This is a genomic window from Photobacterium kishitanii, assembly GCF_000613045.3.
Classification (GTDB): domain Bacteria; phylum Pseudomonadota; class Gammaproteobacteria; order Enterobacterales; family Vibrionaceae; genus Photobacterium; species Photobacterium kishitanii.
The window spans coordinates 461,373-519,043 of record NZ_LN794353.1; the positions used below are offsets into that span (position 1 = coordinate 461,373).

51 protein-coding genes and 1 pseudogene (2 of these 52 cut by a window edge) are annotated in these 57,671 nt (G+C 37.6%); 27 read left to right on the forward strand and 25 right to left on the reverse strand.

Annotated elements, in window-relative coordinates; all coding sequences use genetic code 11:
• Both PPBDW_RS17380 and cqsA read right to left on the reverse strand, forming a co-directional pair.
• Positions 1–746, reverse strand: the 5' portion of a protein-coding gene (locus PPBDW_RS17380; RefSeq protein ID WP_036790830.1) for a reprolysin-like metallopeptidase. It extends 403 nt beyond the left edge of the window; 746 of the gene's 1,149 nt are visible here — the first part of the coding sequence; its start codon is at positions 744–746; its stop codon lies beyond the left edge, outside the window.
• A 299-nt stretch (positions 747–1,045) separates the two neighbouring features.
• Positions 1,046–2,219 (reverse strand): annotated as a pseudogene (gene cqsA / locus PPBDW_RS17385) (alpha-hydroxyketone-type quorum-sensing autoinducer synthase).
• Between the two features lie 214 nt (positions 2,220–2,433).
• On the opposite strand from cqsA, the gene PPBDW_RS17390 reads away from it, so the two are divergent.
• Entirely contained in the window at positions 2,434–3,099 is a 666-nt protein-coding gene (locus PPBDW_RS17390) for an HAD family hydrolase (protein ID WP_036792853.1), read from the forward strand.
• A 55-nt stretch (positions 3,100–3,154) separates the two neighbouring features.
• Here the strand turns inward: PPBDW_RS17390 and PPBDW_RS17395 are convergent, their stop codons facing one another.
• From PPBDW_RS17395 to PPBDW_RS17405, 3 genes are read right to left on the reverse strand one after another with little or no spacing between them, the layout of a single operon-like run.
• Positions 3,155–3,724, reverse strand: a complete 570-nt coding sequence (locus tag PPBDW_RS17395) for a PqiC family protein (protein ID WP_036790836.1) — start codon at positions 3,722–3,724, stop codon at positions 3,155–3,157.
• A gap of 2 nt (positions 3,725–3,726) precedes the next feature.
• Positions 3,727–5,367 (reverse strand): intermembrane transport protein PqiB, encoded by a 1,641-nt coding sequence (gene pqiB / locus PPBDW_RS17400; protein WP_036790838.1) that lies wholly within the window; start codon positions 5,365–5,367, stop codon positions 3,727–3,729.
• A gap of 11 nt (positions 5,368–5,378) precedes the next feature.
• A complete protein-coding gene (locus PPBDW_RS17405; RefSeq protein ID WP_045041494.1) occupies positions 5,379–6,701 on the reverse strand; it encodes a paraquat-inducible protein A in 1,323 nt (440 codons plus the stop codon).
• Between the two features lie 667 nt (positions 6,702–7,368).
• Between PPBDW_RS17405 and PPBDW_RS17410 the strand changes: the two genes are divergently transcribed.
• Positions 7,369–8,775: a sensor domain-containing diguanylate cyclase gene (locus tag PPBDW_RS17410; RefSeq protein ID WP_036790841.1), complete on the forward strand. Its 1,407-nt coding sequence runs from the start codon at positions 7,369–7,371 to the stop codon at positions 8,773–8,775.
• Between the two features lie 50 nt (positions 8,776–8,825).
• Here PPBDW_RS17410 and PPBDW_RS17415 read toward each other — a convergent pair whose 3' ends face one another.
• Together PPBDW_RS17415 and PPBDW_RS17420 are read right to left on the reverse strand one after the other, a co-directional pair.
• Positions 8,826–9,248 (reverse strand): PACE efflux transporter, encoded by a 423-nt coding sequence (locus PPBDW_RS17415; RefSeq protein WP_036790844.1) that lies wholly within the window; start codon positions 9,246–9,248, stop codon positions 8,826–8,828.
• A 114-nt stretch (positions 9,249–9,362) separates the two neighbouring features.
• Positions 9,363–10,358, reverse strand: coding sequence for a RelA/SpoT domain-containing protein (locus PPBDW_RS17420; RefSeq protein ID WP_036790847.1), 996 nt, complete (start codon positions 10,356–10,358; stop codon positions 9,363–9,365).
• A gap of 494 nt (positions 10,359–10,852) precedes the next feature.
• On the opposite strand from PPBDW_RS17420, the gene PPBDW_RS17425 reads away from it, so the two are divergent.
• The 4 genes from PPBDW_RS17425 to PPBDW_RS17440 all read left to right on the forward strand — a co-directional run bounded on the left by PPBDW_RS17425 (position 10,853) and on the right by PPBDW_RS17440 (position 15,675).
• Positions 10,853–11,839, forward strand: coding sequence for a CobW family GTP-binding protein (locus PPBDW_RS17425; RefSeq protein WP_036790850.1), 987 nt, complete (start codon positions 10,853–10,855; stop codon positions 11,837–11,839).
• Between the two features lie 116 nt (positions 11,840–11,955).
• Positions 11,956–13,341 (forward strand): TldD/PmbA family protein, encoded by a 1,386-nt coding sequence (locus PPBDW_RS17430; RefSeq protein WP_036790852.1) that lies wholly within the window; start codon positions 11,956–11,958, stop codon positions 13,339–13,341.
• The gene (locus PPBDW_RS17435) at positions 13,341–14,684 is read left to right on the forward strand and encodes a TldD/PmbA family protein (RefSeq protein ID WP_036790855.1); all 1,344 of its coding nucleotides are present in this window, start codon (positions 13,341–13,343) and stop codon (positions 14,682–14,684) included. The genes PPBDW_RS17430 and PPBDW_RS17435 overlap by 1 nt, the downstream gene beginning before the upstream one ends.
• 190 nt (positions 14,685–14,874) lie before the next feature.
• A complete protein-coding gene (locus tag PPBDW_RS17440; RefSeq protein ID WP_036790858.1) occupies positions 14,875–15,675 on the forward strand; it encodes a TOBE domain-containing protein in 801 nt (266 codons plus the stop codon).
• Between the two features lie 33 nt (positions 15,676–15,708).
• Here PPBDW_RS17440 and PPBDW_RS17445 read toward each other — a convergent pair whose 3' ends face one another.
• Entirely contained in the window at positions 15,709–15,996 is a 288-nt protein-coding gene (locus tag PPBDW_RS17445) for a hypothetical protein (protein WP_036790861.1), read from the reverse strand.
• Positions 15,997–16,232: 236 nt separating this feature from the next.
• Positions 16,233–16,967, reverse strand: coding sequence for a 3-oxoacyl-ACP reductase FabG (gene fabG, locus PPBDW_RS17450; RefSeq protein WP_036790864.1), 735 nt, complete (start codon positions 16,965–16,967; stop codon positions 16,233–16,235).
• A 223-nt stretch (positions 16,968–17,190) separates the two neighbouring features.
• Between fabG and PPBDW_RS17455 the strand changes: the two genes are divergently transcribed.
• Positions 17,191–18,108: a LysR family transcriptional regulator gene (locus tag PPBDW_RS17455; RefSeq protein WP_036790867.1), complete on the forward strand. Its 918-nt coding sequence runs from the start codon at positions 17,191–17,193 to the stop codon at positions 18,106–18,108.
• Between the two features lie 66 nt (positions 18,109–18,174).
• Here PPBDW_RS17455 and PPBDW_RS17460 read toward each other — a convergent pair whose 3' ends face one another.
• Positions 18,175–20,127 (reverse strand): DEAD/DEAH box helicase, encoded by a 1,953-nt coding sequence (locus PPBDW_RS17460; RefSeq protein WP_036790870.1) that lies wholly within the window; start codon positions 20,125–20,127, stop codon positions 18,175–18,177.
• Between the two features lie 744 nt (positions 20,128–20,871).
• On the opposite strand from PPBDW_RS17460, the gene PPBDW_RS17465 reads away from it, so the two are divergent.
• The 4 genes from PPBDW_RS17465 to PPBDW_RS17480 all read left to right on the forward strand — a co-directional run bounded on the left by PPBDW_RS17465 (position 20,872) and on the right by PPBDW_RS17480 (position 25,312).
• Positions 20,872–22,884: an exoribonuclease II gene (locus PPBDW_RS17465; protein ID WP_036790873.1), complete on the forward strand. Its 2,013-nt coding sequence runs from the start codon at positions 20,872–20,874 to the stop codon at positions 22,882–22,884.
• Between the two features lie 106 nt (positions 22,885–22,990).
• Positions 22,991–23,572 (forward strand): DUF1415 domain-containing protein, encoded by a 582-nt coding sequence (locus PPBDW_RS17470; RefSeq protein WP_045041425.1) that lies wholly within the window; start codon positions 22,991–22,993, stop codon positions 23,570–23,572.
• A 497-nt stretch (positions 23,573–24,069) separates the two neighbouring features.
• A complete protein-coding gene (locus PPBDW_RS17475) occupies positions 24,070–24,954 on the forward strand; it encodes a nucleotidyl cyclase domain-containing protein (protein WP_156312909.1) in 885 nt (294 codons plus the stop codon).
• Between the two features lie 175 nt (positions 24,955–25,129).
• The gene (locus tag PPBDW_RS17480) at positions 25,130–25,312 is read left to right on the forward strand and encodes a hypothetical protein (protein ID WP_036790879.1); all 183 of its coding nucleotides are present in this window, start codon (positions 25,130–25,132) and stop codon (positions 25,310–25,312) included.
• A gap of 65 nt (positions 25,313–25,377) precedes the next feature.
• On the opposite strand, the gene PPBDW_RS17485 is transcribed toward PPBDW_RS17480, so the two are convergent.
• Positions 25,378–25,680 carry a PepSY domain-containing protein gene (locus PPBDW_RS17485; protein WP_230850353.1) on the reverse strand — a complete coding sequence of 101 codons (303 nt, stop codon included), beginning with the start codon at positions 25,678–25,680 and terminating at the stop codon, positions 25,378–25,380.
• 289 nt (positions 25,681–25,969) lie between these two features.
• Here PPBDW_RS17485 and PPBDW_RS17490 point away from each other — a divergent pair, with 289 nt between their 5' ends.
• Positions 25,970–27,355 (forward strand): class II fumarate hydratase, encoded by a 1,386-nt coding sequence (locus tag PPBDW_RS17490; RefSeq protein WP_036790881.1) that lies wholly within the window; start codon positions 25,970–25,972, stop codon positions 27,353–27,355.
• A 190-nt stretch (positions 27,356–27,545) separates the two neighbouring features.
• Complete coding sequence (locus PPBDW_RS17495) at positions 27,546–28,043, forward strand: hypothetical protein (protein ID WP_036790883.1); 498 nt, start codon at positions 27,546–27,548, stop codon at positions 28,041–28,043.
• A 78-nt stretch (positions 28,044–28,121) separates the two neighbouring features.
• Here the strand turns inward: PPBDW_RS17495 and PPBDW_RS17500 are convergent, their stop codons facing one another.
• The gene (locus PPBDW_RS17500) at positions 28,122–29,861 is read right to left on the reverse strand and encodes an amidohydrolase (RefSeq protein WP_036792861.1); all 1,740 of its coding nucleotides are present in this window, start codon (positions 29,859–29,861) and stop codon (positions 28,122–28,124) included.
• A gap of 230 nt (positions 29,862–30,091) precedes the next feature.
• Here PPBDW_RS17500 and PPBDW_RS17505 point away from each other — a divergent pair, with 230 nt between their 5' ends.
• The gene (locus PPBDW_RS17505) at positions 30,092–30,418 is read left to right on the forward strand and encodes a hypothetical protein (RefSeq protein WP_036790885.1); all 327 of its coding nucleotides are present in this window, start codon (positions 30,092–30,094) and stop codon (positions 30,416–30,418) included.
• 58 nt (positions 30,419–30,476) lie between these two features.
• On the opposite strand, the gene PPBDW_RS17510 is transcribed toward PPBDW_RS17505, so the two are convergent.
• The gene (locus PPBDW_RS17510) at positions 30,477–30,818 is read right to left on the reverse strand and encodes a hypothetical protein (RefSeq protein WP_107289434.1); all 342 of its coding nucleotides are present in this window, start codon (positions 30,816–30,818) and stop codon (positions 30,477–30,479) included.
• A 233-nt stretch (positions 30,819–31,051) separates the two neighbouring features.
• Here PPBDW_RS17510 and PPBDW_RS17515 point away from each other — a divergent pair, with 233 nt between their 5' ends.
• Together PPBDW_RS17515 and PPBDW_RS17520 are read left to right on the forward strand one after the other, a co-directional pair.
• On the forward strand, positions 31,052–31,771 hold the full coding sequence (locus PPBDW_RS17515) for an HAD family hydrolase (RefSeq protein WP_235604205.1): 720 nt from the start codon (positions 31,052–31,054) through the stop codon (positions 31,769–31,771).
• A gap of 393 nt (positions 31,772–32,164) precedes the next feature.
• A complete protein-coding gene (locus PPBDW_RS17520) occupies positions 32,165–32,899 on the forward strand; it encodes a DUF2076 domain-containing protein (RefSeq protein WP_036790889.1) in 735 nt (244 codons plus the stop codon).
• A gap of 68 nt (positions 32,900–32,967) precedes the next feature.
• On the opposite strand, the gene PPBDW_RS17525 is transcribed toward PPBDW_RS17520, so the two are convergent.
• Both PPBDW_RS17525 and PPBDW_RS17530 read right to left on the reverse strand, forming a co-directional pair.
• Positions 32,968–33,726 carry a hypothetical protein gene (locus tag PPBDW_RS17525; protein WP_036790892.1) on the reverse strand — a complete coding sequence of 253 codons (759 nt, stop codon included), beginning with the start codon at positions 33,724–33,726 and terminating at the stop codon, positions 32,968–32,970.
• 59 nt (positions 33,727–33,785) lie between these two features.
• Positions 33,786–34,232, reverse strand: coding sequence for a septal ring lytic transglycosylase RlpA family protein (locus PPBDW_RS17530; protein ID WP_036790896.1), 447 nt, complete (start codon positions 34,230–34,232; stop codon positions 33,786–33,788).
• A 520-nt stretch (positions 34,233–34,752) separates the two neighbouring features.
• Here PPBDW_RS17530 and PPBDW_RS17535 point away from each other — a divergent pair.
• The 3 genes from PPBDW_RS17535 (at position 34,753) to PPBDW_RS17545 (ending at position 38,111) form a co-directional block, all read left to right on the forward strand.
• The gene (locus tag PPBDW_RS17535) at positions 34,753–35,085 is read left to right on the forward strand and encodes an SMR family transporter (RefSeq protein ID WP_065173379.1); all 333 of its coding nucleotides are present in this window, start codon (positions 34,753–34,755) and stop codon (positions 35,083–35,085) included.
• Between the two features lie 192 nt (positions 35,086–35,277).
• Positions 35,278–36,789 (forward strand): DUF1800 domain-containing protein, encoded by a 1,512-nt coding sequence (locus PPBDW_RS17540; protein ID WP_036790901.1) that lies wholly within the window; start codon positions 35,278–35,280, stop codon positions 36,787–36,789.
• Positions 36,786–38,111: a DUF1501 domain-containing protein gene (locus PPBDW_RS17545; protein ID WP_036790904.1), complete on the forward strand. Its 1,326-nt coding sequence runs from the start codon at positions 36,786–36,788 to the stop codon at positions 38,109–38,111. Before PPBDW_RS17540 ends, PPBDW_RS17545 begins: the two co-directional genes overlap by 4 nt.
• Positions 38,112–38,179: 68 nt before the next feature.
• On the opposite strand, the gene PPBDW_RS17550 is transcribed toward PPBDW_RS17545, so the two are convergent.
• Positions 38,180–38,797, reverse strand: coding sequence for a DUF1294 domain-containing protein (locus PPBDW_RS17550; protein WP_036790906.1), 618 nt, complete (start codon positions 38,795–38,797; stop codon positions 38,180–38,182).
• 263 nt (positions 38,798–39,060) lie between these two features.
• Between PPBDW_RS17550 and PPBDW_RS17555 the strand changes: the two genes are divergently transcribed.
• Positions 39,061–40,920, forward strand: a complete 1,860-nt coding sequence (locus tag PPBDW_RS17555) for an ABC transporter ATP-binding protein (protein ID WP_036790908.1) — start codon at positions 39,061–39,063, stop codon at positions 40,918–40,920.
• A gap of 142 nt (positions 40,921–41,062) precedes the next feature.
• Here PPBDW_RS17555 and PPBDW_RS17560 read toward each other — a convergent pair whose 3' ends face one another.
• Positions 41,063–41,653, reverse strand: coding sequence for an isochorismatase family protein (locus tag PPBDW_RS17560; RefSeq protein ID WP_036790910.1), 591 nt, complete (start codon positions 41,651–41,653; stop codon positions 41,063–41,065).
• Between the two features lie 17 nt (positions 41,654–41,670).
• Positions 41,671–42,489, reverse strand: a complete 819-nt coding sequence (locus PPBDW_RS17565) for a pirin family protein (RefSeq protein ID WP_054262160.1) — start codon at positions 42,487–42,489, stop codon at positions 41,671–41,673.
• 100 nt (positions 42,490–42,589) lie between these two features.
• Here PPBDW_RS17565 and PPBDW_RS17570 point away from each other — a divergent pair, with 100 nt between their 5' ends.
• Positions 42,590–43,477 (forward strand): LysR family transcriptional regulator, encoded by an 888-nt coding sequence (locus PPBDW_RS17570; protein ID WP_036790914.1) that lies wholly within the window; start codon positions 42,590–42,592, stop codon positions 43,475–43,477.
• Positions 43,478–43,619: 142 nt separating this feature from the next.
• Here PPBDW_RS17570 and PPBDW_RS17575 read toward each other — a convergent pair whose 3' ends face one another.
• Complete coding sequence (locus PPBDW_RS17575; protein WP_036790916.1) at positions 43,620–43,865, reverse strand: hypothetical protein; 246 nt, start codon at positions 43,863–43,865, stop codon at positions 43,620–43,622.
• 706 nt (positions 43,866–44,571) lie between these two features.
• Here PPBDW_RS17575 and corA point away from each other — a divergent pair.
• Positions 44,572–45,522 carry a magnesium/cobalt transporter CorA gene (corA, locus tag PPBDW_RS17580; RefSeq protein WP_036790918.1) on the forward strand — a complete coding sequence of 317 codons (951 nt, stop codon included), beginning with the start codon at positions 44,572–44,574 and terminating at the stop codon, positions 45,520–45,522.
• A gap of 107 nt (positions 45,523–45,629) precedes the next feature.
• Here corA and PPBDW_RS17585 read toward each other — a convergent pair whose 3' ends face one another.
• Positions 45,630–48,716, reverse strand: a complete 3,087-nt coding sequence (locus PPBDW_RS17585) for an Ig-like domain-containing protein (protein WP_156312925.1) — start codon at positions 48,714–48,716, stop codon at positions 45,630–45,632.
• A 670-nt stretch (positions 48,717–49,386) separates the two neighbouring features.
• On the opposite strand from PPBDW_RS17585, the gene PPBDW_RS17590 reads away from it, so the two are divergent.
• Positions 49,387–49,983 carry a hypothetical protein gene (locus PPBDW_RS17590; protein ID WP_146145971.1) on the forward strand — a complete coding sequence of 199 codons (597 nt, stop codon included), beginning with the start codon at positions 49,387–49,389 and terminating at the stop codon, positions 49,981–49,983.
• A gap of 111 nt (positions 49,984–50,094) precedes the next feature.
• Here PPBDW_RS17590 and PPBDW_RS17595 read toward each other — a convergent pair whose 3' ends face one another.
• The 4 genes from PPBDW_RS17595 to PPBDW_RS17610 all read right to left on the reverse strand — a co-directional run bounded on the left by PPBDW_RS17595 (position 50,095) and on the right by PPBDW_RS17610 (position 53,383).
• Positions 50,095–50,790, reverse strand: coding sequence for a Crp/Fnr family transcriptional regulator (locus PPBDW_RS17595; protein WP_036790925.1), 696 nt, complete (start codon positions 50,788–50,790; stop codon positions 50,095–50,097).
• Between the two features lie 132 nt (positions 50,791–50,922).
• Positions 50,923–51,657, reverse strand: coding sequence for a nucleoside phosphorylase (locus PPBDW_RS17600; RefSeq protein ID WP_036790928.1), 735 nt, complete (start codon positions 51,655–51,657; stop codon positions 50,923–50,925).
• Positions 51,654–52,382, reverse strand: a complete 729-nt coding sequence (gene pnuC / locus PPBDW_RS17605) for a nicotinamide riboside transporter PnuC (RefSeq protein WP_036790931.1) — start codon at positions 52,380–52,382, stop codon at positions 51,654–51,656. The genes PPBDW_RS17600 and pnuC overlap by 4 nt, the downstream gene beginning before the upstream one ends.
• Before the next feature lie 245 nt (positions 52,383–52,627).
• On the reverse strand, positions 52,628–53,383 hold the full coding sequence (locus tag PPBDW_RS17610; RefSeq protein ID WP_036790933.1) for a ZIP family metal transporter: 756 nt from the start codon (positions 53,381–53,383) through the stop codon (positions 52,628–52,630).
• 313 nt (positions 53,384–53,696) lie between these two features.
• On the opposite strand from PPBDW_RS17610, the gene PPBDW_RS17615 reads away from it, so the two are divergent.
• The 4 genes from PPBDW_RS17615 to PPBDW_RS17630 all read left to right on the forward strand — a co-directional run bounded on the left by PPBDW_RS17615 (position 53,697) and on the right by PPBDW_RS17630 (position 57,384).
• Positions 53,697–53,942 (forward strand): hypothetical protein, encoded by a 246-nt coding sequence (locus PPBDW_RS17615; RefSeq protein WP_036790936.1) that lies wholly within the window; start codon positions 53,697–53,699, stop codon positions 53,940–53,942.
• Positions 53,943–54,082: 140 nt separating this feature from the next.
• Complete coding sequence (locus tag PPBDW_RS17620; RefSeq protein ID WP_036790939.1) at positions 54,083–54,433, forward strand: hypothetical protein; 351 nt, start codon at positions 54,083–54,085, stop codon at positions 54,431–54,433.
• Between the two features lie 254 nt (positions 54,434–54,687).
• Positions 54,688–55,947: a YadA-like family protein gene (locus PPBDW_RS17625; RefSeq protein WP_036790942.1), complete on the forward strand. Its 1,260-nt coding sequence runs from the start codon at positions 54,688–54,690 to the stop codon at positions 55,945–55,947.
• A gap of 375 nt (positions 55,948–56,322) precedes the next feature.
• Complete coding sequence (locus PPBDW_RS17630) at positions 56,323–57,384, forward strand: YadA-like family protein (RefSeq protein ID WP_036790945.1); 1,062 nt, start codon at positions 56,323–56,325, stop codon at positions 57,382–57,384.
• A 5-nt stretch (positions 57,385–57,389) separates the two neighbouring features.
• Here PPBDW_RS17630 and PPBDW_RS17635 read toward each other — a convergent pair whose 3' ends face one another.
• A protein-coding gene (locus PPBDW_RS17635; RefSeq protein ID WP_036790948.1) for an efflux RND transporter permease subunit crosses the window boundary here: on the reverse strand, positions 57,390–57,671 show its 3' end. Its footprint extends 2,841 nt past the window's final position; the window shows 282 of its 3,123 coding nt (coding positions 2,842–3,123); the start codon falls outside the window, past its right edge — the gene reads right to left on this strand; it ends in the stop codon at positions 57,390–57,392.

Below are 57,671 nucleotides of genomic sequence, written 5' to 3' on the forward strand. Positions count from 1 at the left end.
CGCGTTGACGCAACTAATGTTTGAACGCCTGTTAACTTCGTAATATTTTCTTTTTTAAGAGCTGTATGATTAAGCAGTTTAACGACATCAGCAGTACCTTGATCGCAACCCGCTTGACCATTAATAAACGGTAAGCCAATCGCTGAATTGTAACTAGTAAAGCCTGACATTAAGCTTGTGGTACCTTCTGCATTACATTGCTTAGTACCATAGCCATTTTTAAACAACTCATCAGTACTACCAACAGTATTTGCCTGAGTATGTTTAGCGCCAAAGGTATGCCCAACTTCATGCGCATAAACAAATTGATAGCGTTTATTTATAACAGTATCTTCACTTAATACCAATGGCACTTTATTCTTTAAAATTAAATCATCATCCCCCATCGGCGATCGAGCATGGCCTTTGGTAGTATTAGAGATCTGTGATGCAAAGGTCGTTAAGGTATTATTAATAATAGTCGAACTACTAGCTACCATTTGTTCTACGTCGTCAGAAACTTCTTCAATAGTTGCATAAGGATAATTAAAATAAGTCACTGTTGCGGGTAAAAGGTGAATATCAACTTTATAATGATCCCAAACTTTATTCGCTTGCTCTATATTTTGATAATGTCCAACTACCCATTGTGAGGCAATTGCTTTATGTGATAATTCAGATGGTAAAATTAACGGTGATTCAAAATCAGCAGCATTTACAGTCCCTGCAAACATTGCTAACAATAGACATAATTTTTTCTTTTGCATGAGCATCCTTTTAAAATAATACAATGATGATTATTTAATTAAGTTTTAATATTTATTCCGTCCTGATAGAAGCAATAATACATAGGCTTAAAACAATATCAATATTTAATTTGAATAACATTTTAATTATACATTAAGACACTATAAATATACTTAAAATACATTTAAATTTAATTATTAAATAATAATAACGATTATATACCCCAAAAAAAATAAGCCTGCTAAATACTATTAGCAGGCTTAATACCATTTAATTACCTAATACTATATATTTAACTATTAGAACATATTAACCATTATTATGATGCGAGCTCTAACTTTAGATTGATTAAAGAACAAGCCTGCAAAATAGTATCAATATCTTTATCGGTTAATTCACTATTAACTGAAAAGCGAATAAGATTTTTATTTTTTGGTGTTGCTGGTGAACAAAAAACAGAACCAAAAACATTCATATCTTCTAAATAATCTCGCATAATCTCAGTATTAGTTTCATTACCCGTTTCAAGAGCAATAATTTGTGACTGACTTTGAATATTAAACCCAAGTTTAATCAACCCATGACGTAATTTATCGGCTTGTTCAACTAATCGTGAACGGCGATCATCACTATTTTTAATCACATTTAAAGTCGCTTGTAATACTGCAATTTCATGCGGTAATAAAGCAGAACTAAAAATGGCTGGTCGGGCTACAAACGGCAATGCTTGCCCCACTTTATGGCTACATAGTATAGCTCCAGCGCGATAAGCGAAGGCTTTAGCCAAACTAACTGTTATAAAATCAACATCATTTGTTAAGCCTAATTGAGCAACTAGCCCTGCGCCATGTGGTCCATGAGTCCCTAATGAATGTGATTCATCAACTAAAATAGCACAACCATAATGCTTAGCTAATGCTACGATTTCAGTCAGAGGTGCAACCGTACCTAATGTACTATAAACCGAATCAACTAAAATCAATCCCGGCCCATTACGCTTAATTAACTTTTCTAAATGACGAATATTATTATGTAAGAAACTATGAATCTGTGCTTCTGCAATTCTAGCTCCTTCCCATAAAGACATATGAGCAAAGAAATCAATATATACTGGTGTATTAACAGGTAAGATCGTTTGAATTAATGCTACATTGGCAGCCCAACCAGATTGCGACAAGATACAATGCTCAAAACCTGTATAATTAGCAAGTTGATGCTCAAATGAATGATCATCTTCTTTATGTAAAAATATCGCTGACATAACAACATCTTTTTTATTGTTATTTAACGCATCAACATATACCTTTCGAATATAATCATGATTTGAAATTGCGAGATAATCATTACTTTGTAATAAAACCCCATTTTCTGTTGGTTTTTTACCTAATACTAAATGTTGTTGATTTTTTCTTGGGTAAATAAGTTCCTCTAAATGAAATTCAATTTTTTTTTATAAATTCAGGCAGAGATTTAGTCGTATTTTGATTTTTCATTGATGTATTCCTTTCAATTAATATAATGCTATTCACATAATCGTAAATAACAACGATATATTATTATTAATAAAAAAATACACAACCTATTATTTTATACTCTCTTAATATCTTCATATAAATAACTAAATTATTTTGATTTACCATAAATAATCTATTCTGAAATTTAATATTATGAGAAAATATGCTGAAAAATAATCAGGCTGAGAATATTATGAAATATCATGCTGCAATTTTTGATATGGATGGATTATTACTTGATACAGAAAAAGTCTGTATGAAAGCTTTCCAGCAAACTTGCATTGAGATGAATATCCCTTTCAAAAAAGACATCTATCTTTCTATCATTGGTCGTAACCAAGCTGGCATTAAACCTATAATTGAACAAGGTTACGGAGATCTATTAGATTATAAGGTTTTTCATCCACAATGGATGCAACGTTACCTTGCCGTTGTTGAACATCAACCCATTCCGGTTAAAGGTGGTGTTATTGCATTATTAGAATGGCTACAGACACAAAACATTCCAATGGTTGTGGCAACATCAACCCACAATACACTCGCGCACAAAAAGCTTCATTTAGCCGGACTGACTAAATATTTTTCACACATAACCAGTGGTGATGAGGTTACTAATGGCAAGCCCGCACCTGAAATATATCTTCTCGCCGCACAGCGTTTACATATTAATCCGCAACTATGTCTCGCTTTTGAAGATTCTAATAATGGCGTAAAATCAGCCATTACAGCTAATGTGACAACACTACAAATCATAGATTTAGTTGAACCAGATACTGAAACGCGCGCGTTAGGACATCATATATTTAGTACCATGGATGAAGCATTAGAGTTCTTAAAAATCGATAATTTACCTATTTAAAATTAATAAAAAAGCCCACAGGCTATTAACCTATGGGCTTTTTTTTATAAATAACTTACTTCACTGCATTCGCGATTTGAGTTGTCAACTCACCAACGGCTGTTGATAATGCTTCAACTTGAGCACTGTAACCATCTTTAGCTAATGGTACGCTAAACTCAAACGGATGCACTGTTTGTAAGTTACCATTCGCCCCAATGACCATCCACTCACCAGCAACTTTAGCCACACCTGTATATACACCATTAAATTGGTTAATACGTACCTGTAATCTCGGCGCTCCTGTCGTTGATAGTGTTGGCGTTAATTGCGTTGCCCATAATTGATGTTGCTTTTGACGTAAGTCATGAGTAATACGACGTGTTAGCTGTTTTGCTAACGCTTCTCCCCATAGGTTTTGCTGGGCTTCGACCATTTCAGTTGCAGAAGTCTGATAAACCAAACCATTACCTGCTAAATGTGCCGCAACCTCAACAGGACGTACAATCAATAATGGCTGATTATTTACATGCGATACTGTTAACGTCTTACCTGCTGGTAACAAGAAAGTATTTATACCTTCAGGCGCGCTGCTACAACCACTTGCGGCTAAAGTAACAGCTGCAATGATGAACCATTTTTTCATTATTAACGACCTCCAACAGGTACTGGATCTTTTGTTTTCTCATCACCAAACACTAATGAATTTGGTTTCTCATTTAGTTGACGTAACACTGGTTGAAGATCAGTCATAACTGCTTCAAAACGTGTTAGTGCACCTTCAAGATTCTGATATGGTGCAGCATCAGGGCCAAAACCATTAAGTGTTGTTTGGATCTGTTTAAGACTCGCACGTACATCGCCAGGCAATGCTTGCGTATCTTTTTGCTTTAACAAACGATCTAAATCATTGATCGTAGTTTGCATCGTCGCCATCGTTTTTTCAGACGCTTTTAATGTAGCAGTCATTGAATTCAAAGTATCTTCAACAGGTAACTTATTAAATTTATTCAATAAGTTTGTTAGCTGCTTCTGAACTTCAGCGAGATCGCCTGTTTTAGTTGGAAAAAGGTTATACCCATCATATGTCAACGCCTTCATTGGTTTTTCGGCTTTATAAACATCAGTGCCAATATACAATGCGCCAGTTAATAAATTACCCGTTTTCAGTGTTGCTCGTAGGCCTTGTTTAAATTCTTTTTCAAGATTCTGCTGCAGTGATGCTAGTGTACCTTCATCTGAACGGTCATAAACACGACCTAAATCAATACGCACCAATACTGGAATTTGCTTACTCGTAAAGCCTTCTTGGCTAGTAGGTAAACGTAACGGCACTTTTTGCACTGTACCAATCTGAATACCACGATATTCAATCGGAGCACCCGCTTTTAAACCACGAATTGATTCACTGAATAGCATTACAAAATCAAGGTGTTGTTCAAACATTTTTTCGCGAACTTCACTACGATTATTATATAAACGGTAATATGCTTTTTGCTGTAACTGTGGACTACCTTGATCGTCAGCCGGTGTAGTAAATGTCACACCACCCGTAATTAATGATTCTAGTGAACCAATTTTGACATTGAAACCTTCAGCACCCACCTGAACCTTAACACCAGAGGCTAAGATAAAGTTACTGCTGGTACGCACTAAACTATCATAAGGTTCAAATATAAATAATTGGTAATTAGCACGCTTACTGTTGATATCAAAACTAACTTGTTCCACACGACCGACGGTAAAACCATCATAAAGAACCGGATCACCTACACCTAATTTTCCTGCTTGACGACTCGTTAAAATAACCCGCAAACCTTTAGCATCAGCTGGCGCAACAGGCGGCACGTCTAAAGCAACAAAATGATTCTTGTCCTCTTTACCTTCTCCTGGCTGCATTTCTATATATGAACCAGAAAGAAGTGTATCCAGACCAGAAACTCCACCTTTACCTATACGTGGCTTAACGACCCAGAATAAGGTGTCATTTTTAAGCATACGCCCGGTATCATTGTTCATCTGAGCTGTTACAGTAATGTAGCTATAGTCTTTACTTAATTGAACTTTTGTAACTACACCAACTTTAACATTCAACGATTTTATCGCTGTTTTTCCAACTTCAATACCTGATGCATTTGGCAATCGAATCGTAATCACTGGCCCTTGGCTATTAAGGTATTGAACAAACATCCAAATACCAATACCTAACGCAACCAGTGGAACAATCCATATTGGAGACACTTGCTTCAAACGTTGTACTTTAGCCTCAGTCGGCTGGTTATCACTCATAATCTGCTTTCTCATTTATGTACACTAGGCACTACTGAATTGGATTCAGTAGCATCTAACTCTGAATCTTGTTTACACGGTTTGCTTTTAGTCGTCCAAAATACCCGTGGATCAAAACTCATGGCTGATAACATTGTAAATATCACCACGATAGCAAAGCATAACGCCGCAGGACCTGGTGAAATAGCCATTAAGTTTTGTAATTGTACTAAAGCTACCAAAATGGCAACCACGAAAATATCAACCATTGACCAACGGCCAATAAACTCTGTTAAACGGTATAATTTTAAATGTTTAATTGCGATATGCGTCGAATCATCCGTTCGCTTACCTGCACAAAAATATAACCATGCTAGCGTAAACATTTTCGCCATCGGAATAAAAATACTCGCAATAAAGATCACTAAAGCAATCGGCCATGACCCCATTTTCCAAAGTAATACCACCCCACCCAGAATCGTTGATCCTTCTGTTTGCCCCAAACTCACGGTATACATCATAGGATATAAATTAGCAGGAATATAAAAGACAATAGATGCCAGCAAATAAGCCCATGAGTACTGTAAAGAATGATTAGCATTAAAAACATGCAATCGACTGTCACAACGTAAACAACGCGCGTTATGCGTCGTTGGCATTGGATTTATTTGATTACAATCATGACAGCCAACATGGTTATGATCCATATGGGTATCGCCATCATGAACACCATCAATCGGTACCATGGCAAAAAACTGATCCCACAACCAAGTTCTATCAACTAACGAAACGCACTTAACAACTAGCACACTATAGAGACAAAAAGCCCAAAACGAATTACCTAAGCCTATATGTGCTAATGCTGATATTTTAACAAGACTGACTAAAACACCAATTAAAAACACATCAACCATTAACCATGGTTGGATTTTAAATAATATTCGACATAAGAATTTAATCCAACTGCGAGCATGAATTACATGACCAATATTCTTTACTTTGTTAGCTCGATAATAGAGATATAAAACTAATATCACATATGCTGCTGGAAAAACAATTACTGTAGTCATTAACAAAATAGCCAATACACTATTTTCAAAATGTTGTAATGTTTCAGCCGCATTTAAGAGTGTAATTTGATGCCCCATACCATTAACAGTAAAAGACAAAAATGGAAATGAAAGACTCAATGCTAACATAATCAAACAAGCGACACCGTAAGCAACAGGACGTTGAAAAGGTAAGCTAACGGCTTTTATTAAAGTATGGCCACACCGAGGGCAAGTCGCTTTTTCGCCTTCATTTAAATTAGGAATATCAACGACTAATCCACACTCTTCACACGCAATCATCATTGATTGTTGCACGTCAATCGCCTTTCGTGCGAGTTCAATTTCTTTACTCAACGTACATCACCTATGACAAACAAACCTGATAGTATAATTCACTAACATGCTAAAAATCATTTTCAAAAAACAGACACATACCCAGCGAACTATCGCCGACTAACCCAAACTCGTTATAAATTAAACTTATTGTTTTAAATAGTGTTTTTTATATTTACTATTTCAGTATTATCAAACACTACCCCTAATTATACTTTATTTTGAACGGTATGCATTATAACAGTATTCTTACTTAATACCGCATTACATTTAATGACGGTTATTTTTCAATTTTTACCTCTCAAGTAAAACATTAATCAGCAAAGGAGATCCTTTCAAGAAACCCACCTCAATGAATAACTATTCTCTTATAGACAATACACTCTCTTACCATTTATTCCGTTTTTCTAACTACTTTCAGTTTAAAGTATGATTAATTGTTACAAATAAAGACTATTCATAGGTATTTTAAACACAGTAAAATAGTGGTTATTATACATGAATACATTACAGGTAAAAAAGACACTACTGTATGAATATTAGCCATAGTATTAAAAAGAAGATAACCCAGTACATTTTACTATGTCTAAGCTTATTAGTTATTTTTAATCTAAGTTATTGGTCCTATAACCAATACATGCGTATACATAACTTATTAATACGAAATAGAATTGCGACAGAAAATAATATTACAAACATTATTAGTAAACATACTAACCTCCTAACTGCAATTTCTAACGATAATACAGTAAAAAACCAATTATCATTATTATCACAACGTATTGAATATGTTCGTCCTTATCAAGAAGCCTTTAATATCGAAATATTAGGTATTAGTGATCTAAAAGGTAATGCTGCTACAACATACAACGACAGCATAGAAAATATAAGCTATAGACGTTATTTTCAGCAAGCAATAGAAAATAATAAACTGACTATAAGTAACTTAATTCATTCACCTATTTCTAATAGTTATGTTTATATCATATGTAAACCTTTTGCTAATTCAGTCGAAGGTGGAACTATTTTTGCTTCTGTGTCATATGCCGAGATAAAAAAGGCACTTTCTTATCAAGAAAATACTAGTATAAAAAACAATCTCTTAAATGATTATAAAGGCACTCAAAATAATTGTAAAAATATAAATATACTCAAAATAAATAAACTTTATACGTCATTGGATAGTACTAAAATATCATATAACATTAAAAATAAAATAGCATTTAGTTATTATGCCATTAATAATAAATACCAAATAGAACGTTTAACATTACATCAAATAAAAAACACGCCTTGGTATTTAGTCTCTACTTTTAATTATAATCAATATTTAAAAGAACGCTTTATTTTTATCATTTTTAATATTTTAATTTCTATAATAGCATCCGTGACTATTGGATATTATTTAATGAAAAAAGTTTCTATTATCACATCACCAATTGATGACTTTATTAAAGAGAGCACTTCTATTATACCGATTCAATCACAATCAAAAAGTGACAATATCGATATAAACCATCACTTCAACAATATTATTAATACATCTAAAGATGGTGTTTATTGCTCTAGAACCAATTTATTAAACCGTAAATATTTCATTCAAAATGCAAATATCAAAATTCAAACACATCATAAAAAGTTTGCATTACTCTTTATTGATCTTGATAACCTTAAAACAATTAATGACACGTTAGGTCATCATTATGGTGATTACGTTATTTCAATATTTGCTCAACATATAACAACATTTTTTAATCATCCCATCGATTTAGCAGGTCGATTCGGCGGCGATGAATTTATCGTATTAACAAACAACTTCAACAATGAGATCGATTTAATCGATAAATTACAGAAGCTTATTATCGAACTCAATGGATCAGTCAGTAATGCTAGTACCGTTATTCCATTTTCAGCATCGATTGGTGTTGCACTTACTGATAACGAAATACGAGATATCGAACAATTAATTATTAATGCTGACAAAGCAGTCTATGACAGTAAGAAAAAAGGTAAAAACTGTTACACCTTTTATATTAACCATTAAAAAGCCCCTACTGCTAATATCACTAGGGGCTATTATCAAACTATTATTTATTAATCTTGTTGTACCGCAGATATTGGAAATAAACGATCATAAGCAATATTATAAACATATGCATAAATGAGATAAAAAAGTACCATACCAATATCAAGAACAAAAGCCTGCCATAGAGTAACTTTTAGTACCCAAGACAAAATAGGAATAGTAACCAAAAGAAGTCCAGCTTCAAATCCAAGACTATGAATAATACGGATAGCAGTTGTTTTTACTATTGTTTTATAGCGACGATAAAGTATACGGTCGAACCAAATATTGTAAATATAGTTCCAACCAGTTGCTAAAATTGAAAAAGCAATCCCTACTACGCCAATATGACTACTGTCAAATCCTAACTGACTTAATACACCCACCAATAAAATTAAGCCAATAATTTCAAAACAAACCGCATGGCGAATACGATCCAACCGCGTTCTCATCAAAAATTTCCTCAGTACATTTATTTTTTGTCATAGATAGCTTTTATGCATATTACTATAAATGTTTTTTTGCTATTAACAAGCTAGAAAGCATCCGAAAAACAGATGGACAGGCTATTTGTCTAACAACTCAGAAGCTTTGTAACAACGCTGAGATACGACAGTTGTTGATGCCAGCATATTTGAGCATATTGATTTTTGTAACACTTCTTTATCTGATTGTAATTGCATAACCTGCTGCCGTAAACTTTCAATAACAGATTGATAATCAACTTTTTTTATTGATTTATCTTCTAGTTTTTCAAATAAATTTTCGACATCAATAGCATTAGTTTCCACAATTGTTTTCGATTCTATCAGCGCTTGTTGACGCTGCTCAGCTTCAACTGCTAGTTGTTTTACAAACGAGCCCATTTCATCAGCCGATCCAACCAGACGATTAAATATCAGTAAAAATGAACAAATTTCTGCATCTGTAGAAAAATTCGGATAACGTATTTTATGGTCAATTTCCGTCCATGCTTCTTCAAAAATAGTCCGTACCTGTACTTCCGTAAAAATACGTCGCTGTTGTAACTCACTACCAAATACATAATGTAGCGAACGATAACCTGCAGGATGTATTTTTACTTTTATATCCTTAGGTAACACAGCAAAAACTTCATCATCTCCGCTTCTAACATAATAAACAGGTGGTTCTTCATACTGCCACTTATTCATTAAATAATCATGAATGACTAACCCGTCATCTTTAAATAGATGTAATGCTCGAACGCCAATAAGATCAGTAACAATCTCGTCATAATTATATTGATTAATACCGAGATATTTAGCTTTAAATGTCGAACTATGAGGTTGTGTTTTTCTGACAATTTTTTCCATTAGATGCTGCGGGTTTTTCACTCGCCAGCGCACAGAGTGAACATGAGAACACTGTTGAATAATACGTGCATATGATTCTGCTGTGAGGTTCAGTGCTTCTGTTCGTTGCTCATGGCAAAGACCTATAGCTTTTAATGTCGGCCACGTAATTAGGCTGGCTTGCCACTGCTGTTGACTAATCCGATTATTATGCAGAAACTCATCTTCTGTCAAAAGAGCAATACTCATTACAGGCTCACTTATTGATAAATAATATAGATATAAAGACTAATGATAGATTAAATAGAACATCATTTATTATTTTAATCACTTAGCTAAGTTATTATTTTTACGTACATATTTCAACTTTATAAGAAACTTAAAATGATAACAAAGTTACCACAAATAGAATTAAAATAATCTTGAATGACTTATTTTAATCACGCGTTGATAATCATCACCGTTAAATACATCTAATTATAAAATTCTTCGGCGCATCATTACTGTTACGAAATCAGAGCTAACAATAACCTAATTGATAATTCTTATTTACCACAAGAGCATTGAATAATTAATCATGCTAAAAAATGTCATAAAATATTTATTTTAGGTTAACACTACTTTTCAAACCTAAACCCTGAACTAGAGTCGTGCTTAAGCGAGTTAGACTAGTCACTTTAATGTCACTAACGTAAACTAGCATTATTATTTTCATGCCAATCGTTTAGGGATTTAGTCACAACATGAAACGTATTCCAACTAATATCATTACAGGTTTCTTAGGTGCCGGTAAAACCACCTCTATTCTCTCTTTACTCGCACGTAAACCCGAACACGAAAAATGGGCTATTTTAATTAATGAATTCGGCAATGTTGGCGTTGATGGTGCTATTTTAGAACAGCAAGGCGCAATCATTAAAGAAGTCCCTGGCGGCTGTATGTGCTGTGTTGCGGGGCTACCGATGTCAGTTGGTATCAATGCTCTACTAGCCCAAAAGCCTGATCGTCTACTCCTTGAACCAACGGGCTTAGGTCACCCAAAAGAAGTAATCCACAAATTAACATCAGAAAGCTACCGTAACTATGTCGATCTTCGTGCGACAATCACCGTCGTTGATCCTCGCCATTTTGCTGATAGCGTTTATACCGATAACGTTAATTTTCAGGATCAACTCGCTCTAGCTGATGTCGTGGTTGCCAATAAAATCGATCAGTGTGACGAGTTTGATTTATATACCTTCCAAACGGCAATGGAAAAAGCGGAACCTAAAAAAGCCCTGATTGCTGAAGTTGAACATGGCCGACTTGAATTAGAATGGCTTGATATTGAACGAACGGATCGCCAAGCACAACATAGCCACCATCATCATCACGACCAAACAGAACCGTTACCTGAATTAGAATTAGCCCCAGGTCAGCAATTTATCCGTAAAGAAAACCACGGTCAGGGTTATCACAGTTGTGGTTGGTTCTTTGCTGCGGATCAATTATTTGAATTCTCAAAATTATTCAGCTTATTTTCTAACCTTAGTGCTAATCGCATTAAAGCTGTTGTTAATACCGAAAATGGCTGCTTTGCATTTAACGTTGTTAATCAAGTTGTGTCTGTTAACAAACTTTCGCTAGAAGGATTTGAATCACGCATTGAGGTCATTGATAACGAAATTTTACCGTGGGATGAACTAGAAAATATTTTATGTTCAATTGCAGCTAATACTGTCGCTAAATAATCCTATTTATTGATTCTTATAGATCCATTGCTCATACCGATTGCAGTAATAGTGAGAATTTTTATCACTTTACTGCTAGGTTATAAAATAGAGCTCATAAAAATAAGGGAGCACAAATGCTAAACCCTAATACTGCTAAAACAGTGATCGATCATGCCCTATTTCTTGGCGCTGATTTCGCTGAATTATTTGTCGAACATCATCAATCAAGTTCTGTCCAACTCATATCAGCTGAAATTGATAAGGTTAACTCAGGTATTGATTTCGGTATTGGTATCCGCCTGTTTTTTGGACATAAAGTTCTCTATGGTTACACTAACAGTACCGATGAAGAAGAATTAAAACGCGTCACATCTTTACTCGCGGCTAAAGATAAACGCGAGCAAATATTAACGGCTGGTGCTCTTAACTTAAATCGCTATAACAATAAACATAGCTGTCAATTACCACTTAGCCTAGATACTAACATGGCGGCTAAAATTGCGTTTTTACGTCAAGCCGATCAAGCTGCCCGTGCTGAAAATGAAAAAATAGCCCAATTTATTGGTAGTGTTGCTCAACGTGAACAGCAGATCGAAATTTTTAACTCTGATGGCCTTCATATTGGCGATACTCGGCATTATACCCGCATTTCTGCTAATGCTGTTGCTCAAAATGGCAGCGAGCAATCCACGGGTTATGAAGCCCCTGGTGCGTTTACTGGTTGGGAGTTTAATACTCATGTTGACGCGCAGAAGCTCGGCCATGATGTAGCAAAACAAGCAATGGTTAAGCTATTTGCAGAAGCCTGTCCTTCAGGGGAAATGCCCGTCATTATTGGTAATGGATTTGGTGGCGTTATCTTCCATGAAGCATGTGGCCACTTACTTGAAACAACCTCTGTTGCTAAAAAAGCCTCGGTTTTTCACGATAAGATGGGAGAAATGATTGCAAATTCGGTAGTTAGTGCAGTTGACGACGGCACCATGACCAATCAATGGGGCTCAATCAATATTGATGATGAAGGCATGGAAACCCAACGTACTCAACTTATTAAAGACGGTAAACTAACCAGCTTTATGGTTGATCGTATGGGGGGGGTAAAAACTGGATTTGCACGTACAGGTTCAGGCCGTCGCGAATCTTATAAGTTCGCACCAACGTCACGGATGCGTAATACCTTTATTGAACCAGGTACAAACACGCTCGATGATATGCTGGCTGGCGTTGAACGTGGCATTTATGCTAAAAAAATGGGCGGCGGCTCAGTACAACCAGGAACAGGTGAATTTAACTTTGCAGTTCAAGAAGCTTATCTGGTTGAAAACGGTAAAATCACTAAACCACTCAAATCAGCGACCTTAATCAGTACAGGCCCTAAGGTATTGAAAGAAATCAGTATGATTGGTAATGATTTCGCACTTGCTGCTGGCATGTGTGGATCTGTCAGTGGCTCAGTACCAACAACAGTAGGTCAAGCAGCATTAAAAGTTGATAATATTCTTGTGGGAGGTGGCAACTAATGACAGATCAAAACGCACTACAACAGGCTATCGATTACGTACTTGATCGCGTTCGGTCACGCGATGCTGCTGCCGATGTCATTGCAAACCGCAGTAATAATTTTTCACTAAAAGCCAATCAAGGCGAACTTGACGAATATAAAGTAACTTCAGGACAAGTTATCGGTGTACGGGTAATTAAAGATCAACGTACAGCCACTAGTTATTCTGAATCACTTGATCTCGCAAGCTTGGATTTAATGGTGGATAATGCACTAACTAATGCGCAATATTCCCAACAAGATCCCCACCAAAAAATAAGCTGTATTGATAGTCGACTTGCAACCACTGAGCCTGAAGTTTATCAAACTGAAACGGCAACCGTTGATGAAAAAATTGCACTCGCATTATCATTAGAACAAGGGGTAGTAAACAAACCTCACGCAACCAGTGCGCCTTACAATGGCTTTGCTGAATCAGATAGCCATGTCATTCTAGCGAATACTCAAGGCACATTGTGTAACCATAGTGAACGTTCAACCTATTGCTATGCTTACACCCTTTATGAAAAAGACGGTAAGCAAGCAATGCATGGCGGCATGTCATCTGGACGTTTATTTAGTCAATTAGATCCTAGCTATTGTATTAATCATGGCTATGAGATGGCGCAAGCACTGTTAGATGGTGCGCCTATTGCCAGTAAGCATTATTCTGTAATTTTCACGCTTAGCGCATTAAGTAGCTTATTTTCTGCGTTTGGAATGTGCATGTCTGGACAAGCAGCAATGAAGGGCATCAACCCTTGGGGTGACGCTCTTGATACGCTTGTTGCGAGCCCACTGCTCACTATCACTGACACAGCGTACATTAATGGTGGTTTTTCTATTAAAGCCTTTGATAGCGAAGGTTATGCTACTCATGACACTTTATTAGTTGGTGAAGGCAAATTACAAAGCTTATTACACAATAGCCATACTGCCAGCTACTTTGGCATTGAAAATACAGCCAATGGCTCACGCTCGGCAAAAGGCGGCCTAGGCGTAAACTCGCGTCATACTGTTATTAGTACAGGTATAAGCTCTAACGCTGAGGTTACTGCTGGTGAATACCTTGAATTAGTAGAATTACAAGGTGTCCATTCTGGTGCTGATGCTGTGAGTGGTGATTTCTCATTTGGTGCTAGCGGTTTTCTCTGTCGTGATGGCCAGCGCATACAAGCCGTACGTGGTATTACTGTTGCGGGTAATTTCTATCAAATGATCAAAGAAATTGACACTGTAAGCAATCAATTAGAACATGATTATAATCGCAGTTTCTACGCACCAAAAATTCGTTTTACACGTTTAAATATTGCGGGAAAATAATCAATAATCCGTTGAGATAATAAACCTTACTGATAAAGATATTCATGTAAATCCAATTCAGTAAGGTTTTTTTTCGCCAACTCAAATAGATGTTCATTATTGTATCCATAACCCACAATCACTATTATTAGGTTTAAAATCTTCATTAAAATACGATAACATGAATAAAACACCTAATAAGAATAAGACCATGAATCTTACTGCTATTGCGACACTACAAATTAATAATAAGATGTTTGCTAATCCGCGCCGTATCGCTCTATTAAAAGCAATTAATGATAGCGGATCTATCAGCCAAGGAGCCAAATTAGCAGGCATTAGCTATAAAGCAGCCTTTGATGCTATTAAAGATATGAATAGCAGTAACGAACAACCTTTAGTTAATAGTGAAAAAGGCGGAAAAGGAGGTGGAGGTGCGACACTAACACGCTTTGGCCAACGTTTAATTCAAATGTATGACCTGTTAAATAAAATCCAAGACATGGGCTTACAGGCTCTTAATGACGATAATGCACCGCTTGATAGCCTTTTAGGTGTAATGAGTCGATTCTCATTACAAACTAGTGCACGAAATCAATTATTCGGCCATATTTCTACTATCGAAACCCATGATTTACATGATGTCGTCACTATAGCTCTTACTGAGCAGCATCAAATTCACGCAACAATCACCCATGGCAGTACATTACGCTTAGGCCTAAAACAAAATAAAGATGTCGTAACGCTAATCAAAGGTCCTGCAATTACAGTTTGTAGCGAAGAAAATCTCATTCATGGCAAGCGTGATCGGTTTGATAACCAGCTACTTGGTACGCTTACCGCGATGAAGCAAGATCGTCAATCAACAGAAATAACTATCAATTTAACCGACGAAATAAGTATTTGTGCTTTTGTAGATAATCAAGATCTTATGGATGAAACATTACGCTTAGGAATGCCTATTTACGCTTTATTCCACTCCACTCAAGTTATTGTGGCAAGTATGTATTAAATAGCAGAAATGTGTTCAATAATCGTATTACGCTCAAAGGAATGAGCTTATATTATCGGGGATTGGATCTGGATTCTGCGAATCGACACTGCATTCGGTTGAGAACGCATTATAATTAAATCCCTTCTTAATGCAGTCAGTAAAATTAGTATAATCTTCATATTGCTGAATAATAATCAAACCACAAGCCATAAAGACAAATGCTAATGCCATCAGATTCAACCAAATTTTTTGCTGCTTTAATGAGCATAAAAAAAGTACAACTGATAATGGTACACAAGCAATACTTATAAACCACAATGTTGATGATGAAAATATCATGACATACCCATTAAACGACAATTACCACTGAGAGCAGTTTAAGGCTTTTTCTGCAAAATATCCCGTTATAGCTCAGAAATATGCTTATTTGACAAAGAAATAACATAAATGGAGATATTATTAAAAGTACTGTTGTTTATATGAGCATTCTTACACACGATTAATTATTGTGTCTGTGGTATCTGTTACCAAAAGACACAATAGTTTTATGGCTGCATTGGACAATAAATTGATAGTTAAATAACAAGCCCACCATCCACTTTTAATACTTGTCCAGTGATAAAATTCGACTGAGCACTGGCTAAAAATAATGCGCAGTTAGCAATATCTTGTGCTTTACCCATCCGCTGAAGTGGTGTCTTTGATATCATATAATTAATAACTTTTTCAGGTAGATCAACCGTCATTGGAGTCTCAATAAATCCAGGAGCGATACAATTTGCCCGAACCTGTGCGCCTTTACGCGAAAATTCTTTCGCCCATGATTGCGACATAGCAATAACTCCAGCCTTCGTCGCGGCATAATTCGTTTGGCCAATATTGCCATCAGTACCCACTATTGATGACATAGTAATAATTGACCCACTCCCTGTTTGCATCATTATAGGGGCAATAGCTTGGGTCATATTAAAAACGCCCTTGAGATTAACATCCATGACCAAATCCCAATCAGACTCCGTCATTTTATCAATCAAATTATCACGAGTGATCCCTGCATTATTAACTAGTACATCAATTTTTCCGTATTGCTCTGAAATTTGTCGTATAGCTTCTGCTACACCTTCACGATCACAAACATTAAGCTCTAATGCGGTAACATTTGGAAACTGCTGCTCTAAGTCAGCCATCATTCCCATATTCATATCACATGCAATCACTCGGGTTGCATTCTGACACGCAAATGTTTCAACAATACAACGACCAATTCCTTGGGCTCCACCTGTCACAATACATACTTTATCGGTTAGCATATTTTCCCCTTATGATGTTTGTTGTCGTCCTACAATCAAACTAAAACTCAGCGCTCATCCTTTATTTTAGATAACTATGGCCTGAACATTAAACTCAATATCACAAGACACAATTGCAAAAATAAAACACTGACAATTAAATTTAATTATTAATAAATGCAACATAACGCCTATTAACTATACTTTAATGGTCAGGTGTAATATCGATAATGCAGGGAAAGCAATGTTAGATAAAATTATTTTTTTTCTTCATGTTGTGCGATGTCAATCAGTCACAGATGCTGCCAAGCAATATGGTATTTCAGCGTCAGCTGGAAGCCGTTGGATCACTGAGCTTGAAGAAATGATGGGGATAAGTCTTGTTAAACGTACTACCCGTAAAATTTCTGTCACTCAAGCAGGACAACATTTGTTCCAACGATTTACGCAAATTAATAATCAAATTACCGATGTCCTCAATGAAGTTCAAAATATCAGTCAAGAAGATATAGGTACCATTAAGGTCGCATGCACACCATTATTTGCTAAATATTATTTGAGCGAAATTATTGGTGAATATGTAAGTGATAATCCCAATATTAATTTCGTGGTCATTGAAACAGCATTTGAAGTTGATAATGTACATGAAGTCGATTTCGCAATACGTGCCAATGCAACTTATCGCGGTTTTCAAGACAAAGACAGCTTATTAGTTAAGCGTACTTTATTTCGTGAACCTCTAAAGGCGTGCTGTTCTCCAGCTTACATAGCCCGTTATGGACAACCAGTAATACCTAACGATCTAAAAAGACATTTATGTTTATTCGCAACAACGCTTGTGGGGGGGAATCGTTGGATCTTCGAACAAAATGGGGAATATAACTCAGTACAAATATCACGAACTGTTGAAGTCGATGATAGCGAAATATTAAAAAATATTGCAGTTGCGGGCGGTGGGATTGCATATTTACCCTACAGTTTAATTCAGGATGATTTGCAACAAAATAAATTAGTCTCAGTACTTAACAACTATATTAGTAGTGAATTCGAGTTAAGCTTATATTACAAACCAAGAAAACATATGCCTGCTCGCTGTGCTAATTTTAAGGAACATTTATTGAAACGTGTCACGGATATAAACTTAACTCGCAATGTCACTTAACATTGTTAAAAAACGCATACAAAAAAGCCAGACTCTCGTCTGGCTTTTTTATTACACTAGCGCAAATTATGCGTCAGTACGAGGCTTACGGTCGCCTGCTGGACGCGCTGCAGCGCCATCACGGTTGCCACGGTAGCCACCACGAGTATCGTTACCACGGTTGCGATCGAAACGACGCTCGCCACCACGCTCACCGCTACGATTGCCGTCACGGCTACCACGATGACCAGTACGCTCACCACCACGGTTACTATCGCGATTACCAGTACGTGGACGATGTTCACGTAACACTTCACCTTCAACAACAACTGCTTTAACGTCATTCTGGCGAATACGTAGTTTCTTCAGTTGTGCTGCTACTTCTGCTGTCATCTTCTTAGGAAGTTGAACAAAAGTATGTGAAGGAGCAAGTTTAATTGCACCGATGAACTCTTTGCTTAAGCCAAGCTCGTTTGCAATTGCGCCAACGATATCTTTAACTTGAACACCTTGCTCACGGCCAACTTGTAGCTGGTAAGTATCCCAATCAGCGCTGTTGAAAGTGCGACGTTCGCCACGCTCACCACCACGCTCACCACGGCGTTCGCCACGATCAGGACGGTCACCACGACGGTCACCGCGATCACTACCACGATCATCACGGTCACCACGACGCTCACGACGTTGTGATTCACGCTCAATAGCAGCGATCATTGGGTCCGGACCTTTATAGAATAAAGGACGGTTACCTTGTTGACGCTGAAGAAGCATTGCCGCTAGTGTTGCTGCATCAACATCAATTGATTCTTGTAGTTTTTCTACAAGTTCAACAAATGCTTCTACACTTGTTTGTTCTTTCTGTGCAGCAAGTTCTTCACCTAAACGGTTAAGACGAGATGCAGCAACTAGATCACGTAACGGAAGTTGGATTTCTTCCATACGAGACTTAGTAACACGCTCAATAGTACGTAGCATGCGGATTTGGTTAGTACGAACCAATAGGATCGCTTTACCTTCACGTCCAGCACGACCAGTACGACCGATACGGTGAATGTATGATTCAACATCAAATGGGATGTCGTAGTTGAATACGTGTGTAATTCGTGCCACATCAAGACCACGAGCAACAACGTCAGTTGCAACTAAGATATCAATCACGCCACGTTTGATATGATCAACAGTACGCTCACGTAGCGACTGAGGAATATCACCGTGAAGTGCAGCAGCTTTAAAGCCACGAGAAGATAACCAATCAGCTAGACGCTCAGTATCTTGACGAGTACGAACGAATACGATTGATGCATCTGTGTTTTCAGTTTCAAGAAGACGACTCATTGCTTCGTCTTTCTCTACGCCTTTAACAACCCAGAATTGTTGAGATACTTGAGATACAGTACGGTTTTCACCAGCAACGTCGATACGAGCTGGATCACGAAGGAAACGATCAACGATTTCTTTAACGATAGGAGGCATAGTCGCAGAGAAAAGTACACGTTGTGCAGATTCTGGTGCTTGTTCCATGATCCAAGTAACGTCGTCAACGAAACCCATTTTTAGCATTTCATCAGCTTCATCAAGAACGAAAGTGTGTACTTCGTCTAAGTGAAGTTGCTTACGTGAAATAAGGTCTTTAACACGACCAGGTGTACCAACAACAATGTGTGAACCATTTTTTAGTGCACGCATTTGATCAACGATAGAAGCACCACCGTAAATCTCAAGAACCTTAAGGCCTTTGATGTTTTGACCAAGAACTTTAATTTCTGCAGCAACCTGAATTGCAAGCTCACGAGTAGGAGCCATAACAATAGCTTGTGGCTTATGCTGAGAAAGATCAATTTTGTTCAGTACAGGCAACGAGAACGCTGCTGTTTTACCAGTACCAGTCTGTGCTTTACCAAGCGCATCCGTACCAGTTAGAAGTAGAGGAATTGACGCCGCCTGAATTGGAGTAGGCGATACGAAACCCATAGAGTCTAGTGCGGATAGTAGTGTGTCGGCCAAATCTAGTTGGCGAAATTCTGTAACAGTTTCTTGCATTGGGATCCCAATATATGATCAACTTAAAAACGGGGCCCCTTTGCTACAGAGGGTTCTGCAACAGCAACCACTAGCACGGGCCTCGACTAATAGGAGGCGTATTGTGGGCTAATACTTGATAAAAAGCCAGAAAAAATTGAACAACGTCACAAAATAACTCACAAACAACCATTTATTGAACAAATAGTACATCTGATAAACATCCTATGATTTTTTATAGATTATCAATTAACTATGTTGTTGAAAATACGAACAATCCTATAATTCAAATCCAATCTTGTTCCATTAAACCCACTTTTGTTATTAGATTAGAGTAATCTTTTATTAGTATTTTTATATTGATTACTGACTATTGATCTCTTTATAGAAGTTAGTTTTTTATTCTTTACTCTTTATTATAGCCATAGTTAAGATTATCTTTATTATCTCTTGTTTTTAAATAACTTTTTATACAATAACCAATTTTTATTGTCCTAATTCATTCTATCTCATAAGCTAAAAGTATGAGATATGCCTACTTAAAGTTATTTTTTGTTTCTAATTAATATTTCCACCATAAATTATATTTTTAATCATATCTTGTCATGAAATATTTACTTTATAATATAAAACACTACAAATTAGACCTAACCTATTGATTATATGAACCATGCTAATGTCCAACGAAAATTTAAACAGTCAAATATTGGTTTTATATGACCAAAAACGTATAGTGTCTATGTCGATAATCTGAGACCAGACATAATGTTTCAAGATAACCCGCTGTTAGCACAGCTAAAAAAGCAAATCCAAGAGACACTTCCTAAAAAGGAAGGTTATATCAAAGCAACAGATCGTGGCTTTGGCTTTCTAGAAACTGATAACAAAGAAAGCATCTTCGTTCCACCGGTATATATGAAAAACGTTATGCACGGTGATCGTGTTATAGCCGTACTTCGTACCGAAAAAGAGCGCGAAGTTGCTGAACCGCAAGAGCTTATTGAACAATCAATTACACGATTTATTGGTCGTGTAAAACTGATTCGTAATCGTCTGCATGTTATTCCTGATCACCCACAACTAAAAGAAGCGATTAAGGCACGTGCAGCAAAAGGCCTGAATCCAGAAACATTAAAAGAAGGTGACTGGGTTGTTGCTGAACTAACTCGTCACCCTCTTGCTGGTAGTAATCAACCGTTCTTCTGTGAAGTGAACCAAAAAATCACCGACAGTAATGACAAGATTGCACCTTGGTGGGTCACACTTGCTCGCCACCAACTACCGAACGCTGAGCCAGCACCACAAGATAGCTGGACCATGCTTGATGAAGGCATTGAACGCCAAGACTTAACTGATTTACCTTTCATTACTATTGATGGTGAATCAACTAAAGATATGGACGATGCTTTATATACTGTCGCTAATGATGACGGTAGCTTTGAAATAACGATTGCGATTGCTGATCCTACTTCTTATATTGCCGTTGGCGATAAGATGGATGATGAAGCCCGTGAGCGTGGATTTACCATTTATCTTCCTGGCCGTAATATTCCAATGCTGCCACGTGAACTAAGTGATGAATTATGTTCACTTATCGAGAATGAAAAACGCCCTGTTTTATGCTGTCGTGTTTCAATTGATAATACTGGTGTCATTCAAGACGATATTTCTTTCTTTGGGGCATGGATCAAGTCTCAAGGTCGTTTATCTTATAACAATGTTTCTGATTTCCTTGAAAACGGTCATTGTGACAACTGGACACCAACGCCAATCATAGAGCAACAAATTGTTGCTCTACAAGGTTTTGCAACACTACGTTCAGATTGGCGTATGGCGAATGCAGTGGTATTCCCCGACCGTCCTGATTACCGTTTTGAGTTAAGTGAAGATAACGACGTTGTTGCTATTCATACAGACCTACGTCGTATTGCTAACCGCATGATCGAAGAAGCGATGATCACCGCTAACATTTGTGCGGGTCGCGCTTTACAAGAAAAATTTGCAACAGGTGTATTTAACGTTCATAGCGGTTTCAATCATGAAAAACTTGATACTGCGATGGAATTTATTACTAATGCAGAAGCACCGTTTACTAAAGAAGAAATTGTTACTTTAGAAGGTTTTAGTGCATTACGTCGTTGGTTAAATACTCTAGATAGCACTTACCTTGATAACCGTTTACGTAAATTCCAAGCTTATAGTGAAGTCGCTAATACTCCAGCACCACACTATGCAATGGGTCTGGATGTTTACGCAACATGGACATCTCCAATCCGTAAATACGGCGATATGATCAATCACCGTTTACTTAAAGCATTAATCACAGGTAACGAGCCAACGCAGAAACCTGATGATAATGTGGGCGATGAAATTGCTAACCATCGTCGTCATCATCGCATGGCTGAACGTGATGTGTCTGATTGGTTATACGTCCGTTTACTTAAAGATGCAGTGAAGAAAGAAACTGTCTTTAAAGCCGAAATCTTTGATATTAATCGCGCAGGTATGCGTGTGCGCCTACTTGAAAATGGCGCTGCTGCATTTATACCTGGATCGCTGATTGTTGATAACAAAGAGCGTATTGTATGTAGTGGTGAGCTTGGCATTATCAGTATTGATGGTGTTAAAGAATACCAACTGGGTGATACCTTTGATGTGAAATTAGCAGAAGTTCGCACTGCAACACGTCAATTAGTCGCTAAACCTGTACAGCAATACCCTGCGCCAGAAGTTACACCGGCGCCAGAACAAGCAACAGACGCTCCAGAAAAAGCATAACGATTTAAATCGGCTTTACGTCAATACAAGGCCAGTGTTCACTGGCCTTTTTTACAGCTTTCACACTATTATTCCAATATAAATAATTCAAAGAAGTCAGTACTCAATGTCAAATAACATTCCAGAAAATCACCCATCAGAAAAGATTCAACTTATCGAGCAGCAAGTAAAACAATGGCTAGAAGATGTCGTCATTGGGCTTAATTTATGCCCTTTTGCTGCTAAGCCTAATCGTAATAAGCAAATAAAAATATTTGTTAGCGAAGATGATAATGAAAATGATCTGCTTGAAACTATTTATATGCAGTTCAAAGAGCTTGACGAAACACCACCAGAAACACTTGAAACTATTTTGGTAGTAGCGCCCTATTTATTTGAAGAATTTGATGACTACAACCAATTTCTTGATCTCGTCGAAGGGTTAGTGGTGCAGTTAGGTAAAAGTGGTACTTATCAAATAGCAAGTTTCCACCCTGATTACTGTTTCTATGGTGCAGAGCCTGATGATGCAGAAAATCTAACTAATCGCTCACCGTACCCTGTTTTTCATCTTATTCGCGAAGAGAGCATGGCAAAAGTAATCAAACACTATCCGAATCCAGAAGCAATTCCAGATCGAAACATCGAATGTGTTGAAAACTTAACCCCAGAACAAATGCGTCAGCTATTCCCCTACCTAATAAAATAACTATACGTTTTGCATTACTTAATTACTGCGTAAAGTTATCACAATAAAATGACGGCAGTATCGAGTTATTGTCGTTATTTATTTGCTATGTTAATGATCTACTTGGTTTTCAGTTTAGGGCTCATCATTCAATGCTGTTATTGTCTCGTTTACATTCACCGAATGCTCGCTTCGTACTCCCCTTTCTTATCACCGTACTAATGATTATTAGCTATCCTTTGTTTACATCTTTTATAACTACCTATTCACGGCTATGGATTAATCTCCCTTTCGCATTGTTCGGTATAGTCATAATACTCAATTACAAACTACCTAAAGCCCAAAGTGGAGTCATTGCTATTATAATGTTGGTTGCCTATAGCGTTATTCTTTACTGGCTCCAAACCTCGTTAGCAAACACAGATACCAAGTTAATATTTTGTCTTTTAGCGACACTATTACCCATTAACCTTTTATTACTCCGTTTTTTACGGCTTCCAAAGCTGCTCTCTTTCAGCATGGTAGCATTACTATTATTACTTATTATCCAATGTGGAATTGGCGCAATCATTAGCTATTTCTATCAAGCAGATTTTTCAAACTGGCAACGAATCCATCTTTTTACTTATCACAATATTTCATCATTGCCACTAATTTTAATTGTGTTTAATCTTGCAATAAGCTGCTGTGCTGGCGCATTAGCAATTAGATATCATCGTCGTATCGATCGCCATATCTTTGTATGTAGTTTATTAACTACTACCACATTTATCTTTTTCCACTATCCGTTTATTTCAAGTAGTGCTTTTATTGTTTGCGCTCTATTTTTATTAATCGATCTAGGGTACTGCCGTTATCAACAATGCTTTTATGATCCATCGACTCAACTTGCCGACCACCGCGCACTTTCCCAGATGCTAGCTCGATTATGCCCTCATTACGCTATCGCAATTATTGCTATTGATCACCCCAATAAAATTATCGAGAAACATCACCCGCAAGCCGTGACAGATATTCAGCGATCTATTGCAACGCTATTAACTCAACATACTCAATGTTTACAACATCTGTATTTTGTATCGCAGCAATTTATTATGATTTTTGAACATAAAAACGTTGATGAGTGTCAACCTATATTAGAACAGTTACAACACGACCTTGCAGCAGAGAAGCATGTCATCGAACCAATAACAACGGATAGTCAACTCGATGAACAAACAGTAAAACCGAAAAAAGGCCGTAAAAAAACAATGAAAGTCAGTGTCAGTGTTGGGATCAGCGATTCTGCTAATGATCAAACTGCAGCAGTCGTCTTACAACAAGCTATTGATGTATTAGAGACAGCACAACGAACGAATAAGAAAAAAAATCAAATATATATCGCAGATAGAAACGAAGCATGACGCTAACGACACAATACAGACGGACAAACAAAAGCCCGAGACAATCGGGCTAACTAAAATGTTACGTTTGAAACGATTAAAGATTCGTATTAGGACAGCACTACCTAGTTAGAAATTTGGTATAAAATAATAAGAGGTAGTTAATTAATCGTAAGCAACTCATGGGAGGATTAAAATGAACAACCAAGATAGAATTGAAGATATGGAACAAAAAATATCCATTGCCTATCTAGAAGGTCATTTTGAGCAGGCTAAAGCCCTTGAAAAAAACCTCAAGCGTATTCGTGGGCACCATAATTTATACGATGAAAACGATCCATACTCCCTAGAAGGCCGAATTTTTAACGATGATGAATAACCTCTCAATGGATAAGTCAGGGTCTTTGCCTTTCTTATCCATTGTTTAATATTATCAATTAATTACTACTGCTGAATTTCTGTATTATTCGCTTGTTCATGTAAAATAGCACCAGAGTATAAATCCATTTCTAACTCAACCTGTTGCCCTGCCTTATTACGCGCTTTTACCGCAATCTCATTATGTTTCCGTTCAACTTTAATCATTCGAAAATCATAATAACCATTAGATTCAAGTTGTTTCATTGCAGAAGGAATAGTTAACATTTTAACCACAGAAGTATCAATCGGGTCGGCATTAGCTACATAGCTTTGTAATAAACAGCACATACTGCTACTAATGAATAATACTTTTATACTTCGAATCACTTTTACCCCTTAATAGCATTATCGCTATGGTTAACATTGACCATTTAAGCATTACTTTGCTCATATAAAGCAATAACTGCACCAACAATTGGAATAAAACGATCTTATTTAGTCTTGATTAGATAATAGCAATACGAATGATAACGTATTCGCAAACTATGATATCAATAAAAATCAATGCAGACAGTAGCCTATAATATAAATTATCGTCTTATGGTAATTATTAACGATAGCGCTATATTCATACATATTGCCATTATGAAACAACATTAATTTTAAGGATAACATTATGTCAATATTATACCGTATCGAAACTGATAGTATGGGTGAAATTAAGGTGCCACAAGATGCGCTTTATCAGGCTCAAACACAGCGAGCAATCAATAATTTCCCGATCAGTGATTTGACGATGCCAGATGCCTTTATTCAAGCTTTAGCCTATATTAAACAGGCTGCGGCACGTACTAATCTTGAGCTACAACTCATGGATGATAAAACAGCACATGCTATTATTGATAGCTGCCAACTCATCATCGATGGTGCTCATCATGACCAATTCCCAATTGACGTTTTCCAAACAGGATCTGGCACAAGTTCTAATATGAATGCTAACGAGGTTATTGCTACGTTAGCCTCACAACAACTAGGCATCATAATTAGCCCTAATGATGATGTTAACCGCGGACAAAGTAGTAACGACACGATTCCGACAGCGATTCAAGTAAGTGCCGCATTAACCTGCCACCAGCAATTATTGCCCGCTTTACGCCATCTAGAACAAGCCCTAGAAAAGAAAAGTCAACAAGTTAATGATTGCGTCAAAACTGGTCGTACTCACTTAATGGATGCAATGCCGATAACCTTAGGGCAAGAATTAGGCGGCTGGCAAAGCCAAATTGAACATGCACGATGTGGTATTGAACTCGCTTTAGAAAATGTTTCTGCATTAGCACAAGGTGGCACTGCTGTTGGGACGGGCATTAACACCCATCCACATTTTGCTGCTATCTTCGCAAAAAACATAGCCATTGCAACCGCTGTACCTTTTTGTACCAGTAGTAATTTCTTTTACAGTATGAGCAGTCAAGATGCTGTTGTCTCATTATCTGGCCAATTAAAAACCCTTGCTGTCGCCATCATGAAAATATCCAATGATCTACGTTGGATGAATGCAGGCCCACTCGCAGGTTTAGGCGAAATTGAGTTAGAACCATTACAACCAGGCTCATCAATAATGCCCGGCAAAGTAAACCCAGTGATCCCTGAAGCTGCTGCTATGGTTGCTGCACAAGTGATAGGTAATGATGCGACAATAACTGTTGCTGGCCAATCAGGTAACTTTCAACTCAATGTTATGCTTCCAGTTATAGCCTATAACTTACTACAAAGTATTACCTTATTAGCAACGACTGCAACTCAATTAGCGGATAAGGCTATTACTACGTTTACTGTTCGTGATGAACATCTTAAACAAGCACTCAGTAAAAACCCGATACTTATAACAGCCTTAAATCCTGTTATTGGTTATTTAAAAGCAGCGGCAATTGCAAAAAAAGCCTATAAAGAGCAACGACCTATTATTGATGTCGCAGAACAAGAAACTGATTTAAGTAGAACCGAGCTTGAATCATTATTAGACCCTAAAAAACTCACCCAAGGCGGTATTGCAAAATAAGTCTCGTTCTAATACTAAAATAGAAAACATTGTTCAGTTTTTAATCATTATTACAATTAATGTTAGTATTAAGCAATAAATCACTGTCATTACTTGTCCAATAGTAAAACTGGATGTAACGTATAATGTAAATAGACGCCAGTTCGACACCTTGTTACTGGGTATCTTTTACAAGCAAAGAGCATTATTAATGAAAAAATTTGTTTTAGCCGCAGCTATCGCATCAACACTGTTTTTAGCTGGTTGTAGTGATAAAGTTGACGAATCCACTATTACTAATGTTGTGCAAACAAGCCAATATGAGCAACCTAATCTTGGTATTACTGCAGAAACTACACCTTTTGAAGTAAAAAACCTGAAGATTACTAAAGTACTACTTGATACTAAAACAGACTACAAAGCACAAGTAAGTTACGATTTGGTTGCCAATAAGAGCTTAGATGAATTTAAAAACTCAATGAAAGCACTTGCAGCTAAGCCACAAGCTCCTGCAACAGACACCGCAACTGATGCGAAAAAAGACGACATGTCATCAGCTTTACATACACTAAAGAACAACCTTGCAGCTGAAGTAATGGTTGTTGCATTTGGCGCGAAATACGGTGATTTCAAAGCAGGACAAACAGTTGATACAATTAACGAAAATATATCACTGAAAAAAGTTAATGATCAATGGGTTAAAGATTAATCTTTATTCCTTTATAAAAAACCGCCTCAATTTAAGTTAAGGCGGTTTTTTCAATTCTAACGTTATATGATCATGATCTTATTTATCGATAGGAAACAATTTCCCTTCAAAAACAGTACCATATATTGGTATGTCTTTTAATTTTTTCAATTCAACCTTATACGGATCTTGCTCTAAGATAGTAAAGTTGGCAATCTTGCCTGTTTTAATACTACCTAAATTCTGTTCTTGCCCCCAAGAATAAGCGGCTTCAATAGTAATTCCTCTCAATGCAGCATCACGTGACAATGCTAGATCAGGACGAACAACATTACCCGAGTTTGTGATTCGAGTAGCAGCGCTCCATGCGAGTAATAACGGATCAGAAGGTGCCATTGGCGCATCCGAATGCAGTGATACGGGTATTTTCTCTTTCTCTATCGTTGCCAAGCGTACCATTGCATGGGCACGTTCTTTTCCTAAACCAACTTCACCAAATTTTTCGCTAAACCCTGTAACATAATAAGGATTCACACTAATGATAGCGCCTAATGACTTCAGTTTTTTCACCTGAGCATCAGTCGAGTTAGCAAAATGAATAATAGTAAAACGGTGATCCTTACGCGGATATTCAGCTTGACGCTTTTCTAAAATCTCAATTAATTTCTCAACTCCAAGATCACCGTTTACATGCACCAGCACTTGATAATCATTTTCCCAAAAAATCTTTGTGATTGCCTCAACATCTGCAGGGGTTTGAATCCACTCACCATGATGACCATCTTGGTAGCCGTCTTTCATTTGCATTAACTGCGAAATAATAGCGCCATCAAATAATAATTTAACTTGTTTATCAAAGAAGCGAACTTTACCTGTTTCCGGTAAGGTGGTCGTAATTCTCTCGACTTCTTTTAATACACCCTCTTTTCCTTTAGTAAAGTAAGGTGTTTTACTTTCTGGAGTAAAAAAAGAATACATTGGTGTCGATTCACTACCTAAAACATCAAGATAAGTATCAACCATATAGTCAGGAATGAACGCTCCAGGTTCGTTATATGCAGTTACCCCCTTTTGATGAAGCATCGTTACCAACTGCTTTAATCCAGCGGTAAAGCGCTGCTCATTCCCTAAATCTTGCGCGATCCGTGGTAATAAATAAATTAATGCGCCACCTTCCAAGAAATGGCCTTTATCTAAATTAACTTGACCAGCAACCTCTTTACCAAGCTTATCGACATCCATTTGATTTAAGTTGTATTTCTTAATAAATGCCGAATTCACATAAAACTCATGCGCAGAGCGATGCCATACTCCGATAGGACGTGTTTTTGATATTTTATCAAGTTGCTGACGGGATAATTCACCATGGAAATAGTTATTAAACCCCCACGTCCAAAGTGTTTCATTAGGATCTTTTAAGGCTTTTTCTTGAACAATTAACGCCGCAATATAATCATCATGATTAGTAACCGCTGGCCACGTTTTAGTAGGCAATTGCCATTCTTCAGGTGCAATCACGGGCATATTTAATGTCAACGCCCCTAAAAATGGGTGCAAATGTTGTTCAATAAAGCCAGGCATTAGCACTTTATCATCCAAATCTATTTTTTTAGAATCGGGATATTGCTTTAATGCTTCCTGCTCAGAGCCAACATAAACGATCTTACCATACTGACTTGTAACCACAGCCTCAGCTGTCGGTTGATCGTTTTCCATAGTGATAATTGGACCACCATAAAAAATCGTTGTCATCGGTAAATTTGATGGTGCAGCAAAAGCAGAGTGAGAAACAACTGATGCAAAAAACAATAAAGAAGATGCTATTTTAGTCTGTTTCATAAACATGATTTATCCTTAAATCTAGAGTTCATCAAACATAGACTAACTAATTGTAAAAACCGAATAATTTGTTCATTTTAAAACATCATTCACACTTAATCGACACGACTGAATATATGATATTCTTTATCATCTCAAAGATGGTTATTTGCATTTAAAGCTAGAGAGAAACCGTAAACTCAGTTACAGTTATTAAATAGATGAGTAGATATTATAAGGACGAATATACGATGAATCTTACTCAAGCAGTGCTAACAGTACCTTCGCATATGGTGCCTGGCGGTATGCCACAGCCTGACCTCAAGCAACTGGGGTTTAATGATTTTGAGCGTTGTTCAATCATCGATACCACAAAGTTAACTCGCTTTGAATTCTCACGCCCGACTAAACATGCCACCGAAGCGCAATTTGATGAAGCCATTGAGCAATTTATCTGGTTCTTTGCCAAAGGCACACCTTATGTTATCGATAAGACCTTTGCTGACAATACACCTGATAGCCATCATCGCTACTATTACACGAATAACGAACGGGTATGTGAAGCGATCATCAGCTAATGCATATGGCCAATCTATCATATTCAGCATAGGCTGGCCGTAAATCGCTCTCATGGGTTTATAATTTAGCCAGTGTGCCGCTATCACATTGCATTCGTAGCCAATCACCGTCGTCTTTTAATAATAATAATGTGCCGTCAATATTGACTGATTTTTCAGTAAGATGATTAAGCTGATGCGCATTATTTCGAAACACGCGTTTTAAATTTATCCCTAGCAAAGTATTCAAATAATGCTGTAATGCCGCATCTTTTTTAAATAATACTGTCGTATCATTAGCTAATTGAATTTGTATTTGCTCAATATCAGTAACAACAACCTGTTGCTGCGCTAGTTCAGCAGCAAGATTAAGATCATTAATACAGTTTGCTCTAATCGTGATCATGGTATTACTCATCATTATTCCCTCTGTATAGATAGATATAGTTTGATTTAAACTACACCTGTAATAACTGAAAGAACATAAGATCATTTTTATATTGCAACAACTTATCATTACAGCTTAATTCACCTATCAATCTATGTAGTAAAAAAGCCACGCAAACATCATAAAAATGTCATCACTATTTCCTACTCTAAAGCGAATTACACCACAATTATAAATATAACAATAAATATATTAAGGAATTACACGTGTCATTTACCACCCAAACAATAACTAACACCAAAGCAGCCATGCCGACTTATCTTGCTATTTTTGATTTAGATGAAACATTGATCGCTGCCGATTCAGCCAGTCTATGGAATAATTTCATTGTTACTAAAGGGTTAGCTCCAGTTTCATTATTAACACAAGAACAAGCAATGATGGCTGCCTATACCAAAGGCACACTCGATATGGACAGTTACATGACAGCTACGCTTGCGCCACTAAAAGGCAAAAGCCCTCAACAAATAAAGCCACTGGTTGATGAATTTATTACCACCATTATTACTCCAGCAATATACCAACAAGCCCTTGAGCGTATTGAGTGGCATCGCAAACGTGGTGATCATATTTTAATTATTTCAGCAACAAGTGAGCATCTCGTTAAACCTATTGCAACGATTCTTGGTATCAATGATGTTATTGCAATTAATTTAGAACAAAACCATGGTGTATATACCGGAGAAACAACCGGAATACTGAGTTTTAAAGAAGGCAAAGTTGAACGCTTAAAAATATGGCTGCAACAACAAGATCATAATTATAAAGGCAGTTATGGCTACAGTGACTCTGCCAATGATTTACCACTGCTTAACGTTGTCAATAAACCTTTCGCCGTTAATCCGGATCCTACATTGGCCATGCATGCCCAGATGAAGGACTGGACTATCATGGATTGGCGACATGATAATAATATTCTACGTTAATGATTAAATGATACTGCTTGCCAGAACATCCCTCCAAATTACGCAATATGTTTACTATAACACGCTCTCAATAATGAGAGCATGTTAACAAACGATAAATAAATTCTGCGACTATGCTTGATAATACATTTTCAGTACCCATTTACAGATAGTAACAAACTAAATGAAATATCTTGTAGCAAACTGTAGATGTAGTACAGCGAACGTAATACAGTATTCGCGCATTCTATTTCGATTTACAAATTACAATGGTGCATTCATCACCTGTTCAATATCTTTATGCGAATAATGTAATTTGTGAGTAATCTTATTTAGCAAGGCTGATGATAGAAAACTCATCAACCAAGCAACGGTACACCCTACCAATGACAGGGTATTGAGAAGGTAATAATCATGACTCCACAAGAAAAAGAACTGATTCAAAGCGTTGCTGCTAAGCTCCAAAAAAGCCCTGAAAGCAAAAAAGATGCAGAAGCAGAACAACTTATTAATACTGAAATTGGCGCACAGCCAGATGCTATCTACAAACTTACACAAGCAGTACTTGTGCAAGAGATGGCACTTAAGCAGCTAAAAGAAAAAAATGATTACTTAGAGAAAAATGCTGAGTATTACAAAGAAGAATCAAACCGTGGCACCATGAGCCGTATGTTTGGTGGCTCTCGTCAAGCGCCCCCACAACCGCCACAGCCACCAGCTCGCCAACCAAGTGCTTTTGGTGGCTTTATGCAAACAGCAGCAGGTGTTGCGGCAGGTATGGTTGCTGGTAGTGTTATCAGCAATATGCTGTTTGATGATAAGCCAGCTGAAACAGCAGCGGCAGATCCAGCACCAGCGGCGGATACAGCGGCAACTGATACAGCACAAACAGATACTGCAGCAGACGCAACCACAGATCCACAAGCTGATGATTCAAGCTTCTTAAATGATGATTCAAATAGCTTTGCTTCTGACTACACTGGTGGTTTTGGTGACGCTGGTTTTGGTGATTCAGGCTTCGGCGGTGATGACAGCGGCTTTGGTGATTCAGGCTTCGGCGGCGATGATACTTTCGCTAATAACAGTGGTTTTGGTGATACCGATGGCGGCTTTGGCGGCGATTTCGGTGGTGACGACGACGACTTCTAAGCTCGTTATTACGAACTAATAAAAAAGAGCGCAAAGCGCTCTTTTTTTATATTATTTGAGTAATTTATTTAGACTGGATTTGAGATTTCTGTTGCTTTCGATTTATCCATTAAGGCACGATATGCCGTTGCTTCAATTGCTGCAATAATAAATGGAATTGCTATAACAATAACTCCCCATATAAAGACATAAATAAACTTAAGTCCCATTGCTAAATTAGGATTAGCGAATAACAAGAAGATTGGCAACCCAATAAATAACATGTAAAAAACAACGGGTAATAACCCAGCAATCACAAACGCATACAACTTTTTATCTTTTGTTATCGTAAACGCATCTTTAAACGAAGCTTCTTTCCCTGAGGCAATTGCAGGTAAGACGAAGGATAAACGCGAAAATAGCACCCATCCAACAACACCTAGCGCTAGCATCAAACTATAAACAAAGCCATTACTCGCCATGGCATAATCCGCTTGGACTACACTCCAAATAGCATATAATAAAATAAATAATACAAACAGATATGCGCTATAACGACGCTGCTGAGGATCAAATTTAATCCCTTGCCATGGTGCATCTGCTGTGTCATCAGTATCATGTTTATCTAAGATTTGTTGCGTACGCAAACAAATAATCGAAGAGGTCAAAAAGATCGCTATATTAAATATATATACCAATATTTCATTATATAATTCATTCCCTGCCACAGAGACTTTCATGGAGCGCAAAAAATACGTCACTAAAAAAGGAATAAGTAAGGCTTTTAATAACCTTTTTTTATTATGTAAAACCGTCGATACCGACTGGCTCAATGTTTCCAAAATCATAACCAAGCTCCCTCATTAACGTACCAATACTTCATATTGCTCAATTTACTTCCTTGCTATTATTTTAAAATTTCCATTTTGACGTTTAATACTCCTGAACGCGTATTACCAATTGCTCTAAATGCTGAGCTTGATAAATCAATCATACGTCCACGCACAAATGGTCCACGATCATTAACAGTGACAATCACACTTTTATTATTACTCACGTTAGTCACTTTTACTTTAGTACCAAACGCTAATGTACGATGCGCAGCAGTCAATTTACCTTGGTCAAAAATTTGCCCGTTTGCAGTCTTACGGCCTTGAAACATATTGGCGTAAAAAGATGCTTTACCATAAATAACTTTATTCGATTTTTTATGCTCAACTGGTTTGATAATTAATACAGGGCGCTTAGTATCTACGGTCAATCTATTAGAAGGTTGATCAGTGGTCGTACACCCTGACGCAATAATAAGAGCCAATGTACCCAATACCCAATACCGTATAACAGACCAATTCATACTATAACCTCCACCTAGCCTAACTTACTCAACTAATTACCTATAAATCAAAGCAAAACAATCAATTACTTGTTAAATTCTATCATCAAATGTAAGTGAAAAACGAAAAAAATCCTATATTATTGTTTTAAAAGTAAAAAAAACCGACATTATGAATAATGTCGGCTACAAAAAGAGAATAATAAAACATACTGTGTACACCACCTTTATTTTTACTTCCAATGTAAAAACAAATAATGACAAGGTAAATACAGCAAATTACATACCAATACTTAATAATTAAAAATAACATTATGTTGTTACCATCAATACAATTTATAGCCATTAAATATTTTCATAAAGTAATCTAGCCTAACTGTATTGCAATATACGTAGCAAAATGCCTCGCAGACTTCGATCATTGTTGATACAAAGTAATAATTAATTACTCAAATTTACGCTAGTCGCCTACTTAAAAGATCTTTAGAATGCACGTTTTCAATTCCTGTAGAAAACCGCTATGTTTAAACTATTAATCTCAATGCCACCACAGATCGCACTTGCTATTGCGATTATTTTTGAAGTCATTGCCACCTCTTTTATTCCTAAAGCAGAGCAATTTACTAAATTAGTACCGAGTACCGTTGTTATTGTCGGTTACGCAGTGGCATTCTTTTTATTATCGATTACAGTCAAAACAATGCCCGTTGGAATTGTTTATGCTATTTGGAGTGGTGCAGGTATTGTTCTGGTTGCGACTATTAGCTACTTTGCCTATGGCCAACGTTTAGACCTACCCGCTATTATTGGGATTGGATTAATTATTAGCGGCGTGCTAGTGGTTAATCTTTTATCAAAGACTGTTTCGCACTAATTACTATCCATCTTTAAATAGATCGATAACAATAAGAACATAGGATCTTCTTTTTATCGATCTATATCCACCTCATCAATAAGCAGTTATGACATACTTTGAAACACTTAATCAATAAACATATCTAATGATAGATATAAAATAAACCTATTAAAGTATCGGTGTATTCAGCATCGTTAATAAGGATATTTTATGCCACATCCATCGTTAAGATTAACCCATCCACACCAAGCCGCTGCACTTTTATATCGAGCCACATTTGGCCCACAAGTTAATGATCTTAATGTATTATTTTATCAAGACATTAGCCAATGGTTTGAGGCTCAATACAATGCTCCTGCATCTTATCATCTACCTCAATTACGTCGTGCAGTGCAGTTATCAAATAAAGAAGCCAACACCAATTTACGCCTCGGTGTATGGTGGCAATATGCACTAACAGCCGAGGACCAACTTCGACAGCGTATGGCTTATGCACTCAGCCAGATCCTGGTGGTATCAAGTGTTGGTATTGGTAATCGCCATGAAGAACTTGCGGCCTATTATGATTTATTAGTTAAGCATAGTTTTGGTAATTTCCGTGACTTACTTAAAGCCGTGACGATAAATGCAGCCATGGGACGTTATTTAACGCTGCGTCGTAGTACTAAAGCTAATCCTAAAAATAATACATTTCCCGATGAGAACTATGCGCGTGAGCTAATGCAATTATTCACTATTGGTTTATGGCAATTAGATGATAATGGTCAGCCGCTAGTCGATCATAATGGCAATAATATTCCGTCATATAACCAAATTGACGTTCAAGAATTAGCTCGTGCTCTTACAGGCTGGCAAAGTGGCCATAATGAACACCCCATGACACCACGAGAGCGTAATCACGATATAGATGCAAAAGTAATTTTAGGTCACCACTTTGCAGCAGGTCAAAATACTGAGCAAGATCTAGATCAAGCATTAGACGTGCTCTTTAACCATCAAAATACGCCTTTTTTCATCGCTAACTTATTAATTAAACGCTTAGTGACCAGTAACCCAAGTCAGCAATACTTATACCGTGTTGCACAAGCCTTTATTGATAACGGTAACGGCGTTCGTGGCGACTTTAAAGCAGTGTTATGGGCTATTTTAACTGATAATGCAGTACTTAAAGGACAAGAAAATCGCTACAGCCATCATGGCTTATTAAAAGAGCCTATCCTAATGGCTGCTAACCAAGCTCGTGCACTCGGCGTTACGTCATTAGGTGATTATTGGGACGTTAAAAATAATGTTCGTTACTTTGGGCAAGGGCCATTGCAGGCAGAAACCGTATTTAACTTCTACCTTCCTGATTTTGCGCCTCAAGGTGAAATTGCCGCAAATGATCTTACTGCACCTGAATTTAGCTTATTAACCAGTCATCAAATGCTAAGTATCCATAACCGCATTTGCGCCGTGATTAATGGCTATAAAGCAACTAAACCACAACAATGGTATTACGACATTAATCCTTTTATGGCAGTACAGCATGATCCAATCGCTTTTATTGAGTTAATAAATAACCGCCTCTTTGCTGGTTTAATCTCAGATTCACTGCGGACGCAATTAATGGATCTGTTGACGAATCAGATCCCTGTTAAAGCACGAATCCGCCGAGTTGAAACCGCCTTGTATACTGCATTTACTTCACCAGAGTTCTTTTGTCAGGAGTTTGTAGCATGACACTTAAATTATCTCGCCGCCGTTTTTTACAATCAACGGCCGCATTATCTGCAACTACACTTTCAGCTCCCGCTCTGGCATTAACAGACAAAAATCAGCAACCTAATGATCATAAAGCGCTAGTAATTTTATTTTTATATGGTGGTAACGATGCTTACAATATGATTGTACCAACCACAGATAGCACATCATATGCAGCCTACCATGCCGCACGTCCAAAACTATGCTTAAAAGATACTGAAATAACGCCATTAGCCGTTGCAACCGACAATCAAGTCCCGCTAGGCATTCATCATAAAATGACAGCACTTGCCCCTTTATTTGCTCGTGGTGAAGCAACAGCTCTGATCAACAGTGGCCAATTATTAGCGCCAACGACAGCTTCTGCAATTGCAACTAATCAGGTTGAAGTGCCACAATTTTTAATGGCGCACAACATGCAGCAAAACATGTGGCAAACCGGTACCAGCGAGTATAACAACCCATTAGGTTGGGCTGGCCGTATGATGGATATGTTTACTAGCAGCAGTGATCTCTCACCATTGATTGCCCTTAACAGCGATAAGCGTTTATTACGCAGCCAAACATTAGGTCAAACGGTTGTTAGTGCTCAAGGAGCAGGTAAATACGCTGAATGGGATGACAACACCAAAATTGACCAATATTTTGCGCATTTTACTGAACGTAACTACGACAATATTTACAGTCGCCATTTCTCGAAAGTTATGCAACAAAGTGTGAGTGATAATGAAGCTCTCAAACAAGTATTGGCAACTCACCCACCAACAGCTGTTTATCCAGCAACAGATCTCGGAGGGCAATTAGAAATGGTAGCTCGACTGATTAATGCCCGCCAAACGCTGGCTCATCAACGACAAGTATTTTTTGTTGGCATTGGCGGTTTTGATACTCACGTTAATCAGAAATTACAACATGATGAATTATATACAGAGATCAGTGATGCCTTAGTGGCTTTCAATGCTGATATGCATGCACAAGATGTACATCAACAAGTCACGACAATCACTATGTCTGATTTTGGTCGTCGTATTCAAGCCAATGAATCAGGCACCGATCATGGCTGGGGTGGACATCAATTAGTGATGGGGGGGACGTTACAAGGCGGACAAGCCTATGGTCTATGGCCTGACTTAACCGCTGGCAGTGAAGACGACTTTAATCACGGGCGCATTATTCCAAGTATGGCTGCCGATCAAGTTAATGCCTCGTTATGTCGTTGGTTTGGACTTGATGACCAACAAGTATTAACTTTATTCCCAAACTTAGCCCAATTTAATACGCCATATATACCTTTCATTTAACCTAAAAAACACAGGAGAAGCACATTGCTTCTCCTGTGGATGTTTACAGATAAATGACATCAGAATAATCATCTAATAGCAGTGATAATACCCTGCACCCAATAGTAATTAAACGGTGTAAATATCATCATAAAAACGCTGATATTAATCACAATCGTTAACCATAAAATCGCTTTAAACGGTTGTTTCTGAGATTTATGGCGTAATATCTTTTGTGCCCACAAAGCACCGGGCCAACCACCAACTAATGCCAATAAATGTAAACTTGCTTCTTTCGTACGCCATGCTTCTTTTTGAGCAGCGCGCTTATCATGCGCATAAACAGCAAAAGTGACAATACTAAAACTAATATAGCCAATTAATACCCAATATGGACATCGAGCTAACCATACCCACCCAGCGACTAATCCCAAAAATAGGACACTGAACCCTTGGGCTTTACTCATTGGCGCGGTGTATTTATCCATTCTTGAATGTGATTTAACAAAAATGACAGATTTAGCTGACTTTTTACCTTCTTTATCGCCACCGAGCTCATAATAAACGCTTTCATTTATTCGCGGTCGACTTTGGCGGTCGACTAAAGCACTAATATGAAAAAATACATTATCGCCACCAACCTGGGGTCGTATAAAACCAAACCCTTTTTGGTGACTCCATTGCACAATAGTGCCTTTATTCTTCATTTTTTACCTATAGTTTTACACTGTGAACAGATTGAATACTTTTGATTATCAAAATGTAGATAACGTGATAAATTGTTTTTTTTGCATCAAGTTAATACTTTTATTATTAAAAATATCACAATTATTGAGCATGATTAAAGAAATGCATACAATGGATATGCACCCAAACACCCTTATCGCTGAATCATTACCATTAAAACCACACAGTACATATATATTTCAGTTAATTTGCTTATTGCGCTCGTTCACCAATTAGGTTACCCATGTTTAAACGCTTTGAAAACTTCACAGAGGCATTCCCTAAACAAGATCCTGAGCAGCCGCCACAAGGTATTATTGCTTTTTGTCGCTACTATAGCCGAGGATTTGAAAAGCCTTTAATTATTATGGCTATCCTCAGTGCCACAGTCGCTATTCTCGAAGTCGTATTATTCGGATTTATGGGAAAACTTGTCGATTGGCTTACTGAAAGTGATCCCCATACTTTTCTTGCACAAAATGGCACTAGCTTATTTTGGTTAGGCTTGGTCATTTTAGTGTTAATGCCCACGCTAGTCTTAATTTCATCGTTAATTAGCCATCAATCATTGTTGGGGAATTACCCCATGTCGATTCGCTGGTTAGCACACCGTTATTTACTTAAACAAAGTGTGTCATTTTATCAGGATGATTTTGCAGGTCGTATCGCCACTAAAGTGATGCAAACATCACTGGCTGTACGCGAAACGGTAATGAAAACAGCCGATGTATTTGTTTATGTCGCGGTATATTTCACCTCATCACTGGTCATTTTAGCCCAAGCTGATTGGCTACTAATGTTACCGATGTTGTTTTGGCTAGCCGCTTACGTAGGTATTCAACTCTATTTTGTTCCCAAACTTAAACACATTGCGGCAGAGCAAGCAGATGCACGCTCAACCATGACGGGTTCAATTGTTGATAGCTATACTAATATTTCAACCGTTAAATTATTTTCGCATGACCAACGTGAAACTGAATATGCTGAAAAAGGCATGCAAGGCTTTTTAAGCACCGTTCATAAACAAATGCGCTTAGTGACTGGATTTAATTTCTGTGTTCAACTCACTAACTATACGCTGCTATTTGCAATTTCTGCGATCTCAATTTATTTATGGATGCACAATGAGGTTCCAGTCGGGGCTATCGCTATTGCCATCAGTCTTGCGTTACGTATCAACGGCATGTCAATGTGGATCATGTGGGAAGTCGGATCGTTATTTGAAAATATAGGTACAGTTGTTGATGGTATGAAAACGTTATCTAAGCCGATTGCGATTGAAGATGAAGCAGATGCCAAACCATTAGAGGTAACGCAAGGCGGCATAGAGTTTGATGATGTCAGTTTCCATTATGGCGAGAACAAAGGTGTTATCAGTCATCTTAACCTCAATATTAAACCGGGTGAAAAAGTCGGCTTAGTTGGCCGTTCAGGAGCAGGAAAATCAACGTTAGTTAACCTATTATTACGCTTTCATGATGTTGAAGGTGGGCATATACGTATTGATGGTCAAGACATTACTGCGGTCACTCAAAACTCACTTCGCCGTAATATTGGTATGGTGACGCAAGATACCTCATTATTACACCGGTCTATTCGTGAAAACATCGTCTATGGTAAACCAGATGCTGATGAAGAAACCTTATTAGCAGCCACTCGCCAAGCACAAGCACATGAGTTTATTGAAACCCTTACCGACTCTTTTGGTAATGTTGGCTACGATGCACAAGTCGGTGAACGAGGGGTTAAGCTTTCAGGCGGCCAACGACAACGCATTGCAATTTCACGGGTATTACTGAAAAACGCACCGATTTTAATTTTAGATGAAGCTACCTCAGCCTTAGATTCTGAAGTTGAAGCAGCAATTCAAGAAAGTCTCAATGAATTAATGCAAGGTAAAACCGTGATTGCAATCGCTCACCGTTTATCCACCATTGCCGCAATGGATCGGTTAATTATCATAGATAAAGGCCAAATTATTGAGCAAGGCTCTCACGCTGAATTGCTAAAACAAAAAGGTATTTACGCGCAATTATGGGCACATCAAACGGGTGGTTTTATTGGCGAAGAAAATGCTCAATTTGAAGCAGAAACTTACAGCTAATATATATTATATGCCAATAAAATAACGTCACATTTAATGTTTCTGTAAGATCTAAAAAAGAGCCAGCCCCTCTTTATTATGACTAGGGGCTGCATATAATTAATCTTTGGTTCTATTTCACGATCAATGAGTGCAGTTGAACTTATTGTTTTGATAACACTTCTTCAAATAATACTGTCATCAGTTTTTGACCATTTTCTGTTGTCCAATCTTGCGCTAACTCTGCAATTAACTGATTGGTTGATGTCAGTGTGACACCATTTGATTCCATTCGACGTAACGCAGTTTCATCAGCTAATGTGGTTGGTGATCCTGAACCATCAACAACAACTTGTACTTGATAACCTTCTTGAACAGACGTAAGTGCTGGATAAACCACACATACGTCAGTTGTTATACCCGCAATGATTAAGTTCTTTCGCCCTGTTGCAGAAACCGCTTTAGCAAAATTCGGATCTTTCATTGCATCCACAATGCCTGCTCTCTGAATACGTAATGCATAAGCTTCAGGTACAGCTTTTTGTAATTCATCAAATAACAATCCTTGTACGTTGTTCTCTTGGCTAGAGGTTAAAATTAAAGGCATACCGGTCTCTTTTGCCGCACGCGCCAAGGCAAGTGTATTTCGTTTTATTTGCTCTAAATCAGCTGAGTGAACCCATCCCATGGTGCCTACTTGATGATCGATTAATAGCATTGCACTGTTTTCTGGTGTGAATAATGTGTTTTTCATGGTGGCACTCCTAAATGTTATTTCATCATTTTGTGAAAAAGTTGCTGAATATTTTGATGTCCAATTTTGCTATTTTCATAACTGCTATGGACTGAAGGCCCTGTTGGTAAAATGGACTGTGCTAATGAGGTCGCCGAGATAAAAAGAAATTGGCTGTCATCACTGTCTGCTGTTATTTCTAATTCCGATACGTTATCGTTATCAATCAATACCAATTGCTGCGTTGTTAATGGTTCTCCAAAAATCGATATGTTGCCTTGTAGAACATAAATAAAGCGCGAGTTTTGATCTTGTGAGGCTGAATAGCGCCAATGTGCTTTTGTTGCTGCCATAGTGATATGAAAATAGTTCATGTCTATAACATGTTTAATTGGGCTTTTTATATCCGCGTATTCACCCACTAATATTTTTGTAGATGTATTCTGTTGTTTAATAACAGGAAGATCTTCGACAGATACACCTTGATAAGAAGCCTCACTCATTTCACTATTCTTTGGCAACGCTGTCCAAAGTTGAAATGCTTCAAAATTTCCGTCTTCTGAGGTCAATGTTTCTTTATGCAGTGCGCCTGCACCAGCGACCAAAAGTTGGACACTGCCACGAGGCAATTTTACAACGTTACCTTTTGAGTCTTCATGAGTCAGATCGGCATCAATAACGTAAGTGACGGCAGCGATACCTGAATGTCCATGAAAGTCGAATCCAGCTTCAGTTTGTGTCGAATTCAATTGAAAATGATCCCACATCACAAAAGGATTTAATTGCAATAAGTTATCTTGTCGAATGAAGCTATTTATCGGCCCATGGCGAAGACCAGTGTAGTTTGATTTAATCACGATAGACTCCTTCTGTTTGATGGAATCAGTTTATATTTAAATCAATTGATTGATTAGATGGTATAATTGAGTTTATTTATCCCATATTTGGACTAATTGAATGATTGATTTAAATGAGATTAAAGTCTTTGTGTGTGTTGTTGAGATGGACAGTTTTGTAGGTGCTGGTAAAAAATTAGGTATGCCATCAACCACTGTCAGCCGCAAAGTTCAGCAATTAGAAAAAGCCTTAGGGGTACGCTTATTAAATAGAAGTACTCGTAAATTATCTTTGACTAATTTAGGTGAGATTTACTACCAACAAATGTCCCCTTTTTTACATGCTATGGAAGAAACAAATCAATTAGTACAACAGAATCAACAAGTACCTCATGGATTGATTCGAATTACGGCGCCTTTTGATTTTTCCATGTATTACTTACAGTCCATCATTAATGATTTTCTTGATACTTATCCAAAAGTGAATATTGAACTTATCGTTAATGATAATTTGTTAGACATGATTGATCACAATGTTGATATTGCTTTCCGTTCTGGAGAGCTTTCCACCCCAACGGTCGTTGCAAGAAAAATACTTCGCAAACAAATAATTTATTGTGCCAGTGCCAGCTATCTTAAGCAGTATGGTATACCAAATTCACCAAGTGACTTGATCGAACATAATTGTATTTTGTGGCAACAATCTGAAGGGAAGCAATATTGGACCTTCGCTTATGAAAACGGATTAAAAGAGTTCCCTGTTCAAGGACGTTTTGCTGTGGACAATACTCATTTGCACATTAATGCCGTACGTGAGGGAAGAGGGATTGCTCGATTACCTGAAGGGCTTGTTGAACAATATATTAACCGTGGAGAGCTATTACCTATTTTATCTAAATATACGAATGAATCAGGAAATATGTATATGGTGTACCCATCTCATCGACTAATTCCTCAAAGTACACGTTTATTTATCAATCATGTTATGGATACTTTTCAAGATTTGTAAATTCATCTTATTAAATCTTATTAAATCTTATTAAATCTTGTTTAATCTTTAAGTTATACCCTGTATACCTAACCCAAAATTAGAAAATCGACACCGCTTATCGTGGTGCCGAGTCTTAAAGTTTCAGGGTAAACAACTGCAATTATTTATACTCATCAACAAAAGTGAACCAATCTGCCGCTGCATCTTTGTTCAATGCCCATCCGCCTAAATGGTACCTTTCCCATAATTGGCCATTATCATCATAACTACTCTTGAACCCCACCTCCGCGACAAAAGGGGCTACAGAATACATATTGAATGCTTCAGTAAATGAATGTATTTCTAAACCGAAAGCCTTCTCTACATCTCGATCTGTCGGTAAACGATTAATCCTGATATATGACATATTGACTCCTGAATTTTAACGTGAATGCCGAGTTTGCTGTACTCCATGGACATAAACGCAAAGATATCGCCTAGACTATGAGTGTAGAACTATCTTCAATACAACGTTAAATTAAACAATATGATGAACAATCAATATTACCCTCATCGTCACGACTATTAACCTGCAAGGAAATTGGAAATCGGCTTCCCTAGTGTTAAAGTTAATGCCCATTTGAGATATCGAATAACCACACTTTGACAGATAAGAATAAAAACATGCTATCTGGCACCACATTAATTACGCAAAATAACAATTTCTCATTATAATTAGTTAAAAAGGTGATTAAACTGATGTTAATAAACCTTAATGGGGCATGAATAAGTCTTTGACTTAATACGTCTAAAGGAAAATCTAATGTTGCAATAGCGTAACTTGAACCACTTTCCTGTCAGACGTAACATGCGCACACCATTATTTGAGAGGACACCGCTTTGAACACACCCAGTCGATACTGGAATGAGATTTTTCCCCGTTAATCTGTCCTCCCCTGCTTTTGCGTGTGAGTTGACAATGTTTAACTGTCAGCATGCACTATCCCTAATGTTCGTTGCTTTTGCTTAAATCTTATTATGCCAGTTTTGCATTGGTAGACGCTGTATTTATCAGCTTCAAATCGTGTTTTAAAGTGTTCTTTATATCGTCGCCACTAGTGGAGATATAAGACATGCTGAACGCATTTACATTAAACGACTTCCGTTTACAACGTTTGGATTTAGAAGCCCAAGATCCCATCTCATCAGCACTATGGGTTGACCTCATCGAGCCCAATGAAGAAGAGCGAGAACGCGTTCAAAAAGATCTAGGACAAGGCCTTGCGACCCGACCTGAGCTAGAAGACATTGAAGCCAGTGCGCGTTTTTTTGAAGATGAAGATGGCTTACACATTCACTCATTCTTCTACTACGAAGATATGGAAAATTATGTAAGCAACGCGACGGTGGCTTTTACTATTCGTAATGGTCGCTTATTTACTTTACGAGAGCGTGAATTACCTGCATTTCGTCTTTATCGAATGCGTGCTCGTACTCAGCGGTTACAGCAAGGTAATGCGTATGAATTACTATTAGATCTGTTTGAAACAAAAATAGAGCAACTTGCTGATGTAATTGAAGATATTTACAGCGAATTAGAGGCAATTGGTAAGGTTATTTTAGGTGGTAAACCAGGTGAACATTTTGATAAAGCCTTATCGAACCTAGCTGAACAAGAAGATGCCGGTTGGAAAATCCGCTTATGTCTAATGGATACTCAGCGCGCGTTAAGCTTTTTGGTACGAAAAGCCCGTTTACCAGAAAGTGAATTAGAACAAGCGCGTGAAGTCTTGCGTGATATTGATTCTTTGTTACCGCACAATGAATCTTTATTCCAAAAGGTTAACTTCCTGATGGATGCAGCAATGGGCTTTATAAATATTGAACAAAACCGAATTATTAAAATATTCTCGGTTGTGTCGGTCGTCTTCCTACCGCCAACATTAGTTGCATCTAGCTACGGAATGAACTTTAAGTTTATGCCAGAACTTCATTGGGAGCTCGGCTATCCATATGCGCTAGGGTTAATGGTCTTGGCTGGTTTTGCACCTTATCTTTATTTCAAACGTAAAGGTTGGTTATAAACTATTATTTACAAAAAAGCCCCCTACTTTAAAAATAGGGGGCTTTGTTATTCAGAGCCAATTTTCAATGACTGATGTTAGTAAAAATAAACGTTATTCTATACCCATTATTGTGGATTAAGACCAAGTTTCTTTAACACTAACTTAAAGTTATCTTGACGCTCTTTAACGTTATGAACAGCGCCTGTTGAACAGCTCGAATCAGGACACCCACGGTTTACAATACCAGAAACATCATCAATAAATTCAGTGCCTTTTAGGCCACTATCAACGTATCTCTTCAGTTCGTTATAGTAGTTCCAACCTTCGTATGGGCCACCATCATTTGAATAAGCTTGTACCGACGTTACCCAATAGAATAAACCTGCAATCCACTTAATTTCTTTGTTCTCTTCAGAGCTACAAATCAAGCCTGGGTTTGAACAGAAATCAAGATCAGCATATAACGGATTCGTCGGTGGTGCTTCAACAGTGACGCCATCAATGGTTTGACCAATGGTCGCAGGATCAACATGTGAACGGCCTAAGTAGTGGTTAAGGGTACCGAAGTTTTGACGACCTGTAGTTTGAATAACACCACGTCCCCACCAACCACAACCTTCAACACTTTCTTGACTACTACCATCCCAAAGGAACGTACCGGCTTTCTGACCAACATACGTTTTACATTCGTCACGCTCCCACACTTGCTTAGAGGTATCGACTTTATCGGGTACAACGTTACAGTGGCCACTATTCGTCCAACGACCTACGCTGCCGTTAACAAGTAAACCGCGCTCTTCTAACACGGCATCAGGTGCTGCAAATACTGGTGCTGGTGCACCGTACCATGACGCATGTGTTAGGGCACTGACTTCCATTTTGTTATCACGAGGACAAGAGTAAGCATAATCTAAGCCTGAAGCAGGGTTAAAGCCGTAATCTGCATATTTCTGACCTAGCTGACCACAACTCGCTGACATTGGATAATCAGTTGGCGCACCGTATTTCACTTCCGACCAATTGTTCTCATCACACGCATTGTAACGAATAGTCTCTTGCATACTTTGCGCTAAGAAAGCAGCAATCGCGACTTTGGCATACATGATGTTAGTGGCATCATCCACGTCATCATTCAATAACCAGAACTTATTACCAGCAACACCAATGTTGTGCATCGCATTAAGGCCATCAAGGAAGTCATTCCACTTATACACTGTAGATGGAACCCACTGTGATTGCGGTGTTTCGTAAAGGAAAGCTTCATTATCCATCACGGTTGCAGCATTTGCTAACTCACGATTCAATGCATCAATGCGCGTTAACGAGCCTTTTTCTAACTCGGTACCGACATAATACAGTGGCACTTTCGCACCTTGGTAAGCTTCAATTTTACCAGTTAAATCCGTATTATTCTCATCAAACAAAATCGCAAATACGTTACTGTACGCTGCTTTACGAATTTGTTGCTCACGAGTGGTATTACCCATAAAGTAATTTGCCGCTTGTGCTGTTGGAATATTTGCCAACATCGCAGGAGTCTTCACGTAATCTGTAACTTGTTTCACATACTCTAGCGCGTTGTGCCATTGATCAGCAGATAATGCCGCAGTAGCACTCGATTTTGTAAAGGCAATAAAGTCAGCTTTAGTTGCAGAACCTGCTTTATAAAGTTCTAATGTATCAAGGAAGCCTGCAGTATAATTCGAGGCTGCGTTCCACACCGATTGGCGGCCTGAATGGGTATCAAATGCAAATTCACCAATGCTTAACGTCCAACCAAAAGTTGCTTGTGGTGCAACGGTTGATACGATCAAGTTGTGTGCTTGCGTCCATCCTTTGACATCATTGCTGAGCGCATTAATAGCCGTAATATCAATCTGACTACCGGTGATATCAACAGCATTGGTTAATGCTTGTTTCACCTCAATTGCGCCTAACGCTAGACCTTTATCACGCGTCGCTTGATCAAGTACATCACTACTGATGATAATGGATGACGTACCCGCTTGGTTTGCCTGCTCAATAACCGAAACAAATGCTATCGTTAACTTATCAATATCTGCTAAGTCAGCACTGTTGCTTGTAGCAATAGTAACTGTTTCAGGTGTTGTTGTTGATGGACTTGCCACTACAAACGTATTTGGCCAGCCAGCCACTTCTAAACGAACTGGATCCATTGGGTTAGGTAACGAAAGTAATGGCGCGGTACCAGGATCTGTGCCGTCACAATTTAAATGAAGCGACCATGAAGCGTCACTACCAGGCACACTTTGCGTCCAGTAAACAGCAGAGTAAGCAATGTTTTTATGCACCATAATGTCACCCCCACCAGCATGACCATCACGTGTCCAGTCTGGATAAATATTAAAGTCAGCACATAATCCACCCGGTGGTGTAACTGGTGGTGGCTCAACCGTTTGTGCTGTAACAGTAATATTTAAACGAGTCGTAGATGAAAGCGCTTGCGCATCGGTGGCGATGGCATTCAATGTTACGCTACCTGCTTGAGCTGGCTGCCAGTCACACGTAAATGCATCTCCGGTTATCGCATCAAATGTACAAATTTGCTGATTATTGGCTTTAATAATTACCGAGGTTAAATCATTATCGACATCAGAAGCATTAACAGAAATAGAGACTGTCTCGGTTTCATTAACAGTAGCACCATTAACAGGGGCTATAAAGTTAACTACTGGCGCGGTAAAATCCGTATTCCCTTCTGCTTCTACCGTCACAGAAACTGACTGCTGCTCAATTTTTTGATCATTGCTATCAAACACAAACACATTAATCGCGGCATTGCCTGCATCGCTAGGTGTCCATGTTTGCGAGTAAAGCGTAGTGTTCTGGTCAATGGCTTTTTGAGCAAGTTTAGTGTTATTCACCCAAAACTCAACTTTTGATGCCAATTGACCATCAATACGCGCTTCGATTACAACGGCTTGATTCACTGTTAGCAACTGACCAGCCGTTGGTGCAAGAATTGATAATTCGGTAACTTCAGGTCCAGGCTCCCCAGGACATTCAGTTACATCCCAAAACCATGAATTAGTCGTTGGCGTTTCCCAAATACCCGGTTTATTCTTCGCAATAAAGCATTCATTATTATAAGAAACAATGTCTCCATTCTGAACTTCTGTTTCTCCAGGAACAAAAGGAATAACATTAACTACCTGACTAGTGCCAGAGGCATATAGAGAGCTACTCAACATAACGCTGAGTATAGCTACTGTAACTTTATTTATTCTTCTCAAGATCTAATTCCTTCCATGCTTAAGCGCTTAAAAAAACCAAATATCTGGCCATCATTAGCTATTGGTTGTTGCATTCCGTTCAACCTGTCTCTACTTACCAATATATTCAACAAGTTAAATATGATTAACAGATTTAACATATTTAACACAACAAATTAAGTGTCACAACATTCCATTGGTTATCAAAGTGATAATATGATTGCCAGCTCAAAGAAAAAGTAGATATAAAAAGGATAAATAACTTATAAATGTGAGATTACTCTAACAAGATTTATAGAAACGCAGAGCCAAATAAAAAACGCGCTAAAACAGGAAGCCCTAGTCGCAAGAACATTTTGAGACAATTGAGAATTTGATTAAAGCAATATATCAAGGTGATCAAATTAGCTAAATCACGACAACTAACCCAACAAGAATTACGGCGATATATGATCTCCCCCACACAATAAAATCTATTGCATACGATTTTTTTTCAAATAGTGATAATAAAGAATTCACGGATTTTTTTGCTTTCATATCATTTAAAATAGGGAATTTAATAATGTTTTATAAAGGATTTAAACACGTTTCTCTTTTGCTATTGTTATTAATTAGCAGTCCATCAATAGCAAAAAATATAGATTCAGAGATGCATAGTAATTATTGTATGCTTAATACTCCTGATATCATTTATTCTACAACTTCATTTAACCGTTCTATCACTATTAATTTAGCCGATATTGTATCTGATTCACTTAACCATGAACTTTCAATCCTTGAAGTTGTAAAAGTAAGTTCTACTGGAAGTAATTCTAGCTACGTTGAGCAAAGTAAACCGCTAGAGTTTACCTATCGCCCTAATAACTTCCTCGGGGTTGATGTATTTATGTATACCGTTGGGCATAAAGGCATTGGAAAAACAGGACTTGTTGAGATAACAAGTCTTGAACATGACTATTGTACGCTTGAAACACCTGATACAACTTATTTATCAACAACATCAAACCAAGCAATAACAATAAATCTAGAAGGTATTGTAACTGACTCATTAGATCATAAGTTATCAATACTTGAGATAGTTAACATTACCTCTTCTGGAAATAATCTTAGTTTTTTTGAACAAATTAGCCCATTAACATTCACTTATAATCCTAATGGTCATCTAGGTGCCGATGTGCTTATGTATACTATCGGACATGAAGGTGTTGGCAAAACAGGATTAATTGAAATAATGACATTGGATTAATCGTTGTTTATTAGTATGCGCCCCATTTAACGGGGCATTTTTACATAGTAAAGAAGTAATTAATATTTTCTATTATATTGTTTATTAATAACCATGAACCCAATAAACCCGTTATGACAGCTCGTAATCCTCAAAATGATCAACAAACTTTTGTAAACCAATAAGATCTAGAATAATAAGCTCCGTGCCTTTTTTTTCAACTAACCCTTGTTGAATCAAGGTTTTTAAGGCGCGCCGATAAACTCGACTGGATGTACCAAAACGCTCTGCTTCTTTATCAACTTTATTAAATCTTCCTAGTGTCAGAGAGCGACGAGCATGCTGGAGTAAATCAAAGGCAATATTATAAGTAATTGGATGCAGCAAACGGTAAGTATATATATCAAGAGAGTCTTGGTAATCAAGTGCTAAAGCCGAAGCAAAGAACAGACTAAATTCAGGGTGTTCTAACAGTAATTTTTCTACTTTTTTTATATCAAGAATATCGATCTCTATCGCTTCTTCAACAACTACTGACCACTGACATTGCGTTTTAGTAAAGAACTCCATTTCACCAAATACATTATAATTACAATCCATCTCCCCTAACTGAAAACGACGACCATTAACTGCACAAATATGCATTGATACGCGACCAACAGGAACAATAACAAGCTGAGTAATCGCTTGGCCTTGTTGCAATATAGGATCGCCGATTTGGTAGCGTTTACTACCAATTTGACAACGGTAAAGAGCTTGACGAAAACTAAGATAGTGTTGAGTCAGATAATCGCTAAACCTTGTTGATGGAGATGGTGTTAATTGCATCACTCATATCACTGTTATTTCATTTCATAGTAAGATAACGGGTTTTCATTATACTGAATAGAAAAATCTATATTACGCATTAAAATAGCCCAATCAGTAGCAATCGGGCTATTTTGTCGATGTTACACACTATTAAATAACTTGAGTCAGTGCATTCAGCGCAACATTTGCCGCTAACTGTTCACCTTGAATGAGATCTTCAGCTTCATTAACATAGGCGCTAATTCCTTCGGTCACATTCTGTTGATAAAGAACAACATTATTAAGTATTGCTGCGGTTCTTAACTGACGAAGACGACCAACAGTTAATAAAGCAGAAGTCTCCATATCAGCACCTAATACCCCTTTTTTATGCCAATATTCACAAATACTATCTTCATCATCGGTATAAAAACTATCGTGAGAGCGAACAATACCGCAATAGTAATTAATGTTCTGTTGAGATAAGTTCATTTTTATCAAATGAACCAATTGGTGATCAGCAATAGCAGGAAATTCACTTGGAAGATAAGCTTTAGATCCTCCTTCATCGCGAACCGCACCTTCAGCAACAATTAATTCACCCAAGCCAATATTCGATTGCAGCGCTCCCGCCGAGCCAACACGAATAATATATTCAGCACCACATCGCTTGAGTTCTTCCAAAGCAATAATCATCGATGGAGCGCCCATCCCTGTACTGCACAATGTGACCGATTTTCCTTGATAGTCACCATTAATGATGCGGTATTCACGATTTTCAGCAATTAATACACTATTCGTTAAAAAACGTGCTGCTATTCGATTAACTCTATCTGGCTCACCACAAACTAAAACACCTGTGGCAATTTGACCGTAACTAATTAATAAGTGAGGTTGCTTGTTCATGCGATAGCCTTCCTAACTTGTGGCTTATTTCTATTCGCAATTGCGATCCAGCAACGCGCACCATTCGCGGCAACAAAGAGAAGAATCGCATACTGAATAGAAAGAGCATAAACACCTTGTGCTGCATATAAACCAACACTAATGATGTTAATAACAACCCATAGAATCCAGTTTTCTACATACTTACGTGTCATTAGAATTTGAGCAACAATAGAAAGTACCGTCATAGTTGCATCCCAAAACGGGAAAGCGCCAGGCTGTAATGTAGGATCAGCTAAATTAGCACCAAAAATATTCAATACATCGACAGCAAAATTAGCTAGAGCAAAAAATACTGGGTTGATATAAAGCGTTAATAAACTAATTGCAATCGCACTTAGCGCAACGGTCATGGCTAACTTTGGTTTACTTAACCAACGGATCTCTAAGCTGTCACCATTAGTGTTTGATTTCGTCCATGCAAACCAACCATAAATATTGGCACAAAAGAAAAACACTTGAAGTAACAATAATCCATACAGTTGAATTTGAAAGAAAATAATACAGAATAACGTGACATTAATAAGGCCAAAAAAGAAGTTTATGGTTTTTTCTTTACTGGCAAACCAAATACACAGTAAACCAAAAATAGTACCAATAGCTTCAATCCATGACATGGCATAGCCACCACCAATTGAAAAGTTAACAAGGGTGTTATTGATATCGAACCAAGAGAGAAAGTCCATCGGTTATTCCTTTTATTCTCATTAATAATTTGAATCAATTGTAAAAGGCATACTTATCTATGGTGAGGACATTTGTCCCATCACAAGTGAGGATGATCAACTTTTTAAAAATTAGTTAGTCACATTTTAATTCAACGACATAATCGTTTAACAGCCGACAAACTATCACAAAGAAAAGCAGTCCTACGCTAGCTCAACCAGCTAACGCAGACAATAAGATGGGATATAATGACTATATTAGCGGGTTAAGACCAAATAGCGACCACAGCCATTAGCGCAAAGCCGATCACGACAAAGGTGAAGTTCTTTAAATCACAGCATTTATCAACCATGGTCGATTGTTTTAAGCCATGTAATGTGCCGAGATACAAAAATGTACCTGCTGCTAATGAATAAAAGATCGGCTCTAATAATGGATAGCTGCTAGTGTATTCTAAAACGCCTGAACCTAATGCAACCCCTAATGGCAACATCAACGTAAATAACCCAAACATTAATAAAGCTTGGCGTAACGATAGACGACTTTTACTTAATTGAACTGCCAGTGAAAAACTCGCTGCCCATTTATGCGCTAAAATAGCAATAAGGATCATCACCATCATAGTAATAGAACCGCTTAACCCTAGCACCGTACCCGCAAGTAATGAGTGAATAGATAAAATGACCATTGCTAAAATAGCAAACGCAGGGCTATTACTATCACCGTGTTCATCTAAGCGGCGGCCTAAGTGTTCAAACCATAATAGTAATAAAAACACACAGCCCGCTAATACGAATGCTATCGGGTAATCAATACCATGATCTAAGAATGATTTTGAGGCGTCACCTAACATATGAATTAAACCTGCGCCAAGAAAAACGCCGGATGCTAATGCTTCTGCTGCAGGTGATTCTAAAGGTCGGGTCGTTTTAAATTTACGAATAAACGGATACAACCCAGCGAGCACAGTAGTAACAAAAATAAGTACTACTGATAATATTTTAAATTCATCGAGATTCATGTTGTATTCCGCATCGTTAAACAACCGACTTTATAGCACTTACGGTGTTACTCTGCGAACGATTTGAATGTAAAACATTAATTCCATATAGCAACAATATTAATTACTTATGATATTTGGAAATCTTAATAATAATCGCTGCAATATTGAAACAGTCATAAAACGAAAATAAATCCATATAAGTCAATAAATTAAAGAAAACCACGCATCTATTGTTTAAATTATTAATAAAAAACGGCGCTATAATCTCATTTATTTATAAAAATGAACTACGCTTAGTGAGTCCCAATACATCATAAAATAGAGGTATTATATGGCCACTCAGAAAACAAAAGAATCGACACACGAGACAATGGAACGCCATTACTCTGATGATGCAAAACACAAATATGATAAAGATCACCAAGAATATCGTGAACATGAACCATCACATGGGCATCATATTCACGGCGGCGTTGGCGCTGCGCATAAAGAAACTCACCATCATCATCATACAACTCATCACCACCACCATCACTACTATGGCCATGTCACGATTATCAATGGTAATGAAGAATAATCACCTTTTAAAATGACTAAAACATGCTGATAAATATATCTGCATGTTTTACTTATTACTGCCTCATAGCAAAATCTTTATTGCGTTTTCATTTATAATCACTATAGTCTTACCTCCAATATAAAAATACACTTTCCCTTATGAAACAATTTCTTATTACATGCCTATTTTGTTTATTATTAGTTGGGTGCGTAACTGAAAGTGTACGAGTCATTCCAACCAAAGTAAGCGTAAAAGCAGGTATTGATTTCAATCCATGCGGTAGCGAAGTTGAAGGCTATAAATTTGAACCTAATGGCGTTATTTCAATAAGTTGCACCAATGGAAACGTCTATTCAGTACGTAACCGACAACAACTTGAAAAAATGAAAAAAAATGTCGTTGATTGCCAACGAAAAGGCTTCGATGATTATAGCTTGTGTCTATCAAACAAAAACAACACTAAAAATAGCGATACAAACGCACAATCCGACAACGGTATGAGCAGATAACGATAATAAATGCTTAATACGTAAAAAATAACAACGATTTATATTTGTCGACACCATAAAAAATATTCATCAAAAAACAATATGATTAAATATTCATTTAATTATTAATAAAACGGCGTTGAATTGCATAAAATATCACCCTACCCTCAATGATCGTTTTTTAATCAATTTTGACTTCTGTAATTTTACTTCTGCTACTAACTTTTATTATTCCTCTTAGACTACTATTCACTCAAAATATAAGAGGTCTTATTATGAAAAAAACTCACCTTAGCTATCTTCTACTTATAGCAATATCAGCACCAACTATGGCTGATACTTTAACGAATCCATCAAATAATGTAATTCTTGGTAATAATGCGGATGTAAAAAATAGTAATACATCAATATCTATAGGATACAGTGCCCACGCCCAAGGTGGCTCAAGTATTGCAGAAGGGTATCAAGCAACTGCCAATGGTAACGCCGCGGTTGCCATTGGAGTGGCATCCAAAGCAAATGGCGATCAATCTGCATCTTTTGGATCTAACGCCAGCACTGATGGTAATAGTTCATCATCTTTTGGTTCAGGATCTGTCGTTAAAGGCGTCCAAGCAGAAGCGTTTGGCGCAACATCACATGCTATAGGTGATAATGCTGTTGCTTTTGGTTCTGGTGCTAATGCCAATGGCCGTTATGCATTGGCTTTAGGTACTAGTGCTCAATCACAAACAGCTGATATAGCGATTGGTAATTATGCTAAAGCAACAGGAACAAGAGGCTCAATTGCTATCGGTAATGGATCACAATCAACTGATGGTCAAGTATCATTTGGTAATGCCCATGTTCAACGCCGATTAGAAAATGTGCATGCGGGTATTGCAGCAACAGATGCTGTCAATGTGAGCCAATTAAATCAAGGTATACAAAAAGCAGACAGCTATACCGACCAAAAAACAACAGCAACATTAGCTGATGCTAAAACATACACGAATCAACAAACAGCTGCTGCTGTACAACAAGCGAATACTTATACTAATAATAAATCAGCCACAACATTAACTGACGCTAAAACATATACGAACCAACAAAATACAGTCACCTTACATAATGCAAATACTTACACGAATAATAAATCAACCGAAGTTTTAGCAACGGCAAATAATTATAGTAATCAGCAAAGTGCTGCAGCAGTACAACAGGCAAATAATTATACTGATAATAAATCTGCGGCGACATTATCAGCGGCAGATCAATACACTGATCAGAAGGTGAACTTCCTTACTCAGGATATTGAAAAGGTTCACAATCAGGCTAATGCGGGTATAGCAAGCGCAATGGCAATGTCATCAATTCCAATGAAGCAAGGCTATCATTATACAATTGGTCTAGGTGCGGCTAATTACGATAATCAATCAGCTGTAGCGTTAGGTGGTAAATTCGACGTAAGTCAACATAGCATAGTAACTCTTGCCGCATCGGATAATAGTCTTCATGATGCAGGTGTTTCTGCTGGCGTTGGATTTGGGTTTTAATTATTTAAACATAAAAGCAGTAGATAATAATTATATCAATTTTTATCTACTGCTCAACTCACTAAAAAAAACCAACCCATTGTAATAATTACAAACACCAAAGTTAGAGCTTTAGCTCTAATACATGTTAATTCAAACAACAAACTCATATTTTTTATCGTATCAACAAAAAATTTATATCGCGATTAAAATATAACCATTTTTTGCTTTCACGCACCTCAAAAATATATTTCTGTACTTATTCTCTATATTATTAAATACCTTATTGATAATAATTATAATTACCAAAAAAATGGTAAATATAATTCTATTTATAGATTTAACTTTTCCATATGCAATGAATAGTATTGCCACACACATCATATGGACGTAATCATGAATAGCTATAAAAAAACGTGTGCTGTAATTGCAATATTATCCACATCAACAATGACATACGCATCACCAATCAACACTCATAGCCAATCAAACAATTTATCTAACAATATTACTCATGGCTATCAAGCAAAAACCAAAATCGAAAAAGACTCTGCTATTGCTATTGGCGTTGCTGCATCAAGTATCGGTAACCAATCGATAGCGCTCGGCACTAATGCTTACGCTCACGATGACAGTGCTGTTTCTTTTGGCGCTGGTTCATCTGCAACGGGTATTCAAAGTACGGCAACAGGATCTCGCGCTAATGCCAATGGTGATGCAGCTTCTGCATTAGGTTCTGGCGCCACCGCAACGGGTCGTCGCTCTATTGCTATCGGTTCAGAATCCAAAACAACAGGTGATCATGCTATGGCAATTGGCAACTATGCCTCGGCTGATAAAACCACGATATCTTTAGGCGATCATGCAATAGCAACGGGTCGCAATTCAATCGCTATTGGGAACAATTCACACTCAAACGACGGTCAAGTCTCTTTTGGTAATGCTAAAACTCAACGCCGTTTAGAATATGTAGCCAACGGTCGAGCAAATACTGATGCCGTAAATATGAGTCAACTAAATCAGCAAATAGCGCAAACCCGTACTTACACCCAACAACAAAAACAAACCGCAATCACCCAAACAAAAACTTACGTAACACAACAAAGCACTGCCACCTTAAACAAAGCCAAAATGTATACTGATCATCAATCAGCAACGACGCTATCAGCCGCAAATCAGTACACAGACCAAAAAGTGAATCTACTTACTCATAACATTGAGAAAGTTCATAACCAAGCCAATGCTGGTATTGCAAGTGCAATGGCAATGACTTCAATTCCGATGCGACAAGGTTACCACTACACTATTGGTATGGGTGCAGCTAACTATGGTAACCAATCAGCGATGGCGATTGGTGGTAAATTTGATGTCGGCCAGCATGGCGTTATCACTTTAGCGGCTTCTGATGATAGCCAACACGATGCAGGTATCGCAGCTGGTTTTGGCTTTGGCTTCTAAGGGCTTTATTCATCAAGCTGTGGTCGCCACCAGTAATGTAATAAGCGACGATATCCTCGTTTAATATCATGCAAAATTAGATATAGAGCAGGCACTAATACTAAAGTGACAACGGTTGCGAATAAAATACCAAACGCAAGTGATGTTGCCATAGGAATCACAATCTGTGCCTGCAAACTCGTTTCTAATAAGATCGGAGCTAACCCAAAGAAAGTTGTAAGTGACGTTAATACAATGGCACGAAAACGACTACACCCGGCTTCTGTTACTGCATGATAAAGTGGTAC

What these genes read in the sequence shown, in the direction of transcription:
- PPBDW_RS17395 (WP_036790836.1), bottom strand. Translation starts at nt 3,724, where the DNA reads ATGAAAAAATGGTTCATCATTGCAGCTGTTACTTTAGCCGCAAGTGGT.
- PPBDW_RS17530 (WP_036790896.1), bottom strand. Translation starts at nt 34,232, where the DNA reads ATGAATTGGTCTGTTATACGGTATTGGGTATTGGGTACATTGGCTCTT.
- PPBDW_RS17470 (WP_045041425.1), top strand. Translation starts at nt 22,991, where the DNA reads ATGTCAAATAACATTCCAGAAAATCACCCATCAGAAAAGATTCAACTT.
- PPBDW_RS17490 (WP_036790881.1), top strand. Translation starts at nt 25,970, where the DNA reads ATGTCAATATTATACCGTATCGAAACTGATAGTATGGGTGAAATTAAG.
- PPBDW_RS17465 (WP_036790873.1), top strand. Translation starts at nt 20,872, where the DNA reads ATGTTTCAAGATAACCCGCTGTTAGCACAGCTAAAAAAGCAAATCCAA.
- PPBDW_RS17430 (WP_036790852.1), top strand. Translation starts at nt 11,956, where the DNA reads ATGCTAAACCCTAATACTGCTAAAACAGTGATCGATCATGCCCTATTT.
- PPBDW_RS17570 (WP_036790914.1), top strand. Translation starts at nt 42,590, where the DNA reads ATGATTGATTTAAATGAGATTAAAGTCTTTGTGTGTGTTGTTGAGATG.
- PPBDW_RS17560 (WP_036790910.1), bottom strand. Translation starts at nt 41,653, where the DNA reads ATGAAAAACACATTATTCACACCAGAAAACAGTGCAATGCTATTAATC.
- pqiB (WP_036790838.1), bottom strand. Translation starts at nt 5,367, where the DNA reads ATGAGTGATAACCAGCCGACTGAGGCTAAAGTACAACGTTTGAAGCAA.
- PPBDW_RS17545 (WP_036790904.1), top strand. Translation starts at nt 36,786, where the DNA reads ATGACACTTAAATTATCTCGCCGCCGTTTTTTACAATCAACGGCCGCA.
- PPBDW_RS17410 (WP_036790841.1), top strand. Translation starts at nt 7,369, where the DNA reads ATGCGTATACATAACTTATTAATACGAAATAGAATTGCGACAGAAAAT.
- PPBDW_RS17610 (WP_036790933.1), bottom strand. Translation starts at nt 53,383, where the DNA reads ATGAATCTCGATGAATTTAAAATATTATCAGTAGTACTTATTTTTGTT.
- PPBDW_RS17455 (WP_036790867.1), top strand. Translation starts at nt 17,191, where the DNA reads ATGTTAGATAAAATTATTTTTTTTCTTCATGTTGTGCGATGTCAATCA.
- PPBDW_RS17620 (WP_036790939.1), top strand. Translation starts at nt 54,083, where the DNA reads ATGAAACAATTTCTTATTACATGCCTATTTTGTTTATTATTAGTTGGG.
- PPBDW_RS17525 (WP_036790892.1), bottom strand. Translation starts at nt 33,726, where the DNA reads ATGATTTTGGAAACATTGAGCCAGTCGGTATCGACGGTTTTACATAAT.
- PPBDW_RS17495 (WP_036790883.1), top strand. Translation starts at nt 27,546, where the DNA reads ATGAAAAAATTTGTTTTAGCCGCAGCTATCGCATCAACACTGTTTTTA.
- PPBDW_RS17500 (WP_036792861.1), bottom strand. Translation starts at nt 29,861, where the DNA reads ATGAAACAGACTAAAATAGCATCTTCTTTATTGTTTTTTGCATCAGTT.
- PPBDW_RS17420 (WP_036790847.1), bottom strand. Translation starts at nt 10,358, where the DNA reads ATGAGTATTGCTCTTTTGACAGAAGATGAGTTTCTGCATAATAATCGG.
- PPBDW_RS17535 (WP_065173379.1), top strand. Translation starts at nt 34,753, where the DNA reads ATGCCACCACAGATCGCACTTGCTATTGCGATTATTTTTGAAGTCATT.
- PPBDW_RS17575 (WP_036790916.1), bottom strand. Translation starts at nt 43,865, where the DNA reads ATGTCATATATCAGGATTAATCGTTTACCGACAGATCGAGATGTAGAG.
- fabG (WP_036790864.1), bottom strand. Translation starts at nt 16,967, where the DNA reads ATGCTAACCGATAAAGTATGTATTGTGACAGGTGGAGCCCAAGGAATT.
- PPBDW_RS17520 (WP_036790889.1), top strand. Translation starts at nt 32,165, where the DNA reads ATGACTCCACAAGAAAAAGAACTGATTCAAAGCGTTGCTGCTAAGCTC.
- PPBDW_RS17390 (WP_036792853.1), top strand. Translation starts at nt 2,434, where the DNA reads ATGAAATATCATGCTGCAATTTTTGATATGGATGGATTATTACTTGAT.
- PPBDW_RS17435 (WP_036790855.1), top strand. Translation starts at nt 13,341, where the DNA reads ATGACAGATCAAAACGCACTACAACAGGCTATCGATTACGTACTTGAT.
- PPBDW_RS17600 (WP_036790928.1), bottom strand. Translation starts at nt 51,657, where the DNA reads ATGAACAAGCAACCTCACTTATTAATTAGTTACGGTCAAATTGCCACA.
- PPBDW_RS17505 (WP_036790885.1), top strand. Translation starts at nt 30,092, where the DNA reads ATGAATCTTACTCAAGCAGTGCTAACAGTACCTTCGCATATGGTGCCT.
- PPBDW_RS17550 (WP_036790906.1), bottom strand. Translation starts at nt 38,797, where the DNA reads ATGAAGAATAAAGGCACTATTGTGCAATGGAGTCACCAAAAAGGGTTT.
- PPBDW_RS17405 (WP_045041494.1), bottom strand. Translation starts at nt 6,701, where the DNA reads ATGATGATTGCGTGTGAAGAGTGTGGATTAGTCGTTGATATTCCTAAT.
- PPBDW_RS17445 (WP_036790861.1), bottom strand. Translation starts at nt 15,996, where the DNA reads ATGATATTTTCATCATCAACATTGTGGTTTATAAGTATTGCTTGTGTA.
- corA (WP_036790918.1), top strand. Translation starts at nt 44,572, where the DNA reads ATGCTGAACGCATTTACATTAAACGACTTCCGTTTACAACGTTTGGAT.
- PPBDW_RS17625 (WP_036790942.1), top strand. Translation starts at nt 54,688, where the DNA reads ATGAAAAAAACTCACCTTAGCTATCTTCTACTTATAGCAATATCAGCA.
- PPBDW_RS17540 (WP_036790901.1), top strand. Translation starts at nt 35,278, where the DNA reads ATGCCACATCCATCGTTAAGATTAACCCATCCACACCAAGCCGCTGCA.
- PPBDW_RS17425 (WP_036790850.1), top strand. Translation starts at nt 10,853, where the DNA reads ATGAAACGTATTCCAACTAATATCATTACAGGTTTCTTAGGTGCCGGT.
- PPBDW_RS17630 (WP_036790945.1), top strand. Translation starts at nt 56,323, where the DNA reads ATGAATAGCTATAAAAAAACGTGTGCTGTAATTGCAATATTATCCACA.
- PPBDW_RS17595 (WP_036790925.1), bottom strand. Translation starts at nt 50,790, where the DNA reads ATGCAATTAACACCATCTCCATCAACAAGGTTTAGCGATTATCTGACT.
- pnuC (WP_036790931.1), bottom strand. Translation starts at nt 52,382, where the DNA reads ATGGACTTTCTCTCTTGGTTCGATATCAATAACACCCTTGTTAACTTT.
- PPBDW_RS17615 (WP_036790936.1), top strand. Translation starts at nt 53,697, where the DNA reads ATGGCCACTCAGAAAACAAAAGAATCGACACACGAGACAATGGAACGC.
- PPBDW_RS17480 (WP_036790879.1), top strand. Translation starts at nt 25,130, where the DNA reads ATGAACAACCAAGATAGAATTGAAGATATGGAACAAAAAATATCCATT.
- PPBDW_RS17585 (WP_156312925.1), bottom strand. Translation starts at nt 48,716, where the DNA reads ATGTTGAGTAGCTCTCTATATGCCTCTGGCACTAGTCAGGTAGTTAAT.
- PPBDW_RS17415 (WP_036790844.1), bottom strand. Translation starts at nt 9,248, where the DNA reads ATGAGAACGCGGTTGGATCGTATTCGCCATGCGGTTTGTTTTGAAATT.
- PPBDW_RS17475 (WP_156312909.1), top strand. Translation starts at nt 24,070, where the DNA reads ATGGTAGCATTACTATTATTACTTATTATCCAATGTGGAATTGGCGCA.
- PPBDW_RS17590 (WP_146145971.1), top strand. Translation starts at nt 49,387, where the DNA reads ATGCATAGTAATTATTGTATGCTTAATACTCCTGATATCATTTATTCT.
- PPBDW_RS17510 (WP_107289434.1), bottom strand. Translation starts at nt 30,818, where the DNA reads ATGATGAGTAATACCATGATCACGATTAGAGCAAACTGTATTAATGAT.
- PPBDW_RS17460 (WP_036790870.1), bottom strand. Translation starts at nt 20,127, where the DNA reads ATGCAAGAAACTGTTACAGAATTTCGCCAACTAGATTTGGCCGACACA.
- PPBDW_RS17555 (WP_036790908.1), top strand. Translation starts at nt 39,061, where the DNA reads ATGTTTAAACGCTTTGAAAACTTCACAGAGGCATTCCCTAAACAAGAT.
- PPBDW_RS17440 (WP_036790858.1), top strand. Translation starts at nt 14,875, where the DNA reads ATGAATCTTACTGCTATTGCGACACTACAAATTAATAATAAGATGTTT.